This window comes from Paenibacillus sp. IHB B 3084 (assembly GCF_001447315.1).
Lineage (GTDB): Bacteria > Bacillota > Bacilli > Paenibacillales > Paenibacillaceae > Paenibacillus.
Genome location: NZ_CP013203.1, coordinates 2610343 through 2668013 on the forward strand (window position 1 = coordinate 2610343; position 57671 = coordinate 2668013).

General features: G+C 47.3%; 57 protein-coding genes, 1 tRNA gene and 6 pseudogenes (1 of these 64 running past the window's edge). 54 read left to right on the forward strand and 10 right to left on the reverse strand.

From position 1 onward, the window contains the following. The first annotated feature begins 75 nt into the window (after positions 1-75). The 7 genes from mnmE (at position 76) to ASL14_RS12185 (ending at position 7922) form a co-directional block, all read left to right on the forward strand. Positions 76-1452: a tRNA uridine-5-carboxymethylaminomethyl(34) synthesis GTPase MnmE gene (mnmE, locus tag ASL14_RS12155; RefSeq protein WP_134911763.1), complete on the forward strand. Its 1377-nt coding sequence runs from the start codon at positions 76-78 to the stop codon at positions 1450-1452. 98 nt (positions 1453-1550) lie between these two features. After that, positions 1551-3440, forward strand: a complete 1890-nt coding sequence (mnmG, locus tag ASL14_RS12160; protein WP_134911764.1) for a tRNA uridine-5-carboxymethylaminomethyl(34) synthesis enzyme MnmG — start codon at positions 1551-1553, stop codon at positions 3438-3440. Then, the gene (gene rsmG / locus ASL14_RS12165) at positions 3440-4162 is read left to right on the forward strand and encodes a 16S rRNA (guanine(527)-N(7))-methyltransferase RsmG (RefSeq protein WP_134911765.1); all 723 of its coding nucleotides are present in this window, start codon (positions 3440-3442) and stop codon (positions 4160-4162) included. Before mnmG ends, rsmG begins: the two co-directional genes overlap by 1 nt. A 434-nt stretch (positions 4163-4596) precedes the next feature. After that, entirely contained in the window at positions 4597-5415 is an 819-nt protein-coding gene (gene noc / locus ASL14_RS12170) for a nucleoid occlusion protein (protein ID WP_134911766.1), read from the forward strand. Between the two features lie 188 nt (positions 5416-5603). Next, on the forward strand, positions 5604-6365 hold the full coding sequence (locus ASL14_RS12175) for a ParA family protein (RefSeq protein WP_025683689.1): 762 nt from the start codon (positions 5604-5606) through the stop codon (positions 6363-6365). After that, complete coding sequence (locus ASL14_RS12180; RefSeq protein ID WP_044648683.1) at positions 6358-7200, forward strand: ParB/RepB/Spo0J family partition protein; 843 nt, start codon at positions 6358-6360, stop codon at positions 7198-7200. Before ASL14_RS12175 ends, ASL14_RS12180 begins: the two co-directional genes overlap by 8 nt. Before the next feature lie 200 nt (positions 7201-7400). After that, positions 7401-7922 carry a DUF4446 family protein gene (locus tag ASL14_RS12185; RefSeq protein ID WP_134911767.1) on the forward strand — a complete coding sequence of 174 codons (522 nt, stop codon included), beginning with the start codon at positions 7401-7403 and terminating at the stop codon, positions 7920-7922. Here ASL14_RS12185 and yyaC read toward each other — a convergent pair. Continuing rightward, a complete protein-coding gene (gene yyaC, locus ASL14_RS12190; protein WP_134911768.1) occupies positions 7876-8481 on the reverse strand; it encodes a spore protease YyaC in 606 nt (201 codons plus the stop codon). The two genes, ASL14_RS12185 and yyaC, sit on opposite strands and share 47 nt — an antisense overlap. A 311-nt stretch (positions 8482-8792) precedes the next feature. Between yyaC and ASL14_RS12195 the strand changes: the two genes are divergently transcribed. The 4 genes from ASL14_RS12195 to ASL14_RS12210 all read left to right on the forward strand — a co-directional run bounded on the left by ASL14_RS12195 (position 8793) and on the right by ASL14_RS12210 (position 11754). Beyond that, positions 8793-9743 carry a mechanosensitive ion channel family protein gene (locus tag ASL14_RS12195; RefSeq protein WP_134911769.1) on the forward strand — a complete coding sequence of 317 codons (951 nt, stop codon included), beginning with the start codon at positions 8793-8795 and terminating at the stop codon, positions 9741-9743. Beyond that, a complete protein-coding gene (locus ASL14_RS12200) occupies positions 9733-9957 on the forward strand; it encodes a DUF951 domain-containing protein (RefSeq protein WP_134911770.1) in 225 nt (74 codons plus the stop codon). The genes ASL14_RS12195 and ASL14_RS12200 overlap by 11 nt, the downstream gene beginning before the upstream one ends. Positions 9958-10034: 77 nt before the next feature. Next, a tRNA-Ser gene (locus ASL14_RS12205) sits at positions 10035-10125 on the forward strand. A 588-nt stretch (positions 10126-10713) separates the two neighbouring features. Continuing rightward, positions 10714-11754: an IS630 family transposase gene (locus ASL14_RS12210; protein WP_134910485.1), complete on the forward strand. Its 1041-nt coding sequence runs from the start codon at positions 10714-10716 to the stop codon at positions 11752-11754. Here the strand turns inward: ASL14_RS12210 and dinD are convergent. The 3 genes from dinD to ASL14_RS12225 form a co-directional block, all read right to left on the reverse strand. Beyond that, the gene (gene dinD, locus ASL14_RS12215) at positions 11749-12594 is read right to left on the reverse strand and encodes a DNA damage-inducible protein D (protein WP_134911771.1); all 846 of its coding nucleotides are present in this window, start codon (positions 12592-12594) and stop codon (positions 11749-11751) included. The genes ASL14_RS12210 and dinD overlap by 6 nt on opposite strands. Before the next feature lie 198 nt (positions 12595-12792). After that, positions 12793-13023: a helix-turn-helix domain-containing protein gene (locus ASL14_RS12220; RefSeq protein ID WP_134911772.1), complete on the reverse strand. Its 231-nt coding sequence runs from the start codon at positions 13021-13023 to the stop codon at positions 12793-12795. 193 nt (positions 13024-13216) lie between these two features. Continuing rightward, a complete protein-coding gene (locus ASL14_RS12225) occupies positions 13217-13447 on the reverse strand; it encodes a helix-turn-helix domain-containing protein (RefSeq protein WP_134911773.1) in 231 nt (76 codons plus the stop codon). Between the two features lie 152 nt (positions 13448-13599). On the opposite strand from ASL14_RS12225, the gene ASL14_RS12230 reads away from it, so the two are divergent. Then, complete coding sequence (locus ASL14_RS12230; protein ID WP_134911774.1) at positions 13600-13962, forward strand: hypothetical protein; 363 nt, start codon at positions 13600-13602, stop codon at positions 13960-13962. A gap of 80 nt (positions 13963-14042) precedes the next feature. Here the strand turns inward: ASL14_RS12230 and ASL14_RS12235 are convergent, their stop codons facing one another. Together ASL14_RS12235 and ASL14_RS12240 are read right to left on the reverse strand one after the other, a co-directional pair. Beyond that, positions 14043-14360, reverse strand: a complete 318-nt coding sequence (locus ASL14_RS12235; protein WP_025683697.1) for a hypothetical protein — start codon at positions 14358-14360, stop codon at positions 14043-14045. A gap of 367 nt (positions 14361-14727) precedes the next feature. After that, the gene (locus ASL14_RS12240) at positions 14728-14922 is read right to left on the reverse strand and encodes a YjzC family protein (RefSeq protein ID WP_025683698.1); all 195 of its coding nucleotides are present in this window, start codon (positions 14920-14922) and stop codon (positions 14728-14730) included. 318 nt (positions 14923-15240) lie between these two features. On the opposite strand from ASL14_RS12240, the gene rpsF reads away from it, so the two are divergent. The 33 genes and pseudogenes from rpsF (at position 15241) to ASL14_RS12400 (ending at position 48633) form a co-directional block, all read left to right on the forward strand. Beyond that, the gene (gene rpsF, locus ASL14_RS12245) at positions 15241-15525 is read left to right on the forward strand and encodes a 30S ribosomal protein S6 (protein WP_044648139.1); all 285 of its coding nucleotides are present in this window, start codon (positions 15241-15243) and stop codon (positions 15523-15525) included. Between the two features lie 49 nt (positions 15526-15574). Further along, positions 15575-16066, forward strand: a complete 492-nt coding sequence (gene ssb, locus ASL14_RS12250; protein WP_013312801.1) for a single-stranded DNA-binding protein — start codon at positions 15575-15577, stop codon at positions 16064-16066. A gap of 21 nt (positions 16067-16087) precedes the next feature. Next, positions 16088-16360 carry a 30S ribosomal protein S18 gene (gene rpsR, locus ASL14_RS12255; protein WP_013312800.1) on the forward strand — a complete coding sequence of 91 codons (273 nt, stop codon included), beginning with the start codon at positions 16088-16090 and terminating at the stop codon, positions 16358-16360. A gap of 536 nt (positions 16361-16896) precedes the next feature. Beyond that, positions 16897-18633: an ABC transporter substrate-binding protein gene (locus ASL14_RS12260; RefSeq protein ID WP_134911775.1), complete on the forward strand. Its 1737-nt coding sequence runs from the start codon at positions 16897-16899 to the stop codon at positions 18631-18633. Between the two features lie 71 nt (positions 18634-18704). Next, positions 18705-19667: an ABC transporter permease gene (locus tag ASL14_RS12265; RefSeq protein ID WP_044648137.1), complete on the forward strand. Its 963-nt coding sequence runs from the start codon at positions 18705-18707 to the stop codon at positions 19665-19667. Positions 19668-19678: 11 nt separating this feature from the next. Beyond that, positions 19679-20602 (forward strand): oligopeptide ABC transporter permease, encoded by a 924-nt coding sequence (gene opp4C / locus ASL14_RS12270; protein ID WP_134911776.1) that lies wholly within the window; start codon positions 19679-19681, stop codon positions 20600-20602. A 13-nt stretch (positions 20603-20615) separates the two neighbouring features. Continuing rightward, on the forward strand, positions 20616-21599 hold the full coding sequence (locus ASL14_RS12275; RefSeq protein WP_134911777.1) for an ABC transporter ATP-binding protein: 984 nt from the start codon (positions 20616-20618) through the stop codon (positions 21597-21599). Then, a complete protein-coding gene (locus ASL14_RS12280; protein WP_134911778.1) occupies positions 21596-22561 on the forward strand; it encodes an ABC transporter ATP-binding protein in 966 nt (321 codons plus the stop codon). Before ASL14_RS12275 ends, ASL14_RS12280 begins: the two co-directional genes overlap by 4 nt. 177 nt (positions 22562-22738) lie before the next feature. Further along, a pseudogene (locus tag ASL14_RS12285) lies at positions 22739-23679 on the forward strand (D-alanyl-D-alanine carboxypeptidase family protein). A gap of 244 nt (positions 23680-23923) precedes the next feature. Next, positions 23924-24981 (forward strand): annotated as a pseudogene (locus ASL14_RS12290) (LCP family protein). A 46-nt stretch (positions 24982-25027) separates the two neighbouring features. Then, positions 25028-25456, forward strand: a complete 429-nt coding sequence (locus ASL14_RS12295) for a CBS domain-containing protein (protein ID WP_134911780.1) — start codon at positions 25028-25030, stop codon at positions 25454-25456. A 121-nt stretch (positions 25457-25577) separates the two neighbouring features. Further along, positions 25578-25880 carry a MazG-like family protein gene (locus tag ASL14_RS12300; protein WP_134911781.1) on the forward strand — a complete coding sequence of 101 codons (303 nt, stop codon included), beginning with the start codon at positions 25578-25580 and terminating at the stop codon, positions 25878-25880. A 31-nt stretch (positions 25881-25911) separates the two neighbouring features. After that, entirely contained in the window at positions 25912-26142 is a 231-nt protein-coding gene (locus ASL14_RS28010; protein ID WP_223264293.1) for a hypothetical protein, read from the forward strand. Between the two features lie 27 nt (positions 26143-26169). Next, positions 26170-26802, forward strand: coding sequence for a DUF2232 domain-containing protein (locus tag ASL14_RS12305; RefSeq protein ID WP_223264294.1), 633 nt, complete (start codon positions 26170-26172; stop codon positions 26800-26802). Positions 26803-26813: 11 nt separating this feature from the next. Then, positions 26814-28802, forward strand: coding sequence for a DHH family phosphoesterase (locus ASL14_RS12310; protein ID WP_134911782.1), 1989 nt, complete (start codon positions 26814-26816; stop codon positions 28800-28802). Continuing rightward, on the forward strand, positions 28799-29242 hold the full coding sequence (gene rplI / locus ASL14_RS12315; protein WP_014278976.1) for a 50S ribosomal protein L9: 444 nt from the start codon (positions 28799-28801) through the stop codon (positions 29240-29242). Before ASL14_RS12310 ends, rplI begins: the two co-directional genes overlap by 4 nt. Before the next feature lie 2 nt (positions 29243-29244). After that, the gene (gene dnaB, locus ASL14_RS12320) at positions 29245-30603 is read left to right on the forward strand and encodes a replicative DNA helicase (RefSeq protein ID WP_014278975.1); all 1359 of its coding nucleotides are present in this window, start codon (positions 29245-29247) and stop codon (positions 30601-30603) included. Between the two features lie 379 nt (positions 30604-30982). Next, complete coding sequence (locus tag ASL14_RS12325; protein ID WP_134911783.1) at positions 30983-32269, forward strand: adenylosuccinate synthase; 1287 nt, start codon at positions 30983-30985, stop codon at positions 32267-32269. Positions 32270-32514: 245 nt separating this feature from the next. After that, positions 32515-33339, forward strand: a complete 825-nt coding sequence (locus ASL14_RS12330) for an ABC transporter permease (RefSeq protein ID WP_025683712.1) — start codon at positions 32515-32517, stop codon at positions 33337-33339. A 28-nt stretch (positions 33340-33367) separates the two neighbouring features. Further along, positions 33368-34399, forward strand: a complete 1032-nt coding sequence (locus ASL14_RS12335) for an ABC transporter ATP-binding protein (protein ID WP_134911784.1) — start codon at positions 33368-33370, stop codon at positions 34397-34399. Between the two features lie 98 nt (positions 34400-34497). After that, positions 34498-35667: an extracellular solute-binding protein gene (locus tag ASL14_RS12340; RefSeq protein ID WP_134911785.1), complete on the forward strand. Its 1170-nt coding sequence runs from the start codon at positions 34498-34500 to the stop codon at positions 35665-35667. A gap of 2 nt (positions 35668-35669) precedes the next feature. Beyond that, positions 35670-36512 carry an ABC transporter permease gene (locus tag ASL14_RS12345; protein ID WP_044648126.1) on the forward strand — a complete coding sequence of 281 codons (843 nt, stop codon included), beginning with the start codon at positions 35670-35672 and terminating at the stop codon, positions 36510-36512. 31 nt (positions 36513-36543) lie between these two features. Further along, positions 36544-38058, forward strand: coding sequence for a hypothetical protein (locus ASL14_RS12350; protein WP_134911786.1), 1515 nt, complete (start codon positions 36544-36546; stop codon positions 38056-38058). Between the two features lie 166 nt (positions 38059-38224). Further along, positions 38225-38521 carry a hypothetical protein gene (locus ASL14_RS28015; protein ID WP_223264295.1) on the forward strand — a complete coding sequence of 99 codons (297 nt, stop codon included), beginning with the start codon at positions 38225-38227 and terminating at the stop codon, positions 38519-38521. Beyond that, entirely contained in the window at positions 38514-39521 is a 1008-nt protein-coding gene (locus ASL14_RS12360) for a CehA/McbA family metallohydrolase (protein ID WP_134911787.1), read from the forward strand. Before ASL14_RS28015 ends, ASL14_RS12360 begins: the two co-directional genes overlap by 8 nt. A 38-nt stretch (positions 39522-39559) precedes the next feature. Then, a complete protein-coding gene (locus ASL14_RS12365; RefSeq protein WP_134911788.1) occupies positions 39560-40276 on the forward strand; it encodes a GntR family transcriptional regulator in 717 nt (238 codons plus the stop codon). Between the two features lie 144 nt (positions 40277-40420). After that, positions 40421-41094, forward strand: a pseudogene (locus tag ASL14_RS12370) (hypothetical protein). A 274-nt stretch (positions 41095-41368) separates the two neighbouring features. Next, a complete protein-coding gene (locus ASL14_RS12375) occupies positions 41369-42892 on the forward strand; it encodes a M23 family metallopeptidase (protein WP_134911789.1) in 1524 nt (507 codons plus the stop codon). Positions 42893-43123: 231 nt separating this feature from the next. After that, complete coding sequence (yycF, locus tag ASL14_RS12380) at positions 43124-43855, forward strand: response regulator YycF (RefSeq protein ID WP_134911790.1); 732 nt, start codon at positions 43124-43126, stop codon at positions 43853-43855. 71 nt (positions 43856-43926) lie between these two features. Further along, positions 43927-45681, forward strand: a complete 1755-nt coding sequence (walK, locus tag ASL14_RS12385) for a cell wall metabolism sensor histidine kinase WalK (RefSeq protein WP_442953260.1) — start codon at positions 43927-43929, stop codon at positions 45679-45681. Further along, positions 45678-47021, forward strand: a complete 1344-nt coding sequence (locus tag ASL14_RS12390) for a YycH family regulatory protein (protein ID WP_134911792.1) — start codon at positions 45678-45680, stop codon at positions 47019-47021. The genes walK and ASL14_RS12390 overlap by 4 nt, the downstream gene beginning before the upstream one ends. Positions 47022-47055: 34 nt before the next feature. Then, on the forward strand, positions 47056-47820 hold the full coding sequence (gene yycI, locus ASL14_RS12395) for a two-component system regulatory protein YycI (RefSeq protein WP_134911793.1): 765 nt from the start codon (positions 47056-47058) through the stop codon (positions 47818-47820). A gap of 6 nt (positions 47821-47826) precedes the next feature. Further along, positions 47827-48633 carry an MBL fold metallo-hydrolase gene (locus ASL14_RS12400; RefSeq protein WP_134911794.1) on the forward strand — a complete coding sequence of 269 codons (807 nt, stop codon included), beginning with the start codon at positions 47827-47829 and terminating at the stop codon, positions 48631-48633. Here the strand turns inward: ASL14_RS12400 and ASL14_RS12405 are convergent. Next, the gene (locus ASL14_RS12405; protein ID WP_134914527.1) at positions 48602-48808 is read right to left on the reverse strand and encodes a hypothetical protein; all 207 of its coding nucleotides are present in this window, start codon (positions 48806-48808) and stop codon (positions 48602-48604) included. The two genes, ASL14_RS12400 and ASL14_RS12405, sit on opposite strands and share 32 nt — an antisense overlap. A 497-nt stretch (positions 48809-49305) precedes the next feature. On the opposite strand from ASL14_RS12405, the pseudogene ASL14_RS12410 reads away from it, so the two are divergent. Then, positions 49306-50540, forward strand: a pseudogene (locus tag ASL14_RS12410) (S1C family serine protease). A gap of 88 nt (positions 50541-50628) precedes the next feature. On the opposite strand, the gene ASL14_RS12415 reads toward ASL14_RS12410, so the two are convergent. After that, complete coding sequence (locus ASL14_RS12415; RefSeq protein WP_134911795.1) at positions 50629-52350, reverse strand: cellulase family glycosylhydrolase; 1722 nt, start codon at positions 52348-52350, stop codon at positions 50629-50631. A 251-nt stretch (positions 52351-52601) separates the two neighbouring features. On the opposite strand from ASL14_RS12415, the pseudogene ASL14_RS29290 reads away from it, so the two are divergent. From ASL14_RS29290 to ASL14_RS12435, 4 genes and pseudogenes are all read left to right on the forward strand, one after another. Next, positions 52602-52700: pseudogene (locus ASL14_RS29290) on the forward strand (SAM-dependent methyltransferase); the annotation flags it as partial. Between the two features lie 108 nt (positions 52701-52808). Next, on the forward strand, positions 52809-52976 hold the full coding sequence (locus ASL14_RS12425; protein WP_081750721.1) for a CxxH/CxxC protein: 168 nt from the start codon (positions 52809-52811) through the stop codon (positions 52974-52976). A 120-nt stretch (positions 52977-53096) separates the two neighbouring features. After that, the gene (locus tag ASL14_RS12430) at positions 53097-54035 is read left to right on the forward strand and encodes a helix-turn-helix domain-containing protein (RefSeq protein WP_134911796.1); all 939 of its coding nucleotides are present in this window, start codon (positions 53097-53099) and stop codon (positions 54033-54035) included. A 28-nt stretch (positions 54036-54063) separates the two neighbouring features. Beyond that, entirely contained in the window at positions 54064-54555 is a 492-nt protein-coding gene (locus ASL14_RS12435) for a DinB family protein (protein WP_134911797.1), read from the forward strand. Positions 54556-54705: 150 nt separating this feature from the next. Here ASL14_RS12435 and ASL14_RS12440 read toward each other — a convergent pair whose 3' ends face one another. Then, the gene (locus ASL14_RS12440) at positions 54706-55047 is read right to left on the reverse strand and encodes a helix-turn-helix domain-containing protein (protein WP_134911798.1); all 342 of its coding nucleotides are present in this window, start codon (positions 55045-55047) and stop codon (positions 54706-54708) included. Between the two features lie 165 nt (positions 55048-55212). Here ASL14_RS12440 and ASL14_RS12445 point away from each other — a divergent pair. Beyond that, positions 55213-55580: pseudogene (locus ASL14_RS12445) on the forward strand (DNA-binding protein); the annotation flags it as partial. Between the two features lie 153 nt (positions 55581-55733). On the opposite strand, the gene ASL14_RS12450 reads toward ASL14_RS12445, so the two are convergent. Beyond that, a complete protein-coding gene (locus ASL14_RS12450) occupies positions 55734-56243 on the reverse strand; it encodes a hypothetical protein (protein WP_223264297.1) in 510 nt (169 codons plus the stop codon). A 285-nt stretch (positions 56244-56528) separates the two neighbouring features. Between ASL14_RS12450 and ASL14_RS12455 the strand changes: the two genes are divergently transcribed. From ASL14_RS12455 to rlmH, 3 genes are all read left to right on the forward strand, one after another. Continuing rightward, on the forward strand, positions 56529-56729 hold the full coding sequence (locus tag ASL14_RS12455; RefSeq protein WP_134911799.1) for a hypothetical protein: 201 nt from the start codon (positions 56529-56531) through the stop codon (positions 56727-56729). A gap of 5 nt (positions 56730-56734) precedes the next feature. Then, complete coding sequence (locus tag ASL14_RS12460; protein ID WP_223264298.1) at positions 56735-57193, forward strand: hypothetical protein; 459 nt, start codon at positions 56735-56737, stop codon at positions 57191-57193. 161 nt (positions 57194-57354) lie between these two features. Then, on the forward strand, positions 57355-57671 hold the 5' portion of the coding sequence (gene rlmH / locus ASL14_RS12465; RefSeq protein ID WP_134911800.1) for a 23S rRNA (pseudouridine(1915)-N(3))-methyltransferase RlmH. The gene runs 163 nt beyond the window's last position; the window shows 317 of its 480 coding nt (coding positions 1-317); it begins with the start codon at positions 57355-57357; the stop codon falls past the right edge of the window.

Consider the following 57671-nt stretch of genomic DNA (forward strand, 5'->3'; position numbering starts at 1 on the left):
TTTCTTGCTGAAACGGTTGCCGTCCTTGATCAAGGACGGCAATGCCGTTTCTACTTGATAGGAGGTAGAAATCATATGCTGAGCGATACCATAGCTGCCATTGCAACTGCTGTTGGCGAGGGGGGGATTGCGGTTGTACGGGTCAGCGGCCCGGAAGCCGTCACAGAAGTAGAAGCTTTGTTTCGGAGCAAAACGCCTCTAAGCAAGGCTCTATCTCACACGGTACATTATGGACATATTATAGATCCTCAAAGCCATGAAAAGGTGGAGGAAGTTCTAGTTACGGTTATGCGAGCGCCACGCTCTTTTACAACAGAAGATGTCGTAGAAATCAGTACCCATGGTGGGGTTGTAGCCGTCAAACGGGTGATGGATTTACTATTGCTGCAAAATATACGTTTGGCCGAACCGGGCGAATTCACGAAGCGTGCTTTTCTGAATGGTCGTATTGATCTGAGTCAGGCGGAGGGAGTCATTGACCTGATTCGCTCGAAGTCGGATAAAGCTTTTTCAGTAGCTTTGAAGCAAGTAGATGGACAACTGTCACAGAATATCCGCCGTTTGCGGCATGTTCTGGTAGAGACACTGGCTCATATTGAAGTGAACATTGATTATCCTGAGCATGATGTGGAGTCTTTTACGTCTGAACTGATCAAGGATAAGAGCAGTCAGGTCATGGCGGAAATTGATCGGTTGCTGCATACAGCGGAGCAGGGGAAAATTCTACGTGAGGGCCTGACCACAGCGATTGTCGGAAGACCGAATGTGGGAAAATCCTCGCTGCTGAATACACTGGCTCAGGGCGAACGGGCGATTGTGACCGATATTCCGGGCACGACCCGTGACGTTATTGAGGAATATGTGACGATTAACAGCATTCCTCTGAGGCTGCTGGATACGGCTGGCATTCGGGAAACGATGGATGTGGTGGAACGGATCGGGGTAGAGCGTTCGAGAACAGCCGTCAGTGAAGCAGATCTGCTGCTCATCGTGATTAACGCCAACGAACCGCTGCATGAGGATGAAATGGCATTAATGGAACAAATCCGCGGTAGACAAGCGATTGTCATTATGAATAAAATGGACTTACCGGCCCAAATAGACCGGGATTTGCTGCTGCGTTATGTTCCCGAAGAGCTTATCGTACCGATGTCTGTAAAGGAAAATGAGGGAGCAGATCGGCTGGAGCAGGCCATATCGCAGTTGTTCTTTAGTGGTAAGCTGGAATCTGCCGATATGACATATGTCAGCAATGTACGGCATATTGCTTTGTTGAAGAAGGCTCGCCAATCGTTGGTAGATGCCTATGAAGCTGCTGATCAATTCGTTCCGATTGACATGATTCAGATTGATGTACGGCTGGCGTGGGAGCATTTGGGCGAGATTGTGGGCGATACGGCGCATGATGCGTTAATCGATCAAATATTTTCACAATTCTGTCTGGGCAAATAGGACATTCGAGTATGGCTGGTATAAGCCCTGCTATCGTTATAGATATACAAGAGCATATTCGGTATCAAGACTGAAGTGCATAAGGAGGTAAGAGAGGTATGGGATATCAAGGAGGCGACTATGACGTGATTGTCGTAGGCGCGGGCCATGCGGGTGTGGAATCCGCCTTGGCAGCAGCCCGGATGGGCTGTCGTACGTTGATGATTACGATTAACCTGGATATGGTCGCGTTCATGCCCTGCAACCCGTCTATTGGCGGTCCTGCAAAGGGTCATGTGGTACGTGAAATTGATGCTTTGGGCGGCGAAATGGGCCGGAACATTGACAAGACGTTTATCCAAATGCGGATGCTGAATACAGGTAAAGGGCCTGCCGTTCACGCATTGCGCGCACAGGCTGACAAGTTCTCTTATCAGCATGCGATGAAGGAAACGATGGAAAAGGAACCGAATCTGACCTTGCGCCAGGGAATGGTGGAAGAGCTGATTATTGAAGACGGTCATTGCGTGGGCGTCATCACGAAGACCGGCACAGAGTACCGCAGCAAAGCGGTTGTCCTGACTACAGGCACTTATTTACGTGGTAAAATCATTATGGGTGAGCTGATGTATGAAAGTGGCCCGAACAATCAACAGCCTTCGTTGAGACTGTCTGAGCATTTGCGCGAGCTGGGTTTTGATCTGGTCCGCTTCAAAACAGGTACGCCGCCGCGCGTGCATAAGGACACTATTGATTTTAGCAAAACCGAAATTCAGCCGGGGGACGATCAACCGAAGTTTTTCTCGTATGAAACGAAGTCTTCGGATAATGAGCAGCTTCCTTGCTGGCTGACCTATACTTCAGTGGAAACTCATCAGATTATTAATGATAATTTGCATCGTGCGCCGATGTTCTCCGGTCTGATTGAAGGAACAGGACCGCGTTATTGTCCATCTATTGAAGATAAAGTGGTGCGTTTCAGTGATAAGCCGAAGCACCAAATCTTTTTGGAGCCTGAGGGTAAAAACACATCTGAATACTATGTTCAAGGCTTGTCGACCAGCTTGCCTGAGGATGTGCAATTAGCTGTGCTGCGCTCGATTCCGGGGATGGAAAAGGTAGAAATGATGCGTAACGGCTATGCGATTGAGTATGATGCCATGGTGCCTACACAATTGTGGCCTACGTTGGAAACGAAAAGAGTACCCGGCCTGTTCACGGCGGGTCAAATTAATGGCACTTCCGGTTATGAAGAAGCAGCCGGCCAAGGGATTATGGCAGGCATTAACGCGGCTCGTAAGGTGCAGGGCAAAGAACCTGTCGTGCTGGACCGCTCCCAAGGCTACATCGGAGTTCTGATCGACGATTTGGTGACCAAGGGCACGAATGAGCCTTACCGTTTGCTAACCTCCCGTGCAGAATACCGTCTGTTGCTGCGTCATGATAATGCGGATCTGCGATTGACTCCAATCGGACATGATATCGGCCTGATTACGAATGAACGGTATGAGCGCTTTTTGGATAAGAAGCAAAAGGTAGAGCAAGAGATTGAGCGTTTGCGTCTGGCGAAGGTGCGTCCGGTTGATGTAAATGAGATGCTGGAGCAAGGTGGATCTGCACCGATACAGGATGGCAGTAATTTGTTAACCGTGCTGCGTCGACCAGAAATCAGCTATGCGCAAGTGGCACAAATTTCACCTTCGACTGTAGCTCTGACTGAGGAAGAACAGGAGCAGGTGGAAATCCAGATTAAGTATGCGGGCTACATTGAGAAGCAATTGCTGCATGTAGAACGTCTGCAAAAAATGGAGAAGAAAAAGCTTCCAGAGGATATCGTATACGATGAGGTTCAGGGTTTGGCGATTGAAGCCAAGCAGAAGCTTACGAAAATTCGTCCGATGTCGATTGGTCAGGCATCCCGTATTTCAGGTGTGACTCCTGCGGATATTTCCATTTTGCTCGTTTATCTGGAGCATTATAACCGTGTAACGGCAGCAAGGGGATCATAATGGACGCGATACAACAGCAATTTAAGCAGCGACTGGCAGAGCATAGCATTGTGATTAATGACAGTCAGCTAGAGCAGTTTGAAACGTATTACCGTGTGCTGGTTGAGTGGAATGAAAAGATGAACCTGACGGGCATTACAGAGCGTGATGCGGTATACACCAAGCATTTTTACGATTCTCTTTCGCTGGCCTTTTACGTTCCGTTAAATGATGTGGAAAGCTTGGCGGATATCGGATCGGGAGCGGGGTTCCCTGGTATTCCTTTGAAAATATGCTTTCCGCAGATTCAGTTGACCATTGTGGATTCGTTGAACAAACGCATACAATTTTTGGCGCATGTGGTAGAGCAGCTAGGATTGGAAGACGTGGAGCTGGTCCATAGCAGGGCAGAGGAGTTGGGTCGTAAAACGGGATACCGCGACAGCTACGATCTGGTCACCGCCAGAGCCGTTGCCCGCCTTGCGGTACTGAATGAGTTTTGTTTACCTTTTGTCCGTGAAGGGGGTCACTTTGCTGCGATGAAGGGCAGTGATCCGACGGAAGAAATCAAGGAAGCTTCCTATAGCTTGAAAGAGCTTAAAGGAAAGATTAAGCATATTCAGGCTTTTCAGTTACCTGTGGAGGATGCAGCTAGACATATGATTATTATTGAAAAAAGAGCAGCTACACCACGGAAATATCCGCGTAAGCCGGGTACGCCTTTAAAAACACCGTTAGTGTAACCAATTGAAAGAAAGTGAATGTTTCACGTGAAACATTCACTTTTTTTATGACTTGCAATGCTCTTAACATAAACAACGTATAGATGCAGAAGGTCTTTATTTACGGCGTAGAGAAACATGGATAAATAGGCATCTGATTGGGTGTGCAATTTATTCTCTGATCCTTCCGAAAAGCTGGTAGAGACGATAGGATTATGGCTGGAAAAGTGATAGAATAGAGATAATCGTTTTTGATGTAAGTTGACTGCTTCCCGTACCGTTCAATTCAGATATACATAAGGGGGAGCGGGACAACAATGCCAGGGAGAATACGTGGAGTGTACCCGGTTACGGCGCTGTCTCATATAAAAGGGTCTACGATCCGCGTAAGGAACTGTTTTTCACGAAGCGCTGTTAGTATGGTGCTATTATGAAATTAGGTGGTATTATACGGAATGAAAGAACAATTTTCCAAGCTATTTGGTTTGACGGAGCGATCTACTGGGGACGAAATAAAACAAATTCCAGTTCGGGATATTGTCAGCAGTCCTTATCAGCCCCGCACCATATTTGACGACGAGAAGATTGATGAGCTATGCCAGACCATCAAGACGCATGGTGTAATTCAGCCGATTGTCGTTCGTTTCCGTAATGGACAATACGAAATTATAGCAGGGGAACGTCGATGGAGGGCTGTCACCAGGCTGGGGATGGATACCATTCCAGCCATTGTTCGTGAGTTTAATGATTCACAAGCTGCTTCTATCGCGTTGATTGAGAATCTTCAAAGGGAAGGGCTAACATCGATTGAAGAGGCTGTAGCTTATCAGAAGCTGATTGATCTGCATCAGCTCACCCAGGAAAGCCTCGCTCAGCGACTTGGCAAAAGCCAATCCACTATTGCTAATAAGATACGGCTGCTTCATCTGCCAGAGAGAGTGAAAAATGCTCTAATGGAACGGAAAGTGTCCGAGCGTCATGCCCGTGCGTTATTGTCATTAGAGACTGAAGAGCTACAGTATAAGGTTCTGGATGAAGTCATCGCCAAGGAACTCAATGTGAAGCAGACAGAGGCGAGAGTCGCCTTTTATAAACAAGTGTCCACGATGAAGAAATCCAAGCGGATTTCCTTTACCAAGGATGTCCGGCTTGCGCTGAATACGATTCGTCAATCCATTGATATGGTGTCTGGCTCAGGCTTGGATATCAAGACCAAGGAATCCGATCATGAGGATCACTATGAGATTGTCATTCAAATTCCCAAACGTAAGTAAGGGATGAAGCGTACAGGCGGCAGCAATTGCCGCTTTTTCTGTCTAACGCCAATTAAAATCGCAGCATACTCGTATTCTATTGATAAAATTGCCCTTATCCGTAAGCTAATAATAGAGAATCGTCTTAATAAAGGATTTTGCAATAAAGAAATATAGCAGGATTCCGATTAAAGTATGAGGTGAATGAAGTGTCAAAAATAATAGCCGTAGCCAATCAAAAGGGCGGAGTAGGCAAAACAACTACTTCCGTGAATTTGGGCGCCGGACTTGCTTCCCTCGGCAAAAGGGTATTGCTCGTGGATATCGACCCGCAAGGTAATACAACGAGCGGTGTGGGTATCAATAAGGCGGATGTGGCAAATTGCATTTATGATGTACTCATTAATGAGGTTGATCCTAGCGAAGCGATTGTCAGTACACAGATTGAGGGTCTGGATATTATTCCGGCCACCATTCAACTGGCAGGAGCGGAAATCGAGCTGGTGCCGACCATTTCTCGTGAACTCCGGTTAAAAAGATCGCTCCAGCTCGTCAAGCATAAGTACGATTATATATTGATTGATTGCCCTCCATCGTTAGGGATTTTGACACTTAATTCTTTAACGGCCTCTGATTCGGTCATTATCCCCATTCAATGTGAATATTACGCATTGGAAGGTTTAAGTCAGCTACTGAATACTGTGCGATTGGTGCAAAAGCATTTGAATACCTCACTGCAAATTGAAGGCGTGCTGCTGACGATGTTTGATGCCCGTACCAACTTGGGTATTCAGGTGATTGAAGAAGTGAAAAAGTATTTTCAAAGCAAGGTTTATCAGACGATTATTCCACGCAATGTGAGACTCAGTGAAGCACCGTCACATGGCCAGTCCATTATTACGTATGATCCCCGCTCCCGTGGGGCAGAGGTATATATTGAGTTGGCAAAGGAAGTGGCATCTTATGAGTAAACGGTTGGGAAAAGGGCTGGATGCACTCATTCCCTCCCTAACGGTCAATGATGAGGACAAGGTTGTTGACATTCCGCTTAGTCAGTTGCGTGCAAATCCGTACCAGCCTCGCAAAACGTTTGATGAGGAATCGATCAAAGAACTGGCAGAATCCATTCGTCAGCACGGTGTTATTCAACCTATTATTGCGCGTAGTGTATTAAGAGGCTATGAAATTATTGCAGGTGAAAGAAGATTCCGGGCTTCCCAATATTGTGGGAATTCGACGATACCTGTGGTTGTTCGCAATTTTACGGATCAGCAGGTAATGGAGATTGCCCTGATTGAGAATTTGCAGCGCGAAAATCTGAATGCGATGGAAATAGCAGTTGCCTATCAGGGATTAATGGATCAGTTCTCGTTAACTCAAGAGGAATTGTCCTTGAAAGTAGGCAAGTCGCGCTCTCATATTGCGAATTTCCTTCGTTTGCTTGCATTGCCGGAGGAAGTTAAGGATCATGTTTCACGTGGAACATTATCTATGGGACATGCCAGAGCGATTGTTGGGCTCAAAGATCCGGACATGGTGAAGCAGCTGGCGACACAATGCATTGAGCAGCAGTGGAGTGTTCGGGAGCTGGAAGAAGCCGTACAGCAGTTGGACCATAAGCCTGGTGAAGCGAAGGCCAAGCCCAAGGTGAGAAAAAAGGACCCTTTTATTGATCATATGGAGGAGTCCTTGCGTGAACGTTTTAAAACAACTGTGAAAATTAAGCATAACAAGGATAAAGGTAAAATCGAATTGAATTATTACAGCCAGCAGGATTTGGAAAGATTACTGGAGCTATTGCAGTAGTCTGTATTTAAATAGGACATGTCTCCTTGGTCGAAACGGGAAGTGAGATATGTCTTTGCTTTGTCTGGATGTGTAGGAATCAGAGTAGTCTGGATGGATAAACTAATAGCCTTCTGTTATTTGTTTCGCTGTCCTCAAACGTATAAAATAAGAGGTATGCAGTGACATGATTTTTGAGATAGAGGAGTAGAAGCAAGCATATGGCTGAATTGAACGGACTAATCATGGAACAGCTTGCCGGAATCGTTGCAGGAATTGTGCTGATTTTGCTCATCCTGTTGATTGTTATCATTGTGCAGGGTGCAAAGTTGAAGAAGATGCGGCGAAAGTATGAAACCATGATGGCAGGCAGCGGTGTTGAGAATTTGGAAACGCTGCTGATTGATTTGAAGGTACAAATGGATACGATTGAGGATGAGCAGGAAGCCCATCGTGCAAGTATGAAATCTCTACGTAGTAAACTGACAGGCCTGAAAGGACATATAGGCATCAAACGCTATAATGCCTTTGGCGAGCGAGGAAGCGATCTAAGCTTCTCCATGGCTATTGTAGATGACAATCAGGACGGTATCGTATTAACCGGTATTTATAACCGGGATGGTTCTTATGTGTATGCCAAGCCCCTGGAAGCGGGGCAGTCATCCTATTCCCTATCTCCTGAAGAGAAAGAAGCCATTACTCTTGCGCAGCAAGCAGGACGGAACGGTAATGCCACTCCTTAATCGCGGAGTATAAGCTGCCAGCAATGATATCTGATAATTTCATTACCAGATTTAGTCTTGTATTTTGCAACACAAAGTATTCCATAAAGCCGCCGACGTTAACGATTCCTGTCAAATGGATATCGCCGACCGGCGGTAATTCTTTATTTACCCCCGCGCCAGGCTTCAAAGGCCCGTCCGCAACCTGAATGCATCCAACGCTGGAGGTTTGTCCAAGACATGCGTCTATGCCGATGATAAAGGGCTGGTCGTACCGGGTGTGTATGCCGTCCAGTGTTGTTTGCAGATTCATAGCATGTACAGGCTCTTCCAATGTCCCGTAAAGGTGAAAGAGCGGGCTTTTATAGCGGGACAAATGAGTACCTACGAGCGGGCCGAGACAATCTCCAGTAGAACGGTCGGTGCCGATGCAAATAATAACGATATTTTGCAGACTGGGCGCCTGGTGCAAATGGAACAGCAAACGATGGATGATGGCTGATTGGATCCCGGGGTCGGTGTGTGATATTTTTAAGCTAAGGGGTTCTTGCCCCGGAATGAAGTCAGATGGATGAGTCATGGAATCTTCCTTTCGCTCTGTAATGGAGTGTGCAGGTTGCGCTCGCTTTATATAGACTGTTAGCTGTTGGTATCGCATTGATCAGAGATGAAAACCAGCAGTATAACTGCCTTAGAGAATAACAATTAGCCTGCGGGTAACATTTATTCTCAAGATAGTAGCTAGTATATGGATAAGTTTGGGCTTTTATACTCGGGGGAAGTAGATTATTCATAGCAACATGAATGAAGGCAGTAGATGGGCTTATGTAGTAGAAAATAGAATTTGGGAAACCAGAAGAGTAGGTCCCTTGTGTAAGGAGGAGCAACAGAATGACCTTAATGCGTTGGTTGGAGAACGATACAGGAACGGCTGCTGTTGTGAAGGATGCGATACACTGGAAGGATGTTATATGGGGATGGCTTACAGATAGTGCGATGTGGTCAACCTTGTTGTTTGTGGTTTTGAAGATCGCTATTATTTTCATCATTACACGTATCTTTATTCGGGTTATTAATAAAATTATAGATAAGTCGATGCAGCAAAAGGGAGAGAATGGCAGATTTCGATTGAATACCAGGCGGCTAACAACCGTCGGAGAACTGCTGAAAAATGTAACCAATATCGTATTCAATTTCATTCTGATTATGCTGGTATTGTCTCAAATGGGCATTAATCTCGGGCCTCTGATTGCCGGAGCCGGAGTGCTTGGATTGGCCGTTGGTTTTGGGGCGCAGAGCCTGGTCAAGGATGTGATTACCGGGTTCTTTATCATTTTCGAGGATCAGTTTGCCGTAGGAGACGTTATTCAGACAGGAACCTACAAAGGTACAGTAGAAGTGATTGGGCTGCGTACAACCAGGCTGGTGAGCTGGAAAGGGGAGGTTTACATTTTACCTAACGGCTCAATTACGGCGGTTACGAACTTTTCCATGTCCAATTCGTTGGCGGTGGTAGATGTACCGATGAAGGCAGAACGTACTCTGGAGGAAGCTGTTGATTTGGTAAAACATGCGATTCGAGGAATTGAGGAGTCCAATGTGCAGGTGCTGAATATACCGGATGTTCTGGGAGTTCAGTCCATGACGACATCTGAGTATATTGTGCGTGTTGTGGCGGAGTGTATGCCGAATACAGGGGCTGCGGTAGAACGTGATATTCAGAATAACATCAAGAAGGCACTAGAGGATGAGGAACATCGTCAGAGCGCGCTGGAGATGGCGGTAACCCTCGATAAGGAAGACGAGCAAGAAAGAAAAGGGGGAGAGAAGGGTGGAGCGTAAGTCGTTTGAACTGGGGGACATTGTGCAGATGAAGAAGCCCCATCCCTGCGGAACGAATGAAATGGAAATTATCCGTATGGGTATGGATATTCGGATCAAATGTGTCGGTTGCCAGCACAGTGTGCTGATTCCGCGTGCCAAGTTCGAAAAGAATATGAAGAAGGTGCTGCGTTCAAAGGCAAGCGCTGGCGGGCAAAATTCAGAAACGAATTGAGCCGGGGTAACTGAGTGATTTTGGGTAACAATGAACTTGCATCATGGGCACAATGATGATATAATAATCCTTGCTGCGGAAAGGTACCCAAGAGGTCTAAGGGGGCTGACTCGAAATCAGTTAGGCGTCGCAAGGCGTGCGTGGGTTCGACTCCCACTCTTTCCGCCACTATAATAAATCGCGCTGTATCAATGTTTTCAGTACGATATGTGGATCGAAAGCTATACGATTTTTACACGAAATTGAGCTAGATGATTCCGATATACCTAAATGATTCCGTTAACCTCTTACGCTAACCACGCGTAGGAGGTTTTTTAGTATGGATAAACGTATGGGCCGCAAGACAATTAACGCATGCGAGCCAGTGTAGATTTAGGGCTGCCGTCGTATACGCTTAAGGACGCGTGAGATTCGTCCATAAAGTGAATCACGACAACAACTTAAAGGTACGGGCGATCGAAGGGGAAATACAGAGTATTCGTTAATTAAATGAATGGTTAATGGAGAGATATGGACATTAGAAAGGTTTGAAATTGTTTTATAATTATGCCAATTACAAAATTAGCGAAGGATGTCTAGCTGATGAACAGAGGGAGCATTCATCGCTGTCTAGGATAAAAAGAAAATAGGAACCTGTCGCAGGTTCCTTATATATTTATTCAATTTTCGGGTCTATATAGAACGCAATTAATAAGCTACCAAATTCACTTCAACCGCCAAATTGGGTAATAAAGGGTAACTCACCACAAGGCGGCGATGAAGATGAACAATGAAGAAATCGAGTATTTGAATACAGCGATGAAAAAGGTATCAGACAAACGACTCTACGAAAGGTATCTGGCGGTCCGACTTCGTCTGGAAGGCCATACACTGGAAGAGATCGGTGATATACTCGGACGTGCACGTCAAACCATCAGCCTCTATTGGCACACCTACCAGAAACAGGGCCTGTCCGGTCTTAAAATGGATCACTCACCTGGACAACCGACAAAACTCACGGAGGAGCAGCGTCGTCAGTTAGCCGCGATGCTGGAGCAGCATCAACCAGCCGATGTAGGTTTTGAAGCTCGGTATACCTGGACACTTCCGCTAGTGGCGGAGTGGATCAAGCAGGAGTTCGGCGTCACCATGAGCGTGCGTGGGATTAGTGCGATGCTGAAGCGGATGAACTTCAGTTTTACCAAAGCCACCTATACGCTAGCTAAAGCCGATGAAGACGCCCAAGCCTTTTTTAAAAAGCACACTTTTGCTGAGCTCAAGAGGCAAGTGGAAGCCGAAAAGATCAATCACTTGCTCTTTGAAGACGAGTCGATGATTCGCTCTTATCAAGCGTTGCAGTACAATTGGTTCCCGCGCGGCCGACAACGCAAAGTGCCTACGTACGGTAAACACGAAGGAGCCAAATTGTTTGGAGCCATTAACTATGAAACCGGTCAGGTGCATCACCGGGAAGAAGAAAAGGCCGACACAGAAGCCTTTATTCGATTTCTCCAGGATCTTCTCACTGCATATCCGAATGGAAAAATCGCTTTAATTCTGGATAACAGCCGGATTCATCATGCCATAGAGTTACAGCCTTTTTTGGAGGAACACTCGCGTCTGCAATTGGTTTTTCTGCCGCCTTACAGTCCAAACCTCAATCCAGTTGAAGGGCTGTGGTTGTGGCTCAAAGCCGATGTAGTGAACAACGTCTTTTTTGAAAAATTCTATAAGATTAAACTTCATGTCAGTCAATTTATGAAGCGAATCAATCAGCAACCGTTGGAAACGATTGATCGCCTGCTTGTCAGGTTATGATCTTAATTGCGGCCTATATATTTGTTTTTTCTTAAGTCGTTTCTCAACTTTTTTTATGCTCTCGTAGGTCGGAAGGTCCTCTGGCATAGTGCCGCCCAACTCGGCAATTGTTTGACGTACTTTCTTACCTACTTCAAAATGGGTTTGGTTTGCTTCTGTACGTCCCGATATAGATTCTCTGCGTAACTTATCTTCTGTTTGTGTTGCTCGAAAGAGGTTGGCCGCGAGTTCAGTGGTGCCCATGTGATCTAAAATCTTTTGTGACTTCTTAAGCTCTTTTTTTTCGTGTATTCCTGTTTTATCTAGCCCACCGTAAAGCCCTCTATATCCGTGATTTTGAAATACTGCGAACTCTAGTGGAGTAACAACACCCGATTCATAGGCAGCATCAGCCAGAGCGGTATTGTGATTTTTTAGTTCTTCACGAAGCATGTATCTCTTTTCATCTTCTGAAGCATGTTCGAATAGTTCTTGTTTACGTGTTTGTACAGCGAAATATGTCTGTCCTAATGCCACAACCTCTTTTGAAGGGTCAGCATTTTGGATAATAAGGTAACAGGCGTATCGTGAAAGTTTAAAAGATTCAACTTCACGCTTACCACCTTTACCGAGTTCTACAAGATCAGTCATTGGGATGAAGTGATCCTCAATAGTTTGTCCGCTATTTTCACAAGATCTCTTAGCTCGTTCAATTACGGGTATAAAGTAACGGTATTCGGTGTATTCAAGAATTTTCGCAATATCTCTGGCCGACCAAAACTCAATTCCGTCCGCATTTTGGCGCCTAATTTCTTCAAAAATAGAATTGTGATCGGCTTGATCTGACGTTGTTAGTTTCAATACGAACCCTCCATATCATATAAGTTAATTTATAACTGCACTATTATCTTAGCACATTTCTACAGAGAATAAGCCTTATCATTCCGTTCACTTGCACGGAATGATATTGATACGTTTTAAATAGATTATAACGAGTTTCTTATACGAGAAAGGCGCGAACCTCGAATGAGTTTTTGAGAGCTTGCGCCTTTTGTTTATTTACTTATCAGCATCTACATATTCAACTCGTAATAATTTCCCTATATCATCTATATCTAAAACATTAATGATTTTTTCCAATGCCTGTCGAGGAAACATCTTGTTTTTATTTCTGACCATTTCTGAAATGGTAGCTTCTCTAATACCAGTTAGCTCGGCTAATTTCTTTTGTTCCCAACCCTTTTCGCGTAAGAGGTTCTTTAAATCACAGACGAGCAATCGTTGACTCAATGTCTTTCCTCCCTTTCTTATTTCACATAACTAAATATATAGAGGATACGAGAAACGTAATAAATGTTGACAATTACGCAAAACGTAATTATAGTTAAATTACGAAAATCGTAATTAAAAGAAGAATTTATGTATGGATCACGGGGAGGGACTGCACATATCAAGAACTCGGCATAACATAGTTTTTTATTTCCTAATTATAACGTGTGCTCTGTTCTTCATCTATAAGAGTAATTATTTCGCGGATATCTGAAATGTCTAATGCTTTTGCAATTTGTTCAATATGCTTGAAATTGATATTTTCTCTCTTATCGTTTGCCAGTTCAGAAAGTGCTGCTCTGCGGACGCCTGTTTTATAAGATAGCTGGTTTAGAGAGATAGCCTTACTCTTAATTACCTCGCCAAGCATTATTTTTACCTTCATGCTGCACGCTCCTGAATTTATTCCAGACAATTATTTATTGTACTCATAAGCGTAAGATAAAATCAAGAATAACATTATATGTATAAAGGATCAGTTGGTCATAGGAACACTATGTTCTATAAATAGATTGGGAAGGAGAGGGGATTTTATATATGGATTCATTAAAACTGGAACAGGCGGCTATGATGTATGGACCTTATGATCTGCCGCATATGTACGAGATATTCGAGGGAGTTATTTATGAGGGCTGTTATTTCTTTTATCTCGAAAATGGCGCTTTGTGCTTACGTCATGTACAAAAGGTGGAACTGCCGTATCATACGCACCTTTATGTAGAAGGAGAGTGTGGCGGAATTCAACTGGCGAGAGGGATACAGCGCGAAATTACGGAGGTTGTCACGGACATCATCCGGAGCTGGAGAGATAAAAGCGGACTGGCTTTTTTATTCGATGAATTACTTTGTCTGCCGGGGAGGGAAGATATGGAACTGGACCTTTTGAGGAACAGAGGATGAACGTTGAGGCACGTATACAATAAAGAAGGTGCCCTTTAACAGTGACAGGATATCATCTGTTCAAGAGCACTCCTTTGTTGTTATAGCTGGTTTGGCGGGTAGTTATAGCGTTTTGTTTTTTTCGAGCCGGAGATCATCAGAAGGATTGCTGCGATCAAATGGAGAATCCAGCCCAGAACAGGTATCCAGGCCAGTAAAGAGGTCAATATCCCCCATACAGAGCCATAGATCGCTTCCTGATTGCGTAACGACAGGATGAGTGTCACTGCATGCAGGACAAGCATGAATCCCAGAGCCGAGTAACCGGTCCCCATGACAATAGCTCCTCCCACAATCGGTACGGCAAGCACCAATTCGAATATACCTGATATCCACTTTAATATTCGAGAATAGCTCATCTTTAAACCTCCGTAGATAGTAGGTCTTTGTACTTGGATATATTCTAGCAGAAGGAGCTGGATTAATCTGCATTTTACCAGTATATGCAAAAAGTCCGATAATGCAACAAAGGAGGACCTCAAAGGTCCTCCATCGTAGGCGATACATTTTTAACAGGATACGATCTGTCCAATCACATCACGAAACTCGGTGTACTGACAAGCAATACCAGTGTTGAAAAGACAGTGTCCTCTTACACAAACCTAACGCTTCTAATGCCCGGAATGGATCTCCTAACAGTTTGTCCGGCTACGTCATCCAACGGAACCACACCTCTCTGTTGTATCGCCTGATTATAATATGGCCCGAATGTCGAGAAAATATACATTAATGAACGCGGGCTTTCGTTTTTTTCTTCCATTTGCGATTATGGTTGGTCGTCTCCGGAAAAGTTTCGCCTCTTTCGAGTGTCACTTGCTGCGGGTTTTGAATTTCGGTATGAAAGCTTTTTTCTCCGACTTCCATATATACGCCGTCATTTGGCGCTTTGTCGCCTGGCTCAAATTCGGTTTTTTCACCCATAAGATTGTTCCTCCTTTACTACATGGATTTGAACTGCAACGGTTATTGTTCGCTGACATGAGCAGAAACATGCGGGAACAACAACACGGGATTTCAGAAAATTGAGTTATTTCCTATATATAGATAAATTATACTGTACCTATAAAATCATAGAAATATGGGATGTGTGCAGCTAATTTAACGGATTTACATCCCATGAACTCAATTGCTGGTTGCAATCAGTTGCTGGATTTGGTAAACTGTTTTAGTGCGAGTTTAGGCTCGTTCCTTGCTCTCAACCAAGATTGAGGGCCTTATGTCCATAAGGAGGTGTAAAGAATGCGCAAATATGAAGTGATGTACATTATTCGTCCTGACATTGAACAAGAAGCTGTTCAAGCGGCAGTCGATAAATTCCAAGGTATCATCTCCAACGGCGGTGGCGAAATTACGAGTCACGATGTAACTAAACGTCGTCTTGCGTATGAGATTAAGAAATTCCGTGATGGTTCTTTCGTTCTGGTAAACTTCACAGCAGAACCTGCTGTAGTTGCTGAGCTTGAGCGTCTCATGAAAATTTCTGACGAAGTAATTCGTTATCTCATTACGAACGACGTAGCTTAATTATTGTACGTGATTATGTAATGAACAACGCTCAAAGGAGGGGATTGGATTGTTGAACCGTGTCATTCTGATCGGTCGTTTGACCAAAGATCCAGAGCTGCGCTATACACCGTCTGGTGTAGCAGTAACCCAGTTCACCCTGGCTGTAGACCGTCCGTTTACGAGTCAAGGCGGCGAACGGGAAGCGGATTTCTTGCCGATCGTAACCTGGCGTCAGCTTGCTGAAACATGCGCTAACTATCTTCGCAAAGGTCGTTTAACGGCTGTTGAAGGCCGTGTTCAGGTGCGTAATTATGAGAACAATGAAGGAAAACGTGTATACGTGACTGAAATTGTAGCTGATAATGTGCGTTTCCTGGAATCTAATCGCGATGGCGGTAACGGTGGCGGCAATAGCGGTGGAGCTGCGCGTGAGGAGTCTCCTTTCGGAGGCGGTAACAGCAATAGTGGACGCGGGAATAATAACTCGCGAAACAATCAGGATCCTTTTTCCGATGACGGAAAACCGATCGATATTTCGGATGATGATTTACCATTTTAATTGGGAAAGGACTGACAAAGAATGGGCTTCAGACAAAGAGAAGGCGGAGACGATAACAAAAGACCAGCTCGTCGTGGTGGTCGCAACAAACGTCGTAAAGTATGTTTCTTCACTGTGAACAAAATTACTCACATTGACTATAAAGATACAGACCTGCTTAAAAAATTCATCAGCGAACGTGGAAAAATTCTTCCTCGTCGTGTGACTGGAACAAGCGCGAAATATCAACGTATGTTGACAATCGCAGTTAAACGTTCCCGTCAAATCGCATTGCTTCCTTACACTACTGAATAGTAGTTTGATGGAAGAGCAAAAGAGGCGTTCCCGATTTCGGGAGCGTCTTTTTTTGTGATTTTTCTGGTTGACAACAAGTTCCATGTATTGTAACTTACTAATAATACAATCCATGTTTAACCATAAGCGTAGCTCAGCTTTTATGGTCCCATTTGTGATCGCACGTTCCCCAACTCGCCAGAGTAAACATTTCAGATTTCTGAAATGTTATTTTATATTACATGAAAATTCAGATTATCAGTATTTTTTCGAATAAAATTCATAAACTTTACAAAAAAAGATATTTTGCATTCTTATATTACGTAAAAAAAGATGTTGACGTGATATTATTTTACACTTAAGATAAACCTTAACAAAAATGTAATGATTATCAGCACCCTAAATTGACCAAAGGTCTAAAAACACGTGTTTACGTTATCATTGGTAACTGTAAGGAGGATGCACAGACTTCATTTTCAAACCTCAAGCTTTAACAAATCAACGCAGGAAAGAGACAGGCTGTTAAATAAAAGAACCGACTAAGGGGGATTAACAGAATGGTGCAAACGAAGAAATGGGTTTCTTTGCTTATGGTGCTTTCGATCGTTGGTGTTTTGTTTGCAGGTTGTAGCGGAGGTGCTAATGAAGCACAGCCGGGCGGCAATACGGATAATAAAACAGAGGGTAAAGAAGGCAACGCACAAGTCACGGAGGGTGTTATTAAAGCAAGTGATCTGACCCAAAATCCGCCGGGAGCTACAAACCGGAAGGATAACATTGTGGTAGGTATGACGTCACCTAAAGGGGTATTTAACCCGTTGTTCTGGCAAACGACCTACGATCTATATGTAGTCAGAACAGTATTTGATTCCTTTTTACAGGTGAAAGCGGATGGTACATACGAAAATAGCTTGGCTGACAAGATTGATGTGTCGCAGGATGGCTTGAAATACACGTTCCACCTGAAACCAGGTGTGAAGTATAGTGATGGCACGCCGGTAACAGTGAAGGATTATGCCTTTGTTCTCAAGGTACTGCATGATCCGAATTATGATGGAGAAACGGATGTTTTATCTTTTAAGATTAAAGGCGGTAAAGAATATCACGATGGCAAGGCGAATGATATCTCCGGTATCAAGGTCATTGATGATAATACGGTAGAGGTAACCGTTACAGAAGCAACAGCTTATACAAAGGATTTTCTGGGTGAGCAATACTTCATGCCAGAAGCTTATTACGGAAAAGTTTTCAAAAAGGGTGACCTGGACAGCATCAAGGCGCTTAATAATAAGCCACTCGGCTCCGGGCAGTATGTGTTGAAAAGCTTCTCCCCGGGTCAACAAGTCGTACTTGAAGCCAATCCAAACTACTTCAAGGGCGCACCGAAGGTGAAAACAGTTATTTACAAAACGACGACAGACGAAACCAATTTGTCTATGCTGCAAACGGGTGAGACGGATATAGACAATATTACGGTTACAGAAGATAACGTAGAAGAATTGAAGTCTCTAGGCTTCCTGGACGTGAATATCATGCCGACCAACGGCTACGGATATATTGCATTTAATCACAAAGAAAAGAAATTTCAGGACCCTAAGGTACGCCAAGCTCTGACCATCGGTTTGAACCGGAAGGAGATTGTGGAAGGGGTGTACGGTCCGTATGCGAATGTCATTAACATTCCACAATCTACAGAAGCTTGGTCTTATACAGATGAAGGCATTAATAAATATGAGTTTGATACAGCTAAAGCAAAGGCTTTGCTGGATGAGGCTGGCTGGAAGGTTGGAGCGGACGGTATCCGTGAGAAGGATGGTGAAAAGTTTACCATTAACTTCTCAGCGACTGCGGATAATCCAGTAGTAGAGGCCTTGCTGCCGATTATGTCCAACAACTACAAGGAACTGGGCATTAAGCTGAATTCTGAAACACTGGATTTTAACGCGATTATGGATAAAAAAGATACGGGCAAGTTTGATATGTTCTTTGCCGCTTGGGGATTGACACCTGATCCGGATAATACGGTTTATATTACGAACGGTGCACAAAACGATGTTGGATACTCTAATAAAAAGGTCGATGAGTTGACGCTTGCTGGTAAGCATGAACTGGATCAGGAGAAACGCAAACTGATTTACAAACAACTCTATCAAGAGCTGAACAAGGATTTGCCAGCCATCTTTATGTATCAGCGCAGAGATATGTGGCCAGTTAATGGGCGTGTATCCGGCTTGGAAATTACACCATACAAAGATTTTGAATTCAGTCTGTATAACGCTCAGCTCGCTCAATAAGGGTTGCCAATCGTATGCTCAGCTCTCACGGGCTGGGCATATCACTTCTTTATTTGTCTGGAGGAATGATTATGAAGCAGTATATTATTCGAAGACTGCTGCAACTCATCCCCACACTCATTGGCATATCCATTATCGTATTTGCGATTTCAGCCATGGTGCCGGGTGATTATATTACAGCCAAGCAGAACCCGAATATGACCGCCGAAAAGGCACAGCAGCTACGACATATCTACGGGTTGGATAAGCCGGAGTACCAACGCTATTTTATATGGGCGGGTAATATGCTGAAGGGTAATATGGGGGATTCATTACAGCATAAGCAGCCGGTAACGAAGGTCATTGGCAATTATGTATGGAACTCTTTTATTATCGCTTTTTTCAGTCTTATTTTTAGCTGGCTGATTGCAGTTGTTGCCGGGGTATTTTCAGCCAAGTTCCAATACTCGTTATTCGATAAATTCGTCACGCTATTCATATTTTTGTGTATGTCGCTGCCGTCTTTCTTTATCGGTCTTTTGGTGATTAAAATATTTGCACTGGAATGGGGTATTTTCCCGGTTGGCGGCATGACAACTGCAGGGATGGAGCCGGGCTCATGGGCTTATATCGTGGATGTTCTCAAGCACATGTTCCTGCCAACGCTCGTTCTTACGATGCTGAGCACAGGCAGTCTAACCCGGTATTTCCGTACAGGTATGCTGGAGGTTATTCGTCAGGATTATATTCGCACCGCACGCGCTAAGGGCTTGAAGGAACGGACGGTTATTTTCAAGCATGCTCTGCGCAATGCACTGATTCCAGCCATCACGCTGCTTGGATTTGAGCTTCCGGCTTTATTTGGCGGGGCGATGATTCTGGAAAAGGTATTTGTGTGGCCGGGTGTGGGGCAGGTCTATCTGGAGTCGATCAGTATGCGGGATTATCCGTTTATGCTGGGCTTCACTATTTTTCTGGCGGTCCTTACGCTCATCGGTAATTTACTCTCGGATGTATTGTATGGCATGGCAGATCCAAGAATTCGCTTGAAGTAGGAGGGATACTATTGCCCGCAGAAACAGTCACGATTGAAACTAGTCCAAAGGCGGCGATCCGTCCTGAAGCGTCTCCGTGGAGAATCGCCGTTCGCCGTTTTAACCAGAACCATTTGGCTTTGGCCGGACTCATTATACTGATTCTTATGGTGATCATTTGCGTATTTGGACCGATGATTTCACCTTATCATCTGGATGATTATAAGCTATCTGATAAAAATTTAGCCCCGAATGCTCAGTACTGGCTTGGTACAGATAAGTTTGGCAGAGATATTTTGCTGCGTACAATGCTGGCTGGCCGTATTTCTTTGACGGTGGGGCTGGTGGCCACGTTTATTTCAGTAGTGATCGGTGCGACGTTGGGAGCACTGGCAGGATTTTATCGTAAAGGCGTGGATACGATCATTATGCGGATTGCCGATATTTTTATGGCATTGCCTACATTGCCGCTGTTGATTATTTTAGGTGCCGTTCTGTCCGATTTGAAGGTTGATCCAGCGAACCGGATTTATTTTCTAATGCTCATTATCGGGATCTTGAGCTGGACGAGCTTGTCCCGTCTGGTCAGGGGGCAGATTCTTACGCTGCGTGAACAGGAGTTCATGCAGGCGACGGAAGCGCTCGGCTTGAGAGACCGTCGTAAAATATTCCGCCATCTGCTACCGAACACGATTCCTACTATTATTGTAACGGCTACGCTCGGGGTAGCTGGGGCGATTATAACGGAGTCTGCGCTCAGTTACCTGGGAATCGGCGTTGTGCCTCCCACACCTTCGTGGGGAAATATGATTTCGGCTGCGAATAATCTGATTGACTTCCGCAAACGGCCCTGGATATGGGTTCCACCGGGAATGTGTATTCTGATTACGGTTGTAGCGATTAACCTGATTGGCGACGGTTTGCGCGATGCACTGGACCCTAAAATGAAGAAGTAGGAGACGAACGTTTATGGAAAATGCTTTGATTGAATTTCGTAACCTGAAAACCCACTTTCATACCTCTAGCGGAACTGTCAAAGCGGTCAATGACGTCAGTTTTAAAATACGTGAGGGTGAAACGCTCTGTGTGGTAGGCGAATCCGGCTGCGGCAAAAGTGTAACAGCCATGACGATGATGCGACTAATTGATTCCCCACACACCTCAGACGGTGAAATCTGGTTTGAGGGCAAAAACCTGTTAACGCTGAATAAAGGTCAAATGCAGCAAATTCGCGGCAATGACATTTCAATTATTTTTCAGGAGCCGATGTCTTCGCTGAATCCCGTGCTTACCATTGGAGAACAGATTACGGAACCGCTGCTGATGCATACATTAATGAGTAAAAAGGAAGCACGTACCCGGGCGATTGAGCTGATCAATCTGGTGGGGATTTCGCGTTCGGAGGAAATATTTCATTCGTATCCGCATGAACTGAGCGGCGGTATGCGTCAGCGAATCATGATTGCTATTGCGTTGAGCTGTAATCCGAAGCTGCTCATTGCAGATGAGCCGACAACGGCGCTGGATGTTACCATTCAGGCGCAAATCCTCGATCTGATGCGGGATTTGAAGGATAAGCTCAAAACGTCCATTATGCTGATTACGCATGATCTGGGCGTCGTGGCGGAAATGGCCGATTATGTGGTCGTCATGTATGCCGGGAACGTGATTGAAGAAGCCCCCGTCATTGAGCTGTTCAAAAATCCGCAGCATCCATATACGCAAGGGTTATTGAAGGCGAAGCCCGTCATTAATCAGAAGATTGATCGGCTGTATTCGATCCCCGGTCAGGTTCCCAATCCGATTGAGCTGGAGGAAAACTGTCATTTTCATGATCGGTGTGCGCATTGTATGCAAGTCTGTAAGGATCAGGCCCCTCCCCTGCGTGAAAAGAAGAACGGTCATAAGGTTGCCTGCTGGCTATATGAGGAAGAAGGAGGGCAACGGGGATGAGCGAGCCTTTAATTCAAGTGGAAGGTCTGAAAAAATATTTCCCGATCACAGGCGGGATTTTTCAGCGTACCGTGGGGCATGTGAAAGCGGTCGATGATGTATCTTTTAACATCCATAAGGGAGAGTCCTTTGGTCTGGTAGGAGAATCCGGTTGCGGCAAAAGCACGATTGGGCGTACGATTCTCAGACTGATGGATAAGACCGAGGGATCGGTGCGATACAAGGGAGAGGATTTGCATGCGTTAAGCAAGGAGCAGATCCGTGCGCTTCGTCCGAAGCTGCAAATTGTATTTCAGGACCCTTTTAGCTCATTGAATCCGAGAATTAAGGTAGGCGAAGCCATCGGGGAAGCACTGCTGGATCACGGATTGATTGAACATAGTAAGCTGCGGAAAAAGGTTAACGAGACGCTGGATATCTGCGGATTATCTGCTTATCATTATGATCGGTATCCGCATGAGTTCTCCGGCGGTCAGCGACAGCGGATCGGGATTGCACGGGCTTTGATTTTGAATCCTGATTTTATCGTGGCTGATGAGCCGGTATCTGCACTCGATGTGTCTATTCAGGCTCAGATTATTAACTTGTTAAGTGATTTGCAGCAGGAACGGCAGTTGACGTATCTGTTCATCTCGCATGATCTGAGTGTGGTCGAGCATCTGTGCAGCCGCATTGGTGTGATGTATCTAGGCTCGATGGTGGAGTTAACTTCCAAGGAAGAGCTGTTCCGTAATCCTCTTCATCCGTATACGAAGGCGCTGCTGTCGGCGGTTCCCATTCCCGACCCGACGATCAAGAGACAACGGATTGTGCTAAAAGGGGACATTCCTTCCCCGGCGAATCCGCCGTCAGGCTGCAAGTTCCATACGCGCTGTCCTATGGCGGAGGCCCGTTGTAAAACAGAAATTCCGGCGTATCGGGATGCAGGCGATCAGCATTATGTGGCCTGTCATTTTGCCTAGAAACACAGTAGAAGGCCTTTTTGAATCATTCGACTTATAAAAATCTGTCAGCCTGCAAGCAGGAAATGACGGATTTTTTGCTGTGGAGTGGAAAAACAAAAAAATTGCATCTTTTTTTCGAAAAGTTGCAGACAAAATGGATTTTTCATCGTCTAATAAAGTATGGGGGTTATTACGATGATGAAAAAATACTGGTTACGTTGGGCTATTGTGGTCCCGGTACTTATTATATTGATTTTTATTACACTTGGACCCCGACTGCTGGTCGGTAAGCCAGATGTACACGCAGGCGCTGCGGTACTGATGGACATGCAGACGGGAGAATTGTTGATGGATGTGAATGGCGATACGCCTATGCCTTCCGCAAATATGTCCAAGCTCATGACCGAGCTGCTGGTGCTAGAGGATATTCGTGCCGGGCGGTTAGGCTGGAATGATGAAGTGAAAATTAGTCGTTACGCAAGTACGGTGGGTGGTGTAAATCTGTCACTCCGGTATGGTGAAAGGCTGACGGTGTCCGAACTGTTCCAGAGTATGGTTGTGTATTCGGCTAATGATGCGGCTGTGGCACTGGCGGAACGCTCAGCAGGCAATGAACCGGCTTTTGTGAAGCGTATGAACGACAAGGCGGCTAAGATTGGATTAACGTCCTACAGCCGATTTAGCAATGCGTCAGGAGCGGGACAGAGTGAGCTGGGTCCTAACCATCCCGAGAATATTCGGGGAGAAACACAAATGACGGCAAGCGATACGGCGAAGCTGGCCTCCTACCTGATAACGTCGCATCCGGAGATTTTGAGAACGTCCAGCCGTACGCAGATGGAATTGAAGGATAAGGGCATTTATATTAGTAATACGAATTGGATGCTGCCTTCCTTGGCGGGACCCTACTCTTACGCAGGAACGGATGGGCTGAAAGCGGGATACACCAGCGATGCGGGATATTGCTTCACCGGCACAGCCGAACAGCATGGCAGAAGGCTGGTAGCTGTGGTGCTGGGGCACCGAGCAAGGAGGAACGTTTCGAGCAGACACGGAAGCTGTTCGACTACGGTTTCGCTCTGTCTACCTCTTTCCCGGTAAGGGTGCAGAATTTGGTGAAGCTGGCTCCGCGCTAAGGTAAGGAACGACTTTAAAAGCTACATAGGATACGGGCTATAAACATCAAGCAAGGCTTTGACCGTGAGGGTGAAGCCTTTTTTGGCGTGAATGTGGTGGCGAGGGGCTGGCTACGACATGGTACTTTTGACAACAAGGTAGCAGACCTTTTATGCTGTGGGGGGAAGTTTCCGCTTCATAAGGAACTGATTCGGTTTAATGAAGAGATGGGATTTATCGAAGTAAAGAAGGAAGGAACCTGTTATGGAGAGAAGACATAGGAGAAGGACAGGCGGAAAGCCTAAGAAGAAAAAAGGTTTACTGCTCTATATATTTCATGTATTGTTTTGTTTCTGATTGCGGCGGGAGGATATCTGTTCCGTAAACAGCTGACGCTGGTGGCCTTTGACTGGTTCGTATCTCCGACCTTGGAGAGCAAGTTGGAGAAGTCCTTTCAGCCGCGCCAGTCGGAGGGACAGAAGCAGCCGGAGCCGGTTGCTTATCGGAAAGAGCCGTTTTCGGTGCTGCTGCTTGGAACCGACCAAAGGCCGAACGAGAAGGCGCGTGGCCGCTCGGATACGGTTATTTATGCGGCTGTAAGGCCTGCGGAATCGCGTGTGCTTCTGGTTTCCCTTCCAAGGGATACGTATGTCCAGATTGCCGGACATGATCCAAATCATGACGGTGAGGATGATTTTGATAAGTTGGGGCATGCTTATGCGTTCGGAGGCGAAGATATGTCCATGGCTACGGTAGAGAAGCTGATGGAGCATAAGGCCGATTATTATGCTACGATTAATTTTCAAGGTATTCAGGATGCTGTAAATGTGGTAGGCGGGGTTGAACTTCCTATTGATAAGCCGATTGAGAATAAAAATCCGCTGCATATCAAGTTCCGCATCGAGGCGGGCAAGCCGCTTTATAATGGTGAAGAAGCAATGTATTATGTTAGATATAGGGAAGACAGCGACTTTAACCGTACCAAACGGCAGCAAATTTTTCTGAATGCAATGGCGGATAAGCTGCTGAATATCAACGGGATTTCCAAGATTCCGGAGCTGCTCGATATTATGGGGGCCAATTTCAAGACGGATATGGAGCCTACTTTTATTACCGGGCTTGGCAAGCAGGCCATTTCGCAGGGGCAACCACAAATTTCGAGCTTTACGATTACGGGGGAAGGTTTCAAGAAGAAGGGCCTGTATTATGACCGGGCCAATGAACAGGAGCTCGAATACGCCAGACTCATGATTGCAAACTGGCTGGATTCCGGCACAACCCCGCAGACGCTGAAGCTTCCCGACAAGCAGGACATTCAGTGAGTAATCATTTGATCTTACAATTGATTTTGAGGGGGATTCGTTTCTCATGAATATCGCTTTTTTCTTGCTTCCCAAACAAGAGGTTGCTTTTGTCACGGCGGATGCAACTTTACGGCAAACGTTGGAGCGAATGGAGTATCACCGGTTCACGGCGGTTCCGATTTTGGATAAGGAAGGTAGATATACCGGCACGGTTACAGAGGGTGATCTGCTGTGGCATATGAAAGAATCTGAGGGAAAAATTACCTTTGAAAACGCTTCGAAGTTCATGCTCAAGGACGTCCCGCTTCGGGTTTCGATAAAGCCGGTGTCCATTGATGCCAATATGGAGGATTTAATTAATTTGGCGAAGGTGCAGAACTTTGTCCCTGTTGTGGATGATATGGAACGGTTTATCGGCATTGTCCGCCGTAGTCAGATTATTGAATATTGTGAAAAGTTTGTGTCGAGAGAATCACTTAACTCGTTATCTTAAAGAAAGCAGCATAGTTGCTCTGAAAATAACGATTTACCCTATGGGGTAACAGTTATTTTCAGAATAGGATATGCTATAATGGAGAATAAAGCTTTTTCAGAGGGGTGTGACTCTTCATCATATGCCTAAAGAACTGGATGTAGTTAAGCGGGCCAAGGTGATTGAATGGCTCAAAACAGAGGTACTTGAACAGGTATCCCGGCTGTTTAAAGCGATGTGGGAAGGCAGTACAGCCCGCATTGGCGATTGTCTGGCGAGCCTGATGATGAGCAGTTATATTTTGGGAAGACGCCTCGGGGTGTCTTACCGTGAATTGGATGATCTCCTCATCGACAAGCTAAGAAAGCACAGAAAAGAAGGACACCAGCTGGAGGATTGGTATCAGGACATTTCCGCACTGGAAGAACATATGCGTAAGAGGTGAAAACTTTGAAATTCCGCTTGGCAACTGTAGCATGGAGCGTTATTTATTTGCTTCTGCTGCTGTCTCTATTGACACCCTTAAGAATCTTTACCGTATTTTTGCTGATTGTGCCTGGCGTTGTATTGTTTTCATCGCTGCCTTTCAAAGGATTTCTGATTCATGTGATACCGGTGCTGTTGATTATAGCGCTACAAGATGTATATTTACTGCTTCCAGCGATTTATTGCCTGATCCCAGCCTTGTTAATGGGACGGGTATATAAAAGGGAGCTCCTGCTTTTCAGGCGTTGATGACCGGAACGGGTGTGATTTTAGCCGAGTTGTTGGTTGTGCTACTCATTGCTACGTATGCCCTCGGGTTTGATCTTTCGCAGTATCTTCGTGATCAGGCTGCTATATCGGCAAATCTGGTACAGCAAATCTTAAATGGCAATCCGATGCTTCCAGGCATGAATTGGACAGCAGAAGATACACAGAGACTCGGTACGATGATGATCGGCAAAGTTCCATATGTGCTGATCCTGACCTCGTTTTTACTGGCTGTGATCACGCACGCTCTGGCGCGTCCGGCATTGAGTAGCCTTGATGTGCCTGTGCGCAAAATGAAGCCTGCCCGAGAATGGAGGCTGCCACGCGCGCTCATCTGGTATTACCTGCTGGCGATTGTGTTTGAGTGGATGGCCATGTCCTCTGACAGCAGTTGGGTTCAGGCGGTTTCTGTTAGTATGTTGCCGCTGATCCATGCGTGTTTTATTATCCAGACGATTGGCTTTATTTACTTCTGGACGCATAGTCGTAAAATGAGCCCGGTGATCGCGTTGCTGCTGTCGCTCGTCGTTCTGGTGTTCCAGCCGCTCCGCATTATCGGTATTATTGATTTGGCCTTTCCGCTGCGTGAAGCTATTACAAGATCAAAGAAATAGGGTGAACAGTCATGCCTAAATTTCTACAAAAACGCTGGCACGGCTATCATACCGTCTGGGCGTTTTTACTGCTGCTGGTGCTTGTCATATGTATTTCCATGTATAACTGGGAACTGGGTGTGATGGGACTGGTGCTGTCATTCTTGCTCGGCGGGCTGATGCTGAAGACGGAATTGGATTTCCGTCGGGAACTGAATCAATATATCAGCGGCCTTTCCTTTCGCATCAAGCGGGTGGAAGGGGAAGCGATCAGCTCACTGCCGTTCGGCATCATTTTATACAGCGAAAATCGAACGGTAGAATGGCACAATCGGTTCGCTGGGGAAATGTTCGAGGACCAGTCACTGATAGGCGAGCCGCTTCAGGACCTCTTTCCTCAACTGGCAGGAGCTTTGGGCGCCAAAAAGGAGACGAAGGAGCCAGTTCGTGAGCTAAAGGTGGAGCTACAGCATGATGAGCGCTACTATCAGTTCCTTATCGTGCTGGATGAGCGTCTGATTTATTTGTATGAAGTAACGGAGCTGGCGGTGCTGCGCAAGCAGTATGAGAACGAGCGGCTGGCGCTCGGCATCGTTATGCTTGATAATATGGATGAAGCCGCTCAGGGAATGGACGATCAGCAGCGTACCGCGCTTATTGCGAAGGTGTCGAGCGAGATTACATCATGGGCGAACCAGTACAATATTTATTTGCGCCGTTTGTCATCCGAGCGTTATCTCATCATGCTGAATCACAAGGCGCTTCAGGAGCTGGAGCAAAGTCGATTCGTCATTCTGGATACGGTACGGGAAATGACGGCCGATTTGAAGGTGCCGATGACACTGAGCATCGGCTTGTCCTTCGGCGCGGAGAGCATTAAAGAGCTGGGCGAGCTGGCTCAGTCCAGTCTGGATATGGCGCTCGGACGGGGCGGCGACCAGGCGGCGGTGAAAGCCGGACAGCGTCTATCTTTTTACGGCGGCAAGTCCAATGCTGTCGAAAAGCGTACACGGGTGCGTGCGCGGGTCATTGCGCATGCGCTGCGTGATCTGATGCAGGAGAGCGATCGCGTGCTGATCATGGGGCACAAAATACCGGACATGGACGCACTGGGAGCGGCCATCGGGGTGTGGAAGGCCGCAGCGCTCTACAACGTAGAGGCGCACATCGTGCTGGATAAATCCAATCCGTCCATCGACCGGATGATGGAGCAGGTGAACAAGGACGAGAATCTGTCGGCAGCGCTCATGACGCCGGAGCAGTCGCTCCAGCTGATGACCGAGCATAGCCTGCTGGTCGTGGTGGATACGCACAAGGCCTCGATGACAATTGAGCCGAAATTGGTGCAGACGGCGAGCAGGGTGGTCGTTGTAGACCATCATCGTCGGGGCGAGGAGTTTATTAACGACTCTGTTTTGATTTATCTGGAGCCGTACGCGTCGTCGGCTTGTGAGTTGGTGACGGAGCTGCTGCAATATATTCATGAGAAGGTTCAGCTGACGCCGCTGGAGGCGACATCGTTGCTTGCGGGGATTACGGTGGATACCAAGCATTTTTCCCTGCATACAGGCTCACGTACGTTTGAAGCAGCCGGTTTTTTGCGACGTAGCGGGGCGGATACAGTCATGATCCAGCGCATGTTAAAAGAGGACCTGGATGAATATATTGCTAAGGCGGAAATTATTAAGCATGCTAAAATGATATATGGGCACATCGCGCTTGCGGTGACAGAGCCCGGACAGAAGATACCGCAGCTCCTGATTGCTCAGGTGGCGGATTCATTACTCAATATGACGGATGTACTGGCCTCCTTTGTGGTCAGTGAACGTCCTGACGGCCTGGTGGGGATCAGCGCCCGTTCACTCGGACGCATGAACGTACAGGTCGTCATGGAACGGCTAGGCGGCGGAGGACATCTGACGAATGCGGCGGTTCAGCTGGATTGTCCGCTGGAGGAAGCCGAACGCAGAGTGGTCGACGTGCTGGCCGAAATTGATGGGGAAGAGGGGTTATTTGAATGAGAGTGATTTTTATTAAAGATATGAAGGGCCAAGGCAAGAAGGGTCAAATTAAGGAAGTATCGGACGGTTACGCAGCGAATTTCCTGCTGCCGCGTGGTATTGCCCGCCCGGCGACGGAAGGGAATATGAAGACGCTGGAGAACCAGAACGCTGCTGAGGAAAAGCGCAAGCAAGAGGAAAAAGAAGAGGCGCAGGCACTCGGCAAAAAGCTGGAATCCACAACTGTTCAGCTTAAAGCAAAAGCTGGTGAAGGCGGTCGACTGTTCGGAGCGATTACAAGTAAGCAAATCGCGGAGGCGGTCGCTGCGACGGGGATTAAGCTGGACAAACGCAAAATCGAGCTGGAAGAACCGATTCGTACGTTGGGCGTGACTCAAATGACCGTTAAGCTTCATCCTGAGGTCAAAGCTACGCTGAAGGTACAGGTGACCGAAGAATAATTATGGGCGGCGAATTTTTCGATCGGATTCCTCCGCAAAACCTGGAGGCAGAACAGGCGGTTATTGGGTCCATTTTGCTCCAGTCCGAAGCACTGATTACAGCGATGGAGCGGGTGCAGACCGAGGATTTTTACGATAAGGCTCACCAGATGATTTACGAAGCGATGATTGAGCTGGGTGAATCCGGACAGCCGATAGACTTGGTTACCCTGACCTCGAAAATTCAGGACAAGGGTCAGCTGGAGGATATCGGGGGCGTCAGCTATCTGGCGAAGCTGGCTCACGGGGTGCCGACAGCGGCCAACGTGGATTACTACGCTCAGATTATTGAAGAAAAGGCGATGCTCCGCCGATTGATTCGTGCAGCTACGCAGATTGTGAGCGAAGGCTATAGCGGTGGCGAGGACGTTGCCGGTATGCTGAGCGATGCCGAGCGCAAGATTATGGAGATATCCAACGGGCGTTCGGGCAGCGGTTTTATTGCCATCCGCGATGTCGTGATGGAAGTGTTCGACCGGGTGGAATTGCTGCACCAGAACAAGGGCAATACGACCGGGATTCCATCCGGCTTTGTTGATTTGGACAAGATGACGGCGGGTTTCCAGCGCAATGATTTGATCATTGTGGCAGCTCGTCCATCCGTAGGTAAAACAGCGTTCGCCCTGAATATTGCGCAAAACGTTGCGGTTCGGGCGAAGGAGACGGTTGCTATCTTCAGTCTGGAAATGTCGGCGGCCCAGCTCGTTCAGCGGATGATCTGCGCCGAGGCCAATCTGGATGCGAACGTGATGCGGACAGGTGATTTTAAAGGCGACGACGATTGGGCGAAGCTGACGATGGGCATTGCAGCCTTGTCGGAGGCTGAAATTTATATCGACGATACGCCGGGTATTACGGTTGCGGATATCCGTGCCAAGTGCCGCCGTCTCAAGACGGAAAAAGGACTCGGCATGATCGTGATCGACTACTTGCAGCTCATTCATGGGCGCGGGAAATCGGGCGAGAACCGGCAGCAGGAGGTATCCGAAATTTCGCGGACCTTGAAGCAAATTGCCCGTGAGCTGGAAGTGCCTGTAATCGCCCTTTCCCAGTTGAGCCGGGGTGTGGAGCAGCGTCAGGACAAGCGGCCGATGATGAGTGACTTGCGGGAATCCGGTTCCATTGAGCAGGATGCTGATATCGTCGCGTTTCTGTACCGGGATGATTACTACAATCAGGAAACGGAAAAGAAAAATATTATTGAGATTATCATTGCCAAGCAACGTAACGGCCCGGTCGGTACGGTAGAGCTGGTGTTTCTCAAAAATTATAATAAATTCGCCAATTACGAGCGTGCCCATTCGGATGCGTTCGCTGGATAACGGAATGATATATTTGAAAAAAGGCTCTTTCGACGCGGTTCTCGCAATGTCGAAGGGGCCTTTTACATACGATATTCATAAGTTTTTATATAAGGTCCGAAACTCTCAATTACGAACAATACTATTTTCATGTGATATAATGTTCGCTTTTTATTTGACTTTGAAAAATGGTGCTGTTACACTTATAGTGCTGCTTCAACGCAGTGGGGAGATCATTACGCCCGGGGCTTTCCGTACCTACGGAATGTCTGCGACGGACGTTTTTTCCTGCTGTCCGAGAACGCTCCCTATCTGTCCGCTCAGGCGGTTGAAATCGGATATGCGCAGCGCGTCAGCTCAAAATCAGAGTGTCTGTGGGCACTCCACGGAGGAATGAAACATGTCAACTGTAGTCGTTGTGGGAACACAATGGGGAGACGAAGGCAAAGGTAAAATTACGGACTATCTGGCGGAAAGCGCTGAAGTAGTGGCCCGTTACCAAGGCGGAAACAATGCTGGTCATACGATTCTCATTGACGGTAAAAAGTACAAGCTGAGCCTGATTCCATCCGGCGTTTTTTATGAAGATAAAAAGTGTGTCATTGGCAACGGCATGGTAGTTAATCCCGCCGCTCTTATTGAAGAAATTACTTACATTCACGATAATGGCTTCTCTACGAAAAATCTGGTCATTAGTGACCGTGCACATGTTATTATGCCATACCACATCACGTTGGATGTGCTGGAAGAAGACCGCAAAGGACCTAACCAAATCGGTACTACGCGTAAAGGGATCGGCCCTGCTTATATGGATAAAGCTGCTCGTAACGGTATTCGTATTGCTGATTTGCTGGATGCAGAGGAATTCGAAACGAAGCTGCGCCTTCAAGTGAAGGAAAAGAATCAGATGATCGAACAGGTATATGGCGGCGAGCCGCTGAATGTGGAAGACATACTGAAACAATACCTGGAGTATGCAGAATTTGTTCGTCCTTATGTAGGGGATACGTCTGTTGTGCTGAATGATGCGATTGATGCGAATCAAAAGGTACTGTTCGAGGGCGCGCAAGGCGTTATGCTCGATATCGACCAAGGCACGTATCCGTACGTTACGTCCTCGAACCCATCGGCTGGCGGCGTATGTATCGGTTCCGGTGTAGGCCCGTCCAAGATCCAACAGGTCATTGGTGTAGCCAAATCGTACACAACTCGTGTCGGTGACGGTCCATTCCCAACGGAACTGAATGATGAAATCGGCGATTACATCCGTGAAACAGGTCATGAGTATGGTACCGTTACAGGTCGTGCTCGTCGTGTTGGCTGGTTTGATAGTGTGGTTGTACGTCATGCCCGTCGTGTCAGCGGACTTACAGGTTTGTCCTTGAATTCGCTGGACGTATTGACAGGCCTGAAAACGGTGAAAATTTGCACAGGCTACAAGTATCGCGGTGAGGTGATTACGCATTATCCGGCTAGTTTGAAAATGCTGGCGGAGTGCGAGGCCGTATACGAGGAACTGCCAGGCTGGAGCGAAGACATTACTGGCGTGAAAACGCTGGAGGAACTGCCTGAGACTACTCGCAATTACGTACAACGTGTATCTGAGCTGACAGGTATTCCAATTGCAATCTTCTCTGTTGGTCGTAACCGTGACCAAACGAACCAGGTGCTTCCGATTTACCTGTAAGACAGCAGAATTGTTTTCATCTGTTAAGGCGTTATGTCTATTCAATTGTATAGCTATTCCTGCACGTTCAAGGAGAGAGAGGCTGTTAAAAGCCACCCTCTCCTTTTTTTATGTAAAAAGCGTTCCTCTGATTTCCGTCCCCTTTACAAAATCTTATCGCCCATGTCGATTTGTGATAACAAACCCTCTCTATAATCCAGATAGAAAGAGATTCGGACGTCTAGACGTCTTGAGAGGGATGAATTATGAACTGGTATCTTCGCTCACTTGGCACACGCAAAATTATGGAGTTCATCGTGCTCGTTATTTTCGTCATTTTTTTCCTGGGGCCTCTGACTAACCTGTTGCTGCTGGCGGTTTCGGGAAAATGGCAGTATCCTGCACCGTTGCCACAGAGCTTGTCACTGGAATGGTGGAAGTTTGTATTAACCCAGGATGATGTGCTTAGCTCTATATCTCTATCCTTCCTGATCGCCATTACCGTTACAGTCTGCTCGATTATCGTATGTGTTCCCGCTGCCTACGCCTTCGCGCGGATTTCATTTCCGCTGAGTAAGTGGTTTTTGTTTTCATTTTTACTCACGCATGCTTTTCCGAAAATGGGGCTGTACGTGTCCATCGCGGTGTTGTTCTACAAGTTCGGACTGATGAACACCTTTACGGGCATTGTATTGATCCACATGGTGAACACCCTGATGTACATGACCTGGATTCCTTCCTCTGCGTTCCGCAGCGTCCATCGTGCTCAAGAGGAATCTGCCCGGGATGCCGGGGCGGGACCGCTACGGGTTTTCTGGAAAATTACGTTCCCCATGGCGCTGCCCGGCATTGTGGTCGCTTCCATCTTTACATTTCTCGCTTCATTAGATGAGGCGCAGGGAACGCTGCTCGTCGGGACACCGGACTATAAAACGATGCCTGTCATCATGTATTCCATTATTGCGGATTATCCGAGCACAACCGGTGCAGTATTCTCCGTCATTTTGACCTTGCCCACGGTGATCTTACTGCTTGCAGCAAGGCGTTTCGTAAGTGCGGATGTGCTGGCTGGGGGATTCCAGGTGAAATAACGCAATTGGTAAAAAGGAGCCAAAGCTAATGTCCATTCAATTATCCATTCGTGAGTTAACCAAACGCTTTAAGACGGGGGACGGAGTCAAGGGCATTTCACTTGACGTAATGAAAGGGGAACTTGTAACGCTACTCGGTCCTTCCGGCTGTGGTAAAACAACCGTGCTTCGCTCCATTGGCGGCTTTTTGGACCCGGACAGTGGCGACATTCAGATTCAGGGTAAAAGCGTGCTCAAGCTGCCACCCGAAAAGCGCCCGACCGCTATGGTGTTCCAAAGCTATAATTTGTGGCCGCATATGACGGTGTATGACAACCTTGCTTTCGGGTTGAAGATTCGCAAGGTGAAAAAGGCGGAAATCGACCGTCAGGTAAAGGAAGCACTGGCGCTGGTTCGGCTGGAGACAGCAGAGCGTAAAACGCCGGGGCAGCTCTCGGGCGGTCAGCAGCAGCGGGTAGCACTTGCTCGGGCTCTGCTGCTAAAGCCGGATGTATTGCTGCTGGACGAGCCCTTTTCCGCGCTCGATGCGAAGCTGCGCATGGAGATGAGGGAGGAGCTGCGCGACATCCAGACCCAGACGGGGATGACAATGGTGTTCGTCACTCACGATCAGGAGGAGGCGCTGTCCATTTCCGACCGGATTGTCGTTATGAATGCGGGTCGGATTGAGCAGCTCTCTTCGCCGCAGGAGATTTATGACAAGCCACAATCGCTTTTTGTAGCAGGCTTTATTGGCCGGATCAATTTATTAAAGGGGGTGAGCACAGGTCGCAGTGTCTCCGTGAGCGGAATACCGTTTGCACAGGAGCATGAATACACAGGTGAATCCATGGTCGGTGTAAGGCCAGAGGATATTGTTCTGACGACGGAAGAAAACGGCTCTCTGGCTGGAACGATCAGACAAGTGATGATTCTCGGGCATTATGCGGAGGTTTCGCTGGATAGCGGTACCGATCATCTGAAAATGTTTGTGCCGCGTGAACGGGCGGCCGAGCTGCGCAGTGGAGAGCAAATCAGATTCAGCTTCAGTAAAATTGTTACTTTTCCAGCAGCACAGTGAAGATTCACGATCAACCTCTACATCGCATCATTGTCCATCATGAACGCATCATCTGGTGATGCTGCGAACTTGTGCAACTATCTAAAGGAGGCAACAACGTGTTTGGGAAAAAGAAGATGGGTCTGATTTTGTCCGGGGTGCTTAGCTTATCGTTGTTGGCTGGATGTGGAAACGGTGGTAATGCCGCTACGGCTACAGGGGAAGCCAAGGATACGAAAGCGGGAGCAGCTACGGGAACGACGGAAATCTCCTTATACACTGGCGGTTCTTTGAACGTCAAAGAACTGTGGGAAACGTTAATCAAGGACTTTGAAGCTAAAAATGATCACGTTAAGGTCAAACTGGTGTATTTGCCAGCGGGAACCGGGGGCGCATCTACGCTGGATCGTCTGATCGCAGCCAAGAAAAGCGGTCAAACCGATACAGATATCGACCTGTACGAAGGCAGTCTGGATGACATCACCAAAGGGGTAGGCGAAAAGCTGTGGGAAACAGCCGATACTGCCAAGGTTCCCAATTTGAAGAATGTCGATGAAACGTATCTCAAGCAAGTAAACAATCAGGCCATTCCATACCGTGCCTCTTCGGTTGTCCTTGCCTACAACAGCGCAAAAGTGGCGACACCTCCGAAAACAGCCGACGAGCTGTATACGTGGATTCGTCAGCACCCGGGAAAATTTGCTTATAACGACCCGTCCACGGGTGGATCGGGTAGCTCGTTTGTGAACACGGTTATCTATAATTTCCTTCCTCCAGAGGCGATGAACAGTGATGATCCGGCAAATATGAAGAAATGGGATCAAGGCTTCTCGTTGCTCAAAGACCTGGGCCCTTCGATGTACCAAAAGGGAGTCTATCCGAAAAAGAACCAAGGTACGCTTGATATTTTGGCAAGTGGAGAGGTGGACATGGTTCCGGCTTGGTCCGATATGGCGCTCGAACAACTGGCTAAAGGTCTGCTTCCAGACACGGTGAAGCTGACACAGATTGACCCTGCTTTTACAGGCGGTCCCTCTTACCTGATGGTTCCTTCGCTTTCCTCCAAAAAAGAAGCAACACAAGAATTCCTGAACTACGTGCTGACGCCAGAAGCGCAAACGGTTGTTATCAACAAAATGTACGGTTATCCAGGGATTAAGTGGAATCTGATGCCAAGTGAACTGCAAGAAAAATTCAACAGTGTATCTTCTGGATACCGCAGCTTCAACAGTGGCGAGCTTCAGCAGGAAATCTACAAACGCTGGCAAAGTGAAGTAGCGGGCGGTTGATCATGAGTTCATCGTCCAAAAGGGGGATGCTGGGGCTTGCCCTGGTCATCCCGTCTTTTCTCATTTTGCTGGTCGTCGTCATTATTCCGATTCTCTATGCCGTAAAGGAAAGCCTGATAGATCAGCATGGAACAGGCTACGGGCTGGCGAACTATATCCGCCTGTTCACGGAGCCTGCGATGCGAAAAAATATTATATATACAATCAATGTCACGCTGGTTTCGACGGCCCTTACCTTAGTCATCAGCTACGCCTTGGCGATTTATCTGCGATTTGGAAAAGGTTTTGTCGTCAAATGGATCGGCCGATTGTATTTTGTCCCGATGTTCGTTCCCGGCGTAATTGCAACCTATGCGATCATTACGATGTACGGCAATCATGGCTGGGCTGCACGCCTTTTGTTGCCGCTGGGTATTGAAACCATTCCGAGGATTATTTACGACTACAAAGGACTGGTGCTGGCTAATCTGTGGTTTAACATTCCGTTCGCCACGATGCTCCTAAGCTCCGCCTTGGCCAGCATTCCAAACGCTGTTGTAGAGAGTGCCAGAGACGCGGGAGCCAGCACGCTGCAACTGTTTGGGCGCTTTATTTTACCCCTTTCCTACAAAACGATGTGGGTTGCGGTGACCTTCATCTTTATGGGGATTATGGGCAGCTTCACGGCTCCGTTCCTGATCGGCGCCAATTCGCCGCAGGTGCTGGGTGTCGCGATGCAGCAGGTATTTTCCAGCTATCAGGAGACGCATACAGCCAGCGCAATGGCAGTGTTTATGTTTTTGCTGTGTTCTTTTATGGGCTACTTTTATATTCGGACCATGGTGAAGGATGCGGATGCGAGCTAGACGGCCGCTATACACTAAGGAGGTTACAGGGATGAACAGCCAAGCAGAGGTGCAGATTACCGGGTTTAGTGGGCGAGTGTGGGAAAAGGATCTGCTGGATTGCGGGTATCGGATTGCCTTACACAAAGCGGAGGTTGAACTCAGTCCGGGGAATGGATTCCGGTTCACGTTTTCCATGCCGGAAGACGGATTCGCAGAGCTTGATCTGCTCGCCAGATCGGACAGTGATTGGGCTGCTACAGATCGGGAATCCGCTTTCGTGCGCCTCTACCTGAACGAAGCCTATAATCAGGATGTTATTTTGTATTATGGCAGCAGTCAGGGAGTGTACACACGTTTGTTGGGGTATCTAAAAGAAGGCGATTATGAGGTGTACGCCGAATTTCGCGAGCTGGAATCGGCTCCGCTTGTATCCAGAGCGTGGATCGACGGGGTTGAACTGCGCTGTGTGGCCGATTCGTCTCCAAGGTCGCTGATTTATCGTCACACCCCACTTTTATACGGTCGCAATCTGGCACATCCCTATGAGAACCGCTTTACGGATACACCGCTTGTTCTGTTCTACTCCGTGGAAGAGAATGAGGGGAAAACGGTCATTGAATACCAGATGATGTACAGCCATGAGGATGAAGGAACGCCCGCACCGCTGCTCATGAGCAAATGGGGGAGAACCACCGATATCGAATGGATGTACCGCGTCGAGCTGGATGCCAGGGGCAATGTTCTGGATGCTGTTTTCCAGGGGGCACATCATATTACGACTGCGTTTAATGGCAACTATGATCTGGGCGGGCATCCTGTTCTCCAATCCGCAACAACCAATGGAAACTTTAAAGATAACATTTCATCGGACTATCGTTTTATGCTGTCGCCTGCTTTCCAGTGGAAGCCAGAGGAAGAGCCGCGTGAAGCGGTCATGAGCCGTTTTCCCTTTGCTTATCAGGTAACTCAATGGGAGATGGAGCGTCAGCAGGAGCTGGAAATGCCGTCAAATGCGTCTTCCATTATGCTTGCCCACCAGCGCAGCTATGTATTTATCCAGACTTCAAAACGCCCCTTAAAGGATTCCAGCAGTGAATCGTCTCCAGCGTCCAAGCCGGGCTTTAACCGACGCGAGGAAGATGCCTGTGTGGATATCGAGCTTCGCCTTCACGGCTCGGAGCAGTGGTATTCATCGTGCTATCATGATCTGCGACTGGGTGATTTCAGGGCTGCTTATGAGGGTGCAGAGTCGCATTTTTCTACAACGGTCAAGTTATCTGGAGAGGCTGTGCTTGAGGATATAGCCGAAATTAGAGCCGTATTGCTGGAGGGCGGTGCGGACAGCATGGAAGTGGCTGGACTGTATGCTTTTACGCTAAACGAGGAAAACCTGCCGCAGTTTCCTGGTATTCGTACGGACCGGGTGATTGAGCTAACGCGGCTTCAACCAGCGGGTATTTTATGGGCAGCAGGCAAAGACGGGGCGGGTGCTGGCGACCATACTGTAAATCGTACTGTGAACCATGCTGTGGATGACCCGACAAGTCAGGATGGAGAGTCATGAGCAGACTACTGTATGTGGAAGGAACGGTCGATAGAACCTGCACCCAGAGCCATATTACGTACTCTTTTCACATCCCACAGCCTACTGACACGATCCGCATTCACTTCTCTTACACCCCAAGTTATTGGAGGATCAAGAGCAAGCGCGAGAAATTATTGAGGAAAGCATGAGCAAATACGGATACGACGAGCCGGGGAATTCATCCGATCTGTGGAAGAAGTATATACCGCTGCAAAATTTATTGACGTTGTCTGTCGATGACCCTCTCCGTCACCGGGGAAATGCACACCGTCCCGAGATGCAGCAGGAGCATTGGCTCGGTTCGTCTGCGGCTTCGCCGGGATTCCTTGCAGGAGATAATCCGGCGGGCATGTGGCGGATCACCGTCAGTTTGCATGCCGTTGTGACCGAGACGCTTGTTTACCAAATTCACGTATTGGGGGAGGGAGCCATATATGCTTAAATGGATTCCGTCTGAGCTTCACACCCATACGCTTCACAGTGACGGAAAGCAAACGCTGGAGGAGCTTGCCCAAAGCGCAGCGGACCTCGGGCTTGAATGCATCGCTATGACGGATCACAACACCCAGTCGGCACTTGTGGATCAGGAACGGGTCCAGCAGCAGTTCGGTGTCCCGATCATTTCAGGGATGGAGTGGACGACCTTTTACGGACATATGCTGACGCTGGGAGTAGACCGCTTTATTGACTGGCGTGTGTTGGGACCGGATGACATTCATGAGGGAATCCGGCAGGTGCATGAGCAGGGAGGCATTGCAGGGCTTGCTCATCCATTCAGGATCGGAAGTCCGATCTGTACGGGGTGCTTTTGGGAATACACCATTCAGGACTGGCATGAGGTCGATTATATTGAGGTCTGGTCAACGCTTATGCCGTCTATTAAGCGGGATAGCCAGCGGGCGTTTGCCATGTGGACGGATTTATTGAATCAGGGGTATCGCATCACGGCGGTAAGCGGTCGGGACTGGCATGTATCCAAACCGGATGATGCGCTTCCGGCTGTCACGTATCTGGGTATTCATGGTGAAGCAGAAGAGCAGGAGAGCTTAGTTAACCGGGCAGTTGAGGCGATCCGCCTCGGTTCGGTGTCGGTTACGATGGGACCGTTACTGACAATGTCGGCACAAATTAATGACAGCGATAAGCGGTATGGTATCGGCGAATGTGTAGAGCTGGCTGTGGAGGATTCACTGTCCGTGACGGTTCAATTGGATGTGGAAACGAGAGCAGCCCATTACAACCTTGAGCCTCAGAACCTTCGCCTTCTGCTGACAAGCGGCCAGGGGGTATGCTCCGAAACTTATATCCCTGCTCAATCAGGTGAATATACGCTATCATTACAAGATCCAACAGGAAAAGGCTGGGTGCGAGCCGAATTATATGGATATATGGAAGATTGCGTCACGATGATTGCCTTTACAAATCCGATGTATATCACTTGAACTCAGGTCACTATAATAGAAAGGCTGGGCTTTGGACGGTGTCAACAAAACAAGAGAACATTAAGCAGCTTATAGAGGAATATATAGAGGTCAACCAAATTGAGCCGGGCGAGAGGCTGCCTTCGGAAGCTGCACTTTCCCGATTGTTCTGCGTCTCGCGTGCGACGCTACGGGGAGCCGTCCGCCAGTTGGAAACGGAAGGCAAGCTGTTGGTGAAGCACGGGAGTGGTACGTTCGCTACTTGCCCGCTGCCGAGCATTCCAAGCTCGCTGGACCGCCTGTACAGCATCGGGGACATGATTCGTTCGGCAGGGTTGCGGGAAGATGAGCAGTTGGAATCTATCCAGAGGATGACGATTTGTCCCCCCGATATTGCCGAACGAATGAGGTTTTCCGAGAATGAGCCCATGATTGTTCTGGAGCGGACTCGCACAGCCGATGGAGAAGCGGTAGCCCATTCTATCAATTGGATGCCGGAGACATTGGCAGGTTCGATTTTGGAGGGTGGGTCTTTTTCGGGTTCGCTTTTTCAAAGCCTGGAACTTAAAGCCGGGGTACGAATCGTTGGCGCGTATTCGGAGCTTACCGTCCCGAGTCATGACGATGCCCATATGACGCGTCTGTTGAAGCATCCGCAGGCCACGGTGTTACTGCTCAAGCAGCTTCATTACGATGAGCTGAACAGACAGGTGTTGTATTCACTGGATTATGTCCGCAGCGATATTTTCCATTTCTGGGTGCGTCGTACACGCTGATTCATGGAAGCATCACATCTACTATCCAATCGTGCTAGTTTTACATATTCCAAGGGTTAAAAATCGTCATATCTCGTCAATACTGATCTATATGCACTTCATGATGATACACATGGCAGGATGCGTATAAGGAGGTAACGAGATATGAGGTGGCTTGGATGGCTGCTTAAAAAGGAATGACGGTGGTGCTGGTCAGCGCTTTAACGCTGGCGGTAACAGGTGTGGTCGTGAATGCCTATGTCCAATCGCTGCTGCGGCAGTTTAACATCCAACTGGATCATCAGCCAGTATGGGGATTGGGCTGGCTGAATGGAAGCTCTGGTACTGATAAAAGTACAGATACGGGAAAAAACAAAGCTACGGGCGGCGGTTCGGAAAGTGTAAAACCGCCTGATGATGCTTTACCTGTCATGGGACAGGGCTTGGAAGCGAACGGGAGCGGCACGGGAGGCATGGGTACCAGTGGGGCAACGAATGGGAAAACCCCGCAGGAGGGCGGTTCTTCGTCGGCTGGTGCATCTGGCAACGCGTCACAGGAACGAGCAGAAGGTACAACTGCACCTGAAACGAGTATTGAAGGTCATGACCTGGTCATTACGCCTGATAGTTTGACGGAAAAGAAGAATAGCTTACCCGCAGAGCAGAAGCAGGAAATTTTCGCGATTCTGATGAATAAGCTACCGCCGGAGGAAATGCAGAAAATATCAGCCGCGATGGAAGGCGGTCTGACCGAGCAAGAGCTTCAGGATATTCAGCAGGTGCTTGCCAAATATTTGACCAAAGAGGAATACAACAAGCTGATGGGTATGCTTAAATAGACATGCTCACAATAGAACTGTGGAATCCGCGCCGGGCGCGGATTTTTTGCGTGTCAGGAAGGATCTGGAGTGTAGTTGAATTCTTTGTAAAAGCTATGTTAAAGTAAACAGTGTCGCGTAAAGGTTAAAATTTTGAAACCTTTTACGCAACTATGCAATGATAGATAGCGACTAATATCATAGATGCTTGTGAATACAGGCTGGATTCATAGGGTGAAAGACCAATAACGAACGCATTTATATAGAGACAAGATATGCTGAAAAGGAGAGAATCATGGAGGTTTTGAAGGAGAAGCATTCACCAGACAGCATGAATGAAGATTCGAGCATGGAAGACAAGCCTGCTGGGAAAGCGGGAAAAATAGCAAAGTGGTGGAGCGGACAGAGAAAATGGTTGAGCTGGACCGCAGGCGGTGTAGTGATTGCAGGCAGTCTTATTTTTGCGGGTAATCAATATGTCGGGGCCAATACGGTCCCTTATTATAAAGTGTATGTACAGGGTGTCGAGGTCGGAAGCATCCTCAATGAGCAACAGCTAAAGCAATTGTATGCAACGAAGAGCAAGCAATATAAGGACAAGTATCCCGGTGTGGACATGGTGCTCAATACGAGCGCGGTAACGACAGGCATTGAAAAGGCGTACAAAGTGGATATCGACAGCGGAGCAACACTGAAGAAGCTGGACGGTATGCTGACTGCGTATGCCAAAGGAGTAGAAGTAAAGGTCAATGGCCAGACGGTCGGTATTGTAAAGGATAAAGCGACTGCGCAGGCGGCTTTGAAGCAAGTGCAGAAGAAATACACACCTGCGGGTGAAGGCACGGCTACAGGCATCAAGGGACTGGTTCGCAAAACATCCGTGGGCAGCAGTCATGCAAGTACCAGTAGCAAAACCCCTAAAGCGTGGCTGGAGTCTGCTAGTATTCGTGAGAAAATTGCATACGAGCCTGTAAAAGCAGACCCGAACAAGGTGCTGACTGAGGCAGAAGCGGTTACAGCGCTGACCGAAGCGCGTGAGGCACCCGTAACGTACACAGTACAGGAAGGCGATTCCTTGTCGTCGATTGCGAATAAATTTAATATGACCGCTTGGGAGATTAAGCAGAACAATCCCGGCTCGCGTGAGCGGTATCTGCAAATCGGGGATGAACTGAAGCTCACGGCTCCAAAGGCTCCGGTTACGGTCCGGACGGTGGAGAAAGTCGTCGAGCAGATTGCCATTGAGCCTGAGATTGAGGTTCGCCAAAGTGATGAACTGAAAGCAGGAGTTACCAAGGTTGTCAGACCGGGACAAGCAGGGTTGAAGGAAATGGATTACCGTCTGACCAAGGAGAACGGCGAGGTCGTGCAAGAGGAATGGCTCGGTCAAAAGGTATTGCAGCCGTCTGTTACCGAGGTGGTTCTGAAAGGAACGAAGGTCGTAGGTGAAGGCTCGGGACAGTTCGCTTGGCCGGTGTCCGGCGCAACGATGTCGAGCAGCTTTGGTGCACGCTGGGGACGTATGCATGAGGGTGTCGATTTGGTTGGCAGTCCTGACATTCACGCATCGGATGAAGGTGTAGTTACATTTGCAGGTCAGCAGAATGGCTACGGCAATGTCATTATGATCGACCATCGTAACGGCTACCAGACGGTGTACGGGCATTTGAGCAGCATTGGCGTTCAAGTAGGACAGGTGGTTCAGCAAGGCGAGTCGATCGGAGTTATGGGTAACACGGGACGCTCGACAGGAACACATCTGCATTTTGAAATTCGTAAAGAGAATACGCCACGCAATCCAATGACGTATTTAAGATAGATGGATCGTTTATAACGATGAGTTATTGATGATTCATGAGGTTACGGGGGAAGGCCATGTTTTTCTGCATGCTTAACAGTAGTGCAGGCATGGCTTTTTTCGTGTAAGAAAAAGGGGCTGGACAAGTGATGGAATGCCGTGCGGGTATGGTAGAATAGAATAAGCAGCTTATGGACACTGACAAACGAAAGTTAATATATAACATGATCCGTGAGAAGAGGTGAGCGCTGTATGCAGGGAACGATTCTGGTGGTGGATGATGAACAGCCTATCGCTGATATTTTGAAATTTAATTTGGAAAAAGAGGGCTATCAGGTGATTTGCGCCTTCGATGGAATCAGCGCGGTGGATATCGCGGTCAAGCAGCAGCCTGACCTGATTCTGCTCGACCTGATGCTGCCGGGGATGGACGGCATGGACGTGTGCCGCGAGGTGCGCGGGCATCAGCTACAGACGCCGATTATTATGCTGACTGCCAAAGACGGCGAAATCGACAAGGTGTTGGGGCTGGAACTGGGCGCAGATGATTATGTGACGAAGCCGTTCAGCACACGGGAATTGCTGGCGCGGGTGAAGGCACAGATGCGCAGACAGCAACGCGGCGGGGGAGGCACGTCGGAAAGCCGCTCGCAGGAAGAGAAGCAGGGGCTGCGGGTGGCGGACCTCTTTTTTGATACGGATATGTATACAGCTTACAAAAACGGTACACCGCTCGATCTGACGCACCGGGAGTATGAGCTTCTGTATTATATGGCGAAAAATGCCGGGAAGGTCATGACGCGGGAGCATTTGCTCCAGGCGGTGTGGGGCTTCGAATACTATGGGGATGTGCGGACGGTGGATGTGACGATCCGGCGGCTGCGCGAGAAGATTGAGGAAAACCCGAGCAAGCCGGAGACGATCCTGACGCGCCGTGGACTCGGATACATTATTAGCGGGGGCAAAGGTGGCCTGCGGGCATGAGATGGCTGTCTTTCTTTCGTACTATTCATGCGAAGCTGATCATTATTTATGTGCTGTTGATTTTGGTGGCGATGCAGCTGATCGGGGTTTATTTTGTCAGCTCGATGAAGAACTCTCTGACGAGTAACTTTACACAGGACTTGCAGGCACGGGCGGAAATGCTGTCCGTGCTGGCAGAACAAGATCTGAGCGGCAGTGACGGTAAAATGGAGGAAGACAGCGTAGAAAGTTTGCGTGCACGCGTGAATAATCTGTTTGATTTCAGCGGCGCAGAAATTCAGGTGCTGGATGCCAGCGGTAAGGTGCTGATTACGTCCCAAGGCTCACACGCCGATTATGTCGGACGCAAGAATACGCAGACGGTGGTCAGCCGCGCACTCCAGGGTATCCGTGACAACGAGGAATACATGGTGGACGAGGATAATGTCCGCAAGAAGGTCGTTGCCAAGCCCGTCATCAGCCAAGGCAAGATTGTCGGCGCAGTGTATATCGCTGCCTCCATGAGCGAGCTGTACGATACGATGAAACGCATTAACAATGTGTTTCTATCAGGCATGCTCATTGCATTGGCGTTGACGGCTGTGCTGGGCGTGGTGCTGGCGCATACGATTACACACCCGATCAAGGTGATGACGCGTCATGCGACAGAGGTTGCCGAGGGCAAATTCGACCAGCAGATGCCTGTGTTTGGCGACGATGAGATCGGCAGGCTCAGCGTGGCCTTTAACTATATGACAGGCCGCTTGCGCGAGGCGTTGTCGCAAAATGAAGAGGAGAAAGAAAAGCTCTCCTCCATCTTGACCAACATGAGCGACGGTGTGGTCGCTACAGATGACAATGGCCGGGTTATTCTGGTCAACCGCCGAGCCAGCGCGATGCTGGGCGTGAACGAGAACGAAATGACCGGCAGACATATCGCGGTGCTGCTCGGTATCGACCCGGAGGAAACCGAGGCCCTGTACAGCGGTTCTTCGGCTTCCACGCTGTTACAACTGGAGCCCGCGGGTCAGGACGAGCCGATCGTTATCCGCGTGACGTTCACGCCGATTCATCGGCGTGAATTCGGCATCACGGGAACGATTGCGGTGCTTCAGGACGTGACGGAGCAGGAGGAAATGGAGACAACACGGCGGGAGTTCGTAGCGAATGTATCGCATGAGCTGCGCACCCCGTTGACGACGATCCGCAGCTATGCCGAAGCGCTGGATGACGGGGCAATGGGTGAACCGCAGCTCGCGGAGCGTTTCGTAGGCGTGATCCGCAACGAGACGGAGCGTATGATCCGGTTAGTTACGGATTTGCTGCATCTGTCGCGGCTGGATTCCAATGAGGCGCCTTTGCGGATGCAGCCTGCGGATGTGATGGAGATGCTGGACGAAGTCGCGGATCGATTTTCTTTTCAAATGAAGCAAAAGAATATCCGGTCTGGAATGTTCGTGGAGCAGGGGATCGGCAAGGTCGTGATTGACCGGGATCAAATTGAGCAGGTGTTGGACAATCTGATGTCCAATGCTTTGAAATATACGCCGGAGGGCGGAAATATTCGAATTGAAGCTCGCCGTAATAGTGAGGAAATGCTGGCTATTTCGGTTCAGGATACCGGAATCGGGATTCCGAAAAAGGATTTGGACCGGATTTTTGAACGGTTTTACCGTGTGGACAAGGCCAGATCGCGCAATATGGGTGGCACAGGCTTGGGGCTATCGATTGCCCGGGAAATTGTAAAGGCGCATGGGGGCCAGATTTTTCTGGAGTCAGAATACGGTCAGGGAACCTGTACGACCTTTACGCTACCCATGTCGGGTGAAGGGAGGGAAGCACAGTGAAGGAACGTTTGAAGTCATGGGCGCTTATTTTGCTGGTTGCTTCCAGCCTCGTACAGAGTTATTTTCTGATTTATCGCCTTCCGGGCAGTGATTCTGTACTTACCTCAGAGACAAACTATGTTAAAACCGAGAGCATGGGACAGGAGAAAAGGATTGAAAATCTCGTGTTTCCCGATAAAATGCTGATTCACCAAGGGCAAAATAAGCACACCGTTTTTTATCCGGGAGTTGCTTTCTATGATTTGATTTTTAAACGGCTGGAAAGCCGGAGCTTTAACAGCTTTCAACGTCGGAGTATCCAGTCGGCGGATTGGGCGCGGATTCGCAGCGAGAATGAGGGCATGGAATTGACCTTTTCGGGGGGCGTTCCTGTTTCACTGCTGGAGAGGGTCATGCGTCTGACGCCGGATTCTGTATTTCAGGGAGAGACGATTAACCGTATCTGGATCTATATAGATGAGAAAAATGCCAAGCCGCACGCTCTCTTTTTCAGTGCCAGAGGTGATGTGGTGTATGAGGCGAATCAGTTCGATATGACGGTGGAGGATATCCGGCAGCATGTGAATTTCGGTGAAAATGCCCCGTTGTACGAGCTGGTGGATAATCAGTATTACATTCCCGCAGATAACCTGGAGACGGTGCAGCCCGTGGTATATGCCGGGTTGTTCACGACAGAGCAGATGCAACGGAATTTATTTTTCGATCCGGGGATTACGCGTAATATTCAGGAGAAGGATGGTTCCCAAATTTATACAGACAGCAAGCGCAGTCTGCAAATCAAGCAGGATCAGCGATGGATGAGCTATACCGATCCCAGCGCCCCAGGAGCGAGCGGAAGCAGCCCGATTAGGGATGTGTTGGCCGCGGTTGATTTTGTAAATCAACATGGCGGCTGGGATGCTTCTTATCAACTGAAAATCAGAAGCAGCGATGAAAATCGTACAAGCGTGCTGTTTCAGCAGTATTACGGGGCTTATCCGGTGCTGGATACGCCATCCTTCCGGTTTGGCACGATTTTGTTGGAAATCCAGCAGGAAACGGCATCCGTCTATGATCGTTCGCTGTTGTATCTAAAGGGCGGCGAACAATCCTCGAAAAAGATTATGCTTCCAGGCGGCGAAACTTTGAAGAAGCAGTTGGAAGCTGTAGCCAAAGGGAAAACGATTAGAAATCTGACCCCTGTATATCAGCCGGAGCTGACAAATGATGGGTTAAAGCTCGTTCCCGAGTGGCGGGTTACGTTGGGCGATGGTTCAGTGGCAGAGATTCACGCTGTGGCCGTAACAGCGACAACGTCGAGTACACCGCAAACACAGCAATCTCAGGAGTCAAAGAAGTGACCATATAGGCTTATGGCAGAAAGGGGGAACGGGAATGGATTGGAGCCGCGCGAAAAACGTACTGATCTGTACATTTTTGCTGCTCAATGTAGTGCTGGGGCGCCAGTTGTGGAATGATGCGCAGGAAACGGCAGGGCCGAATCTGGATTTTACTTCATTGGATGAAAATACGCAGCGTTTAATGGAAGAAAAGAGCATTCAGGTGCTGGCTCCGATTCCCGGGGATACCCCGCAGCTGCCCAAGCTTTCCTACACGTATGTTCATAGTGGGAAAAAGGATGATCGCGTGCAGCTGGTAAAGCCGGTAGACAGCAAGCTTGTATTCACTCACGATTCGCTGGTTGAGGCATTACAGCCGCAAATCAAGGATATCGACAACTACCAGTATGATCCACTGGATGTACAGGAGGAGCCGGCATCCGGACAGACGGACGCTTTTGTGCTGCATCCGTTGGTACAGGATAAATGGCCGCTGTTTAATGTGAAGCTGGCCCTGTTTTACAGTAATCAGAAAATTACCGGATATCGCAAAATTCAGGTCGATCTCCAGCCCTCGGATGAAGCGAAGAAAATGCTGCCTGCATCCAAGGCGCTGGCACGGTTGATTGACAGTTATTTGCCGCGTGATGCGATTGTGAAGGATATACGGCTTGGTTATTACGGACAAACCTTTAACTCGGATAGCCAGGTAGCTGCGCCTGTATGGCGGTTTATGCTGGATAACGGGCAAGGCGTGTATTACGTGCAGATGAATGGAGATGTCATAAGTCCAAAGACAGAACAAACAGAAGGGTCTTGAACAAATATGGGGATTTCATTTACCGTGCTGTCGAGCGGTTCGACCGGCAACGCCACCGTTGTCCGGAACGAAGACACGACATTACTCATCGACGCAGGTCTCAGCGCGAAGCGTATTGATGAATTGCTAAAAGAACGCGATCTGAGCGGAGAAGAGTTGGATGGTATTTTGGTCACACATGAGCATTCCGATCATGTTAAAGGACTAGGCGCCATGGCGCGTAAATATAATTTACCTGTGTATGCGAATGAGAAGACGTGGTTTGCCATCAGTAATGCCGTTGGTCAGATTGCGGACGATAACCGCAGAATATTGGAGACAGGCGGAACACGGGAATTTGAATCGTTGCGCGTAGAGTCTTTTGGCATATCCCATGATGCGGCTGAGCCGGTAGGCTATAGCTTTTACGATGGGGCAGAAAAGCTCAGTGTAGCCACTGATCTCGGCTATGTCAGCGACAAGGTGAAGCAGGCCATTTCAGACGCAGATGTATTGGTATTGGAGTCTAATCATGATGTGGAAATGCTGCGCATGGGGCGTTATCCATGGAACATCAAGCGCCGTATTCTCAGCGATATCGGTCACTTATCCAATGAAATGGCGGGCGCGATCCTTAGCGAGCTGCTGACAGGGCGGACGAAGCGAACGTATTTGGCGCATTTGAGCCGCGACCACAATATGATGGAGCTGGCAAAGCTGACGGTGCGCGGGGCGATGGAAGACCGCGGCTGCTTTTACAAGGACAGTGAGTTCCGATTGTGTGATACGTATTATGACCGTCCTACACCGTGGGATAAGGTGAGTGAGTCATAAAACTATCCAGCTCAGCGGCTTTGCGTTCTACCTCTTCGCGGGTCACAATGCCTTTGTCTACCAGTAGCTCAATGAGTGTACTTAACGCCAGAGTGTTGCGGTAATGCTCGTCTTTCAGATCCGCAAGCTTGGCAGCTATACGAACTTCATCCATAGCTGAGCGATGTTGATTCATCATACATTCCTCCTGTTAAAATATTTAGAAAATGGCGTGTGATCAGCTTGGTTCTGCCTGTGGTTTTGCTGGGTGCTGTGATACAATAAAGCTAACAACTGAAAGCTTTCTGAAAGAAAGCTCATATCGGAAGCATAAGCTGTTACAAGCGAACGGGAACAGGCCAGAACGTCTCTATGAGACGATCATTTTGTAATAGAATAGAAGACTTGTTACTATTGTAGTCAATTGATTTGGAAATCATTCCTCCTTTTTCCTCTATTCGGAGTGAATTGCGGCGTGTATGCTGGTTAATGAGATCAGGATGCTTAGGGAGGCCCCATTTGTGGTGATTAATAAGTAGGCTGAAATGAGCGGTTGTTTCGGTCATGGGGGATATTCAATCCATTTTGGCGTTCAAACGGAGCGAGTCTCTGTAGCATAGGTTGGCGCAAGCCCGAATAGCCCTAATTTTTTAGTGAGTGTCGGTGCATGACAACGAAGGGGAGAGGATTAGCATGGGCTTGTTTGATGACGATTTTTATTCAACGAGGGTATCCACGCGTGCGGCCAAAAAAAGGCATTCAAGGCACGTCGTGGAGGACAGGGACGATGGCCGCACAGGAACCGGGACGTGAGTCCGGTGCAGGCCGCTGTCATTAGCGGTGCAGTTAGTGCGGTGGTTGCGGTGCTACTGTTCAGCTTTATTACAGGTCTGCCCTCCACGACAGCGGTAACCGGAGCAAGTCATTATCCCATGCGCCAAGCGGCGGGTGATCCGTATGACCGAATTGTGCAGGCGGCAGCCAAGGTGCGTCCGGCCGTCGTCAGCATCGTGAACCTGAAAGGGGAAGACGGTCATAGCACGGAGCCGTCGGCACTTGGATCGGGTGTTATTTTCCGGATAACTTCCGGCAAAGCCTTCATTATGACTAACAATCATGTGATTGAAGGCTCGGATGATCTGGAGATTGTAACTGTGGATGGTGTCAAAAAAGAGGCGAAGCTGATCGGCAAGGATCGCATTAGCGATATCGCAGTGCTGGCGGTAGACGATAAGGGCATTAGCACAATAGCAGATATCGGTGATTCCAGTAAGCTTCGTCTGGGCGAGACCGTGATTGCCATTGGTAATCCGCTTGGCTTGGGCGATACGCTCACCTCCGGCATTGTGAGCTATACGAATCGGATTATTCCCATTTCCATTAATCAGGATGGCGTATATGACTGGGAACAGCATGTCATCCAGACCGATGCAGCGATTAATGAAGGAAACAGCGGCGGTGCGCTGGTCGATTTGGACGGACGTGTGATAGGCATCAATACGATGAAAATTGCCGATACCGGTGTGGAAGGACTCGGCTTCGCCATTCCCGCCAATGAGGTCATGAAGACGGTGAATGAACTGGTTGAGGACGGCAAGATTACCCGTCCTTATCTGGGAGTATACACAGTTGACCTCAATAATGAGTATGCTCCGCTGGATGAAACACAGCGCAAGGAACTCAAGTTGCCTGACACCGTAAAGGACGGAGCGGTTGTTCTGGAGGCGCACGGCCCTGCCGAGGAGGCAGGCTTGAAGCTGAACGATGTTATTACCGCGTTCGATAGTGAACCGATTAACTCCACGCTTGATTTGCGCCGCTACTTGTACGATAACAAGAAGATTGGCGATGAGCTAAAAGTTACCTTTTACAGGGCAGGCAAGGAAGAATCCGTGACATTGAAGTTAACGGATAAGCCGGAAGGCTAAGGTTTAATTTATAGGCATAACTATAAAAAAAGGCGTTCTCCGGCTCATTTTCCGGGAACGCCTTTCAGTTTGTTGGTTGTGTTTTAGGTTAGGATGCCGTTCCCGTCACACGGGTTCCGCTCTTGGTGATTTTGTACGTCACCACATCCCCGCTCCAGAAATGAAATTTCAGCGTGACTTCGCCATCTTTGACACTGTTAAAAAATTCAGGCAGCAGCTTGATGCCATTCGTATCATACGCAGGGGCAAAGGTGTTGCCAAATTCCTTATACGGTGTCCAATCCTGCGGACCGGCATTGCCGCCATTGGTATAAACAGCTTCCATTGTGGCAAGCTGGCTGCCACGGAAGTCCGTTGGAATGGCAAAGGTTTGCGTAGTACCCTCGGTTGCGCTTAATTTTGGTGTATCATACACGACTACTTTAAAATTCCAGTCTGCCCCCTTATTAAACTTGGCGTTAATTACTGCATTCTCACCATATTTCCCGGAAGTGGTGAGACTGGTGAGCAAGCTGGCTTTTAAGGTTAATGTATCTCCGCTCAGTGTGTAGTCGGTGCCCTGTTTCAGTTGCTTGTTGTTGGCGCTTAGTGTGTTCAGTCGGTTGCCGTTCAGGTTTAAAGTGACTGTGGCATCCTGAACGGAAGTGCCTTTCTTCAAGTGAATGAGGTCACTGACTGCATTGGAGGAACGTCCTTTTAAGCTGGATTTCATGACATTAAAGAGTTCAGGATCGGACCACTTGTATGTTGTGCGGTTAAAATGCTGGCCATTATCCCAGAGGATGCCTGTTATTTTTTTCTCTTTCATATAATAAGTCAAAAACTCAAAGAATTTCAGCTTTTCGCCTTGTTCAATAACACCTGTATTTTTGTCGAAGCCGAGCAGGCCGTATTCACCGACGATGACAGGGATACCCTTGGCTACAAATGTGTTATAGGCGTTATCAAAGGTTTGAATAATATCGTTTTTGGTATCTTTCTCAAATGTAGTATATCCGGCAATATTCACACTAAAAGGCCAATAGCCATAATAGTGAACAGTCGCAATCAGGTTGGGATCGTTCAGCTTGGTTATCGTGTTGTACAGCTCGTTGATTTTGTTCTGGGCAGGTGAAGTATCCAAGCCGGGCAGAACAAGTGGACGGGTTGCATTATTACCGCCAGAGGCGCGGACGATTTTGTGGAAGGAAACATTCAGTTCTTGGAGCATCTGGTTCATTTTCGCTTCATCCGTCGTTCCTCCTTCGGAGAAACGGGGTTCGTTAATGCTCTCGAACGTCAGCTTGTTCGGCTGATCTTTAAAGCGATTGGCAATTTGTGCCCAAAGTGAGTTATAACGAGCCAGCACTTCATCATGCTTGGGCTCCATACTGCTTACCCATAACCACGAATCATGATGGACATTGAGCATGACGTACAGATTGGCATCCAGTGCCCAGCGGACGACTTCTTCTACACGGTTCATGTAGGCAGCGTCAACGGTATAATTCGGTGCAGCTCCGATGTGTTTATCCCAGGTGACGGGAATACGAATGCTTTTGTATCCTTGGGCAGCAATTTGCTTGATCAGTGCCTGAGTAATGCGTGGATTGCCCCAGGCAGTCTCATCTGCCCCGACAGCATCCAGAGAATTGCCCAGATTCCATCCGGGTTGCATGGCTTCGACATATGATTGCATATTGCTTACTGCGGTGGCTTGTGGTGCTTGTCCGTCAGATTCAGCAGCGGTGGCAACGGACGCGAACGTGGATAACAACAGAGTGATGGCAAGGGTCAGCGACAGCAATGAAACGGGTCTTCGTTTGAACATACAGGCAGGCCCCTTTACAAAGTTATTTTTGAAAGCGCTTTCGAATGAGATACTACCATACTATTCCATAATAGAATACCTATATAATTAGTGGGAAAATCATGTGTAAATTAGATATTTTATCATTGTAAACGTTATTATTGATAATAAGAGGGGATTCGCGTAGAATTTATTGCCCTACGAGGAAAGCAGATTAGCACGGTTTAGTCAGTACAGAAGGGAGAATGAACTGGATATGAACAAGTGGGATACCGAAGCCGTCGGCAGAGATGCTGGAGCGATATCCCGATTTCCACGAGGACCTGAACGTCAGCTATTTTCTCATTTTTAAAACCAAGCGTCAGGGATAGGAATCAAGCCCTTTTCTTTCCGCGTCAAGTGTGGTAGAACAAAAGAAGGCGTTTGTAACAGACACCAAACAACTGGAAGAGCTTCATACGGAAAGGGATGCAACTGGGATGTACGTGGTATGTAAAGAGCATGTGGAACTGGCAATTGATATGTTCGTCGATGAATACGAGGATGCACCGGATGTCGTCGATCTCAAGGAAACGAAATTTTCGGATTGGGACCCTCCAGTGAAGTGCAAGGAATGTGAGCAGAAAGCGGAATTTTTAGTCGTCTAAAAAACAAGCACGGGCGTTTCGGGTAGAAACGTCCTTTTTGTATACTAGGATTTTTGCAAAATCCTCATACATATAGCTATACTTATTCGCAACACGTGCTGAGACAGGAGTGAACGATGGATGGACCCTTTGCTGCATTCACTGTTTCGTCCGATTCAGGTCAATGGAAGTGATTCTTCCACAACCTATATCGAAAAAAGGCCGTCTGCTGCCCTGAGAGCTTATGTCGCTTGCTATTGGGAGTCCAGTCCGGTTACTGGAGAGGTTTTAGAGGGGAATCTGGGTGTTTCGTGTGGTAACGAAGCTACATTAAGCTTGTCAGGTGAAGAAGCGGTGGATCGGGTATTACCTGACGGCTGTACGGATATTCTATTAAAATACAACCCGGTGAGTAAGCGTCAGGATATCTCGTACTGCGGGACGTTTACACATCCGTTCGTGTCTGCCAGACAAGCAGGTACCGAGACACGCATTTTTGCTGTGCGATTTTTTCCGGGCGGGGCACATTATTTTCACGGTATGCCGACTCACTTGTTTACAGGCGGTAATTATCGCTTGGATGATATATGGCCCGAGAATATCGAGATCATAGGTGAGCGCATTTTGGAAGCTCGGGATTTCAATGAACGGGTGCGGATGATGGACGAGTATCTGAACCAGCTTTTGCTGCGCCAAGGGACGAACGATTGTGACCTGATGAAAAATCTGCTGCATCGTATTTTTGTAAGTAGTGGGAGTATGAGTGTTAAAGAGCTAGCAGAGCGCGAAGCGATCAGTGAAAGACAGATCAACCGCAAGTTCGGGCAATGGATCGGGATCAGTCCCAAAAAGTTCAGTGAAGTCGTCCGCTTCCAGAGCGTTCTGCAAAGTATTCAAAGCGGTGGCCCTCTGGATTGGACAGAGCTTGCGTTGGAGCACAGCTTTTTCGATCAGGCGCACCTGATTCGTGATTTTCGCAGGTTCTATGGAGATTCTCCGCTTACTGCCGCAAAGGATTTTCGCAGGTTGTCCGATTTCTACAATACACGTCCTGAGGCTTCCGTTATACTCAAAACATGAAGAAGAATGACAAAGGAGAGATGAGAACATGAGTGGAACGCTGCAAATTCGGGAACATCTGCTGAATGAGCTGGAGACTGGAGTACGAACAGGTGAAGCCCTGATCCGTAAAATACGTCCAGAGGATTGGAGCTTTCGCCCACAGGACAATTTCCGCTCACTTTTGGAGCTAGTGCATCATTTTGTACTCATTCCTGCTTCGGATCTTGCCATTATGCATCAGGAGAAGTCCGAGGAAGAAGTAGGGAATATTGAAAACAGCCTGTCCGAGGTAAACGATCCCGAACGTTTGGCTGTAAGTTTCAGGGAGAATTTTGAGGCATATAAGGCTTACATTCTTTCGCTCAGCGAAGACGATTATTTGAATCGTTCGACCAAAGCTTTTTATATGGAGCATGGACATGTGCAAGTCCAATGGCAGATCGAGACCGTGACACACGTGTTCCATCACCGTTCGCAAATATATAATTATTTGAAGCAGTTGGGGCATGAAGTGAGCTTTTTTATGTTGTACGCTTGAGTATTTTTGTGAAGATTTATGGAGGGCACCTGTGCGGTGCTCTTTTTTGGTTTTATTCAAGCTTTTCCGGGATGGAATGGCCTTACTCAAACGCGCGTGAAACTTCTTTACTAACTCGTCTGAGAATCCCGATTTGCTTTTTATGTTCAATTAATTTCTTTGTTGTAACTCAATTAAACCAACAATATTTTTTGTTATAGTAGTAAGAATTTCAAGCTCTGTTGTTTCTCTTGAATTTATTAGTAACATAAGTTCATTTATGATTTCTTTTCGCTTGGTAGTTTCATCGAATTGGAAAAGTTCAAAGGGTGGAACCTTTAACGCTAAAATTATTTTTTCCAACGTCTCCAATGAAATATTTCGATCTCCACGTTCTACTCCGCCAATATAACTGTAATGAAGTCCTGCTGCTTCTGCCAATTGTTCTTGTGTCCATCCTTTAGCTTTTCTTAGTTCTCGTATCCGATTTCCGACGCTTTCTGGTAAACTCATGTAATCACCTCCACTTAAGGTTAGAAGAGGATAGAATATCGTTACAGACCATCTTATAAAAAATAAAATCATTAAAAACTGTACTTTTAAGTACTTTTTATATTGACCTTCATTCTCGTTTTCTATACAATTGGTTGTAAATGGAAATGTAAGGGGGGACTTTTCTTGAGAACTTCTATCCTAAAATCACTCAAACCTGACATCATTGTTGAAATGTTAGAGATGGCTGTGGCTTTTGAAAATTGGAAAAAGGTGATGGAGACGGCGGATATTTTGTACCAATGTGTACAGCGTATCTATGAAGAACGGCAGTATCATAAAGCAATGAAATTACCCATTCCGGATGTCAAGTTAGAGCGCCCGCTGGTATATTATTTTGGACTCAGTCACCTGATGTGTGGAATGGCTCACCAGAACCAGGGTGCATATGAGCAGCAAGGGAGTGCATCTATAAGTATGCTGAGCTGGGGTGGATGGAGGATTTAGAGGAAGAAGACAATCAGGTTGTTGAGGAATTCAGGTTTTTAGCCAAGTATCTCATATTAATTTTCTATCTATTAATGATATGGACCAATTATGTATCTACTCTATGTCTAATCCAGATTTTCCCTAAAAATGAACATACAAAGAAAACTCCAGACATAATGCCCAGAGTTTTCTTTGTATGTTATATGTGATGATGTATATTAGAGGTCGGTAGACTCAGTAGCAATTACTCCATAAACATGCCCGTCTACTTTATAATCGCCACCTCTAAATTGTATCGCATAACTTCCAGAACGCATACCGCTGCTATATCCTGCATCAGTAGATTTCCAATTTTCTGTACCATAAGCGCCAATCGTCAATTCATCAATATACAGTTTTTTGGATTCGACGTGCGTTAAACTGACCTTGACTCGATGTCCAGAATTATTCTTTATACGAAGTTTGACATGGCCGTAGCCTTTAGGGACGTCAAAGTAACCCTGCACCGTAGCACCACCGGTTAACCCAATGTCAATAGCATCAATTGCTGTTTGAGGAGTTACTACGTGGTCCCCATCACCCACAGGTTGAGTTACAGGAGCTTCCGGTGTAGCTGGATTCACAGAACTACTTACGTCAAATTCAGCAAAGATCGCACTTGGGAAAGCAATAGCACCCAACAAACTAAAAGATAATGCTGACATAATTAAGGTACTCTTCTTTTTCACAAATTATTCCTCCTACACTATTTTATGATACTACCTTATTATACCAAATTATCCCACTATATTCAATATTTTATATCATTCTTCCAAAAATAATATACCAAGTGTGAACAAATCTTCAAATCTACCCAAATTATAATTCCATATTACATATATTTGTACCCCAATTAAATATAAAGACTCCTAATAGAAATTAATAAAAAAGAAGACGATATATTACCGCCTTCCTTCAAACTTTCATATATTAGTATAATCATAAATTACTTAATGCTGTGATAGGGGGATAAAATGAATATTTACGATAATCCAGAGAAATTTGCAAAAGACTTAAAGATATCTTTGGAACAGGCTGAAATGTGGTGTAAGAATCAGAAAAAGATACAGGAAGAGATTGAACAGGCACGTCTTTGTCCTAAATGTGGGAAACACACTCTTGAATATGAAATCGGTTCTTATGAAGAAGGGGAGAAACTAATTTATATGCAGTAGATATTTTGTCTGGAAATATAGAGCTTGTCGAGGAATACGTAGCCTTTTTGCAGGATAATCTAGAGGAAATATTACCGGGGTTGAATACCATATTACAGGCAGCGCTTATGTATCATTTGGATGTAGGAGATATTTTACATACGTTTTCAGAGCAGATTGATGAATTCGGGAGTTATGAAGACGCAGAGAACGTATCTTACTATTATAGCTATTGCTATCATTTGGCTTTGTACTATCGGAAATACGATAGATTACAGGATGCAGTGAGGCTTACTATACAGGCGATGCAACTAGCCAACCAGTCGAGTAATGATGGTCAATTTAAGAGATGTACGGCATTGTTTGAATCATTACGGCAGTCAGCGACAGTTGAACAAATCAGCGAATATCGAAAAATGCTAATGCAGTGTCTTGGTGAATACGAAACGGATAGGCATTTCATTGTGAAGAGCGTAAATGAATGATCCGCTATAATCTGAATAGGGAATAAGCTCGTAGTGGAGAGGAAATAGATAGGTAAGAGACGCTTCAGGTGCTAAAATAACTATGTTAAAGGTATCTTTTCATGTTAGGGATCGTAAATGCGATTTTACATTATCATTGGACATAGATAGGGGTATGGAATTTGTTTATTCAACTTATAGGCGTTGGCAAGTTAAAAGAGAAGTATTTGGTCATGGGGATTCAGGAATACGCTAAACGGCTTGGCCCGTACATCAAGTTCCAAATGATCGAAGTAGCGGACGAAAAGGCTCCCGACACGCTAAGCGAGGCGGAGGTTCGACAGGTCAAGGAGCGAGAGGGAGAGCGCATCCTTGCTCATGTGAAAAGTGAAGCACATGTCATTGTACTTGCCATCGACGGCAAACTCTGGAGCTCGGAAGAACTCGCTGAGGAATTGGACAGGCTCGGCACCTATGGTACAAGCCATGTTGTCTTCGT

Coding starts and splice junctions, on each gene's coding strand:
- mnmE (WP_134911763.1), top strand. CDS start 76: ATGCTGAGCGATACCATAGCTGCCATTGCAACTGCTGTTGGCGAGGGG.
- mnmG (WP_134911764.1), top strand. CDS start 1,551: ATGGGATATCAAGGAGGCGACTATGACGTGATTGTCGTAGGCGCGGGC.
- rsmG (WP_134911765.1), top strand. CDS start 3,440: ATGGACGCGATACAACAGCAATTTAAGCAGCGACTGGCAGAGCATAGC.
- noc (WP_134911766.1), top strand. CDS start 4,597: ATGAAAGAACAATTTTCCAAGCTATTTGGTTTGACGGAGCGATCTACT.
- ASL14_RS12180 (WP_044648683.1), top strand. CDS start 6,358: ATGAGTAAACGGTTGGGAAAAGGGCTGGATGCACTCATTCCCTCCCTA.
- ASL14_RS12185 (WP_134911767.1), top strand. CDS start 7,401: ATGGCTGAATTGAACGGACTAATCATGGAACAGCTTGCCGGAATCGTT.
- yyaC (WP_134911768.1), bottom strand. CDS start 8,481: ATGACTCATCCATCTGACTTCATTCCGGGGCAAGAACCCCTTAGCTTA.
- ASL14_RS12195 (WP_134911769.1), top strand. CDS start 8,793: ATGACCTTAATGCGTTGGTTGGAGAACGATACAGGAACGGCTGCTGTT.
- ASL14_RS12210 (WP_134910485.1), top strand. CDS start 10,714: ATGAAGATGAACAATGAAGAAATCGAGTATTTGAATACAGCGATGAAA.
- ASL14_RS12225 (WP_134911773.1), bottom strand. CDS start 13,447: ATGAAGGTAAAAATAATGCTTGGCGAGGTAATTAAGAGTAAGGCTATC.
- ASL14_RS12230 (WP_134911774.1), top strand. CDS start 13,600: ATGGATTCATTAAAACTGGAACAGGCGGCTATGATGTATGGACCTTAT.
- ASL14_RS12235 (WP_025683697.1), bottom strand. CDS start 14,360: ATGAGCTATTCTCGAATATTAAAGTGGATATCAGGTATATTCGAATTG.
- ASL14_RS12240 (WP_025683698.1), bottom strand. CDS start 14,922: ATGGGTGAAAAAACCGAATTTGAGCCAGGCGACAAAGCGCCAAATGAC.
- rpsF (WP_044648139.1), top strand. CDS start 15,241: ATGCGCAAATATGAAGTGATGTACATTATTCGTCCTGACATTGAACAA.
- rpsR (WP_013312800.1), top strand. CDS start 16,088: ATGGGCTTCAGACAAAGAGAAGGCGGAGACGATAACAAAAGACCAGCT.
- ASL14_RS12260 (WP_134911775.1), top strand. CDS start 16,897: ATGGTGCAAACGAAGAAATGGGTTTCTTTGCTTATGGTGCTTTCGATC.
- ASL14_RS12265 (WP_044648137.1), top strand. CDS start 18,705: ATGAAGCAGTATATTATTCGAAGACTGCTGCAACTCATCCCCACACTC.
- ASL14_RS12275 (WP_134911777.1), top strand. CDS start 20,616: ATGGAAAATGCTTTGATTGAATTTCGTAACCTGAAAACCCACTTTCAT.
- ASL14_RS12280 (WP_134911778.1), top strand. CDS start 21,596: ATGAGCGAGCCTTTAATTCAAGTGGAAGGTCTGAAAAAATATTTCCCG.
- ASL14_RS12295 (WP_134911780.1), top strand. CDS start 25,028: ATGAATATCGCTTTTTTCTTGCTTCCCAAACAAGAGGTTGCTTTTGTC.
- ASL14_RS12300 (WP_134911781.1), top strand. CDS start 25,578: ATGCCTAAAGAACTGGATGTAGTTAAGCGGGCCAAGGTGATTGAATGG.
- ASL14_RS28010 (WP_223264293.1), top strand. CDS start 25,912: ATGGAGCGTTATTTATTTGCTTCTGCTGCTGTCTCTATTGACACCCTT.
- ASL14_RS12305 (WP_223264294.1), top strand. CDS start 26,170: ATGACCGGAACGGGTGTGATTTTAGCCGAGTTGTTGGTTGTGCTACTC.
- ASL14_RS12310 (WP_134911782.1), top strand. CDS start 26,814: ATGCCTAAATTTCTACAAAAACGCTGGCACGGCTATCATACCGTCTGG.
- rplI (WP_014278976.1), top strand. CDS start 28,799: ATGAGAGTGATTTTTATTAAAGATATGAAGGGCCAAGGCAAGAAGGGT.
- dnaB (WP_014278975.1), top strand. CDS start 29,245: ATGGGCGGCGAATTTTTCGATCGGATTCCTCCGCAAAACCTGGAGGCA.
- ASL14_RS12325 (WP_134911783.1), top strand. CDS start 30,983: ATGTCAACTGTAGTCGTTGTGGGAACACAATGGGGAGACGAAGGCAAA.
- ASL14_RS12330 (WP_025683712.1), top strand. CDS start 32,515: ATGAACTGGTATCTTCGCTCACTTGGCACACGCAAAATTATGGAGTTC.
- ASL14_RS12335 (WP_134911784.1), top strand. CDS start 33,368: ATGTCCATTCAATTATCCATTCGTGAGTTAACCAAACGCTTTAAGACG.
- ASL14_RS12345 (WP_044648126.1), top strand. CDS start 35,670: ATGAGTTCATCGTCCAAAAGGGGGATGCTGGGGCTTGCCCTGGTCATC.
- ASL14_RS12350 (WP_134911786.1), top strand. CDS start 36,544: ATGAACAGCCAAGCAGAGGTGCAGATTACCGGGTTTAGTGGGCGAGTG.
- ASL14_RS28015 (WP_223264295.1), top strand. CDS start 38,225: ATGAGCAAATACGGATACGACGAGCCGGGGAATTCATCCGATCTGTGG.
- ASL14_RS12360 (WP_134911787.1), top strand. CDS start 38,514: ATGCTTAAATGGATTCCGTCTGAGCTTCACACCCATACGCTTCACAGT.
- ASL14_RS12375 (WP_134911789.1), top strand. CDS start 41,369: ATGGAGGTTTTGAAGGAGAAGCATTCACCAGACAGCATGAATGAAGAT.
- yycF (WP_134911790.1), top strand. CDS start 43,124: ATGCAGGGAACGATTCTGGTGGTGGATGATGAACAGCCTATCGCTGAT.
- walK (WP_442953260.1), top strand. CDS start 43,927: ATGCAGCTGATCGGGGTTTATTTTGTCAGCTCGATGAAGAACTCTCTG.
- yycI (WP_134911793.1), top strand. CDS start 47,056: ATGGATTGGAGCCGCGCGAAAAACGTACTGATCTGTACATTTTTGCTG.
- ASL14_RS12400 (WP_134911794.1), top strand. CDS start 47,827: ATGGGGATTTCATTTACCGTGCTGTCGAGCGGTTCGACCGGCAACGCC.
- ASL14_RS12405 (WP_134914527.1), bottom strand. CDS start 48,808: ATGAATCAACATCGCTCAGCTATGGATGAAGTTCGTATAGCTGCCAAG.
- ASL14_RS12415 (WP_134911795.1), bottom strand. CDS start 52,350: ATGTTCAAACGAAGACCCGTTTCATTGCTGTCGCTGACCCTTGCCATC.
- ASL14_RS12425 (WP_081750721.1), top strand. CDS start 52,809: ATGTACGTGGTATGTAAAGAGCATGTGGAACTGGCAATTGATATGTTC.
- ASL14_RS12430 (WP_134911796.1), top strand. CDS start 53,097: ATGGACCCTTTGCTGCATTCACTGTTTCGTCCGATTCAGGTCAATGGA.
- ASL14_RS12435 (WP_134911797.1), top strand. CDS start 54,064: ATGAGTGGAACGCTGCAAATTCGGGAACATCTGCTGAATGAGCTGGAG.
- ASL14_RS12440 (WP_134911798.1), bottom strand. CDS start 55,047: ATGAGTTTACCAGAAAGCGTCGGAAATCGGATACGAGAACTAAGAAAA.
- ASL14_RS12455 (WP_134911799.1), top strand. CDS start 56,529: ATGAATATTTACGATAATCCAGAGAAATTTGCAAAAGACTTAAAGATA.